This is a genomic window from Pseudogemmobacter sonorensis (assembly GCF_042762395.1).
GTDB classification, from domain to species: Bacteria; Pseudomonadota; Alphaproteobacteria; order Rhodobacterales; family Rhodobacteraceae; genus Pseudogemmobacter; species Pseudogemmobacter sonorensis.
On sequence record NZ_JBEFZE010000015.1, the window covers coordinates 1 to 56323 of the forward strand.

A 56323-nucleotide genomic window follows, 5' to 3' on the forward strand; every position below is an offset into this window, starting at 1 on the left:
GCCCCCGGCGCTGCGCGGCGCGGGGGCGAGTGCTCCGGCTGCCGCCGCAGCCCCTGCCGCGATGGGGCCCGAAACGGCGGCGCTGGCCGAGAAGGCTTCCGCCCGCAAGGCCATCGCGGCCGATGCCGCCGACAAGCTGCGCGCCGCCTCGGGTGAGGCTCCCTCGGGTGAGGTGCCGGCGCCCAAACGCGGCGGGCGCACCCGCTCGGCGGTGAAGGCCAAGGCGCCGGAGGTGTCGGCATTGGCGGAGGCACCGGCGGAAAAGCCGGCGGCGGAAAAGAAGAAGGCCGCTGCCCGCGGCGCGAAAGACGATACCGCGAAAGCGGGATCGCAACCGGCGGGGGCCAGGGACAAACCGGCGAAGGAAACCGCCGGTGCGGCGAAGAAACCCGCCCCCAAGAAGTCTGCCGCGAAGAAATCCGCAGTCCCCATCCCCGCCGACGCCCCGGCGCGTCCTGATTCGCCCCCCTTCGATCCGCTTGACGAGCAACCGACATGACCCAAGACCAGATCGACGACAGTTCGGCCCCGCTGATCGAACATCTGACCGAACTTAGAAACCGCATCCTGTGGTCGCTCGGCGCCTTTCTGGTCGCGATGATCCTGTGCTTCACGGTGTGGAATCCGATCTTCAACTTCCTCACCCGTCCGATCTGCTCTGCCCTGGCCGAGCGCCAGCAGGATTGCGGCCTTGTGCTGATCAAGCTGCAGGAAGGGTTCTTCGTCGCCATCCGCATCTCGGTCATCGGGGGGATCGCGCTGTCCTTCCCGGTGATCGCCTATCAGATGTGGCGCTTCGTGGCGCCGGGGCTTTACCGCAGCGAGAAACAGGCCTTCCTGCCCTTCCTGGTCGCCAGCCCGGTGATGTTCTTCCTGGGCGCCGCCTTCGCCTATTACGTCGTGCTGCCGATCGCCTTCAATTTCTTCCTGACCTTCCAGCAGGGCGTGATCACCGATGCCGGGGGCGGCGGCGTCGCGACCGTGCCGGGCGCGGTGGCCGAGGGCACCGGCCAGGTCGAGCGCGAGGCGCGCGGGCTGGCGGGCGTGGTGTTCCAGGGCTCGATGGAAAGCTATCTGGCGCTGACCACCAGCTTCGTGCTGGCCTTCGGGCTGTGTTTCCAGCTTCCGGTCCTGCTGACGCTGATGGGGCGGGCGGGGCTGGTGACGGCGGCGGGGCTGGCGGGGGTGCGCCGCTATGCCATCGTCATCATCCTGCTCGTCTCGGCTTTGGTGACGCCGCCCGACGTGATGTCGCAGATCATCCTCTTCGCGGCGGTCTATCCGCTTTACGAGATCTCGATCTTCCTCGTCCGCCGCTTCGAGAAGAAGAAAGAGGCCGAGGCCCGCGCCGCGGGCGAATGGGAAGAGGACGAGGAAGCCGGGAAGGACGGCGCGGCATGACCGACTCTGTCCTGATCCGCATCGCGGAGGCCCTGGAGCGGCTTGCCCCGCCGCCGGGCCCCGCCCCCGATTTCGACGCCGCCGATGCCTTCGCCTGGGCCACCGATCCCGACCGGCTGGAGCCCGTCCCTCGCGTCGCCGGGGTCGAGATCGGCCTGCTTCTGGGCGTCGACCGCGCCCGCGACACGCTGCTGGCCAATACCCGGCAGTTCGCGCGCGGGCTTTCGGCGAACAACGCGCTTTTGTGGGGCGCGCGCGGCATGGGCAAGTCCAGCCTTGTGAAGGCGGTCCATGCCCAGGTCCGCGCGGAGGGGCTGGCGCTGAAGATCGTCGAGTTGAGCCGCGAGGATCTGCCCTCGGTCTCGCGCCTGCTGGCGCAGTTGCGCGCGGCGCCGCAGCACCGCTTCCTGCTGTTCTGCGATGACCTGTCCTTCAGCCATGACGACCAGCATTACAAAAGCCTCAAGGCCGTGCTGGACGGCGGGATCGAGGGGCGGCCCGTCAATGTGCTGCTCTACGCCACCTCGAACCGCCGCCACCTGATGCCGCGCGACATGATCGAGAACGAACGCTCCTCGGCGATCAACCCGTCCGAGGCGGTGGAGGAGAAGGTCTCGCTTTCCGACCGTTTCGGGCTGTGGCTGGGCTTCCATCCCTGTTCGCAGGACGAATATCTCGACATGATCCGGGGCTATTGCGCGGCCCATGGCGTGACTGTCCCCGAAGAGCGGCTGGTGGCCGAGGCGGTGGAATGGACGCGCACGCGGGGCGCGCGCTCGGGCCGGGTGGCCTGGCAGTTCTTCGCCGATCTGGCCGGGCGCGAGGGCGTCGGGGTCGGGGCATGAACGGGCCGGGCCGAAGTCCGGGACGGGCACGCCCTTGCGCCATGGCGCTGCGGTTCAAGGGAGAAGCGGCATGCTGACGGAAATCCTGCTGATCCTGGCGCTGATCGTCCTGAACGGCGTGCTGGCCATGTCCGAGCTTGCCGTGGTCTCGTCCCGGCCCGCGCGGCTGCGCGCGATGGAGGGGCGGGGCGCGCGCATGGCGCTGGCGCTTTCGGAAAACCCGGGGCGGTTCCTGTCCAGCGTGCAGATCGGCATCACCGCCGTCGGCATCCTGTCGGGGGCGCTGGCGGGCGATACGCTGGGCCAGCGGCTGGCCGACTGGCTGGTCTCGGGTGGCCCGATTGCCGGCGGTATGGACCCGGCCTGGGCGAAAATGCTTGGCGTCGGCGGCGTGGTGGTGGCGATCACCTATGTCTCGCTGATCGTGGGGGAGCTGGTGCCCAAGCAGCTTGCGCTGCGCAACCCCGAGGCGGTGGCCGCGCGGATCGCGCCGATGATGGTGATCCTGTCGAAGGTCGCGGCGCCGGTGGTGTGGTTTCTCGACATCTCGGGCCGTTTCGTGCTGCGGCTTCTGGGGCAGGGCGGCGCGGGCGCCAGCCGGGTGACCGAGGAAGAGGTCAAGGGCATTCTGGACGAGGCGCGCGAGACCGGCGTGATCGAGGCCGACGAGCGCGAGCTGATGACCGGGGTGATGCGGCTTTCCGACCGCAATGCGCGCGGGCTGATGACGCCGCGCACCGAGATCGAGATGCTGTCCCTGGACGCGCTGCCCGACGATCTCGGCGCGGATATCGAGCGGATCGCCCGGCCCCGGATGCTGGTCGCCGACGCCATGGGCGAGGTGGCCGGGATCGTGCGGCTGTCCGAGATCTACCGCAGTCTTGCGGCGGGCGAGGGGCTGGACCTGGCCCGCCTCACGCGCGAGGTGCCGGTGGTGTCCGAACGCATGGGCGCGCTTGCGGTGATCGAGGTCCTGCGCCGCAGCGAAGACCGGATGGCGCTGGTCTACGACGAATACGGCCAGTTCGAGGGCATCGTCACCACGGCCGACGTGCTGGAGGCGATCACCGGCACCGAGGCCGGGCATGAGGCCGAGGAGCCCGCCATCCTTCCCCGCGCCGACGGCAGCCTGCTGGTCTCGGGCTGGATGCCCGCGGATGAATTCTGCGACCGCATGGGCCTGCCGCGCGGCCTGGCGGGCGATTACGGCACGGTGGCGGGGCTGGTGCTGGACCGGCTTGGCCATATGCCCGTCCTGGGCGAGGTCTTCGAGACCCATGGCCACCGCTTCGAGGTGATCGACATGGACGGGCTGCGCATCGACAAGGTGCTGGTCACGCCGCCCCCTCCCGCCGCCGAGGGCGCGCATGGGAGCGAAGCGGGCTGAGGCGAAGGGGCGCGGTCAGCCCCTCCCGGGCTCTCGCCGCCGCCTTTGCCCGGGGTTCCTGTCTCCCGTTCCTCCTCCCCTCCGACGCCCGCTTCGGCCGCGCCTGGTCGGGCCGCGCCGCTCGGGTTTCATTCGGGGCGCAGGGGCCAGACCGTTCCGCTTGGGCGCCTGTTTCGGTCGTTCCGCCAGGGCGCCTCTGGTCGCACCCCCATTCGGGGGCTCCGGCCAGGCCGTGCCATTCTGGCGCCAGTTTCGGTCGCACTGGTCGAGCCATGCCGCTCTGGACCCATTCGGGGCGCAGGGGCGAGACCGTTCCGCTTGGGCGCCTGTTTCGTCCACTCTGGCAGAGCGTATCGGATCCCACCCCCATTCGGGGCGCTCTGGCCAGACCGTTCCCCTCTGGGGCATGGTTTCCTCTGGGGCATGGTTTCGGCCGCAACGCTCCGACCGGCCCGCTTCGGCTGCCCGTTGGGGCTGCGCCGCGCCCCTTCCGCTGCGGCGATCCCGCTCACACTGCCCCGCTCACACTGCGCGGTCGATCTTTGTCGAAAGATGGATCAGGCTTTCCGAGCTTCGCACCCCCGCCATGGCCCCGATCTGGTCCAGCACCTGGTCCAGCACCTGGGTATTGGGGCACGCGATCTGCAACAGGAAATCGAACCGGCCCGAGGTGGTGAAGACCCGCTCCACCTCGTTGATCGAGCGCAGCCGGGTCAGGATCGCGGCCTGCGACCGGGGCTCGATCGTCAGCAGGACCGAGGCCCTTAGCCGCCCCTCGCGCGCGGTCTCGCCCAGCTTGAGCGTATAGCCCACGATGACGCCCGAGGTCTCCAGCCGCTCCAGCCGGGCCTGGATGGTCGAGCGCGCGACCCGCAGCCGCCGCGACAGCGTGGCGACCGACATCCGCGCATCGGCCCCCAGAAGGCCCAGAATGTTGCGATCCAGTTCATCCATGCAAATTGACCGATCTTTTCGTCATTATAACGACGATACGCTACATTTATATAGTTTTGTTCGGTGAAGTTGTAACACATATGCAGCATCCTGTTTTGCAGGAAAAGGGCGGCTCATACGCACCTGGCCTGGTTTTCTTCAAACCGCGCGAGGTGCCCGGCCCTGATGATGGGTTTCGGGTCAACGCGTTCTGTTGGCCGAAAGGAACCGCCGATGGGACTCTCCAAAACGATCTGGTCGAACCCGACAGAATATTTGCGCATCCACCAGCCGGAAAACCCGGTGCTGTTCTTCAGCCCCTCGGCGGTGCAGGCCTCGGCCCGGCGTTTCATCGACGGCTTTCCGGGCATGGTCACCTATGCGGTGAAATCCAACCCCGGCGAAGAGATGATCGAGAACCTCGCCGCCGCCGGGATCCGCGGCTACGACTGCGCCTCGCCCTGGGAAATCGACCTGATCCGCCGCCTCGCCCCCGACGCGGCGATCCATTACCACAACCCGGTCCGCTCGCGCGCCGAGATCGAACATGCGGTCTCGCGCGGGGTGAAAAGCTACAGCGTCGATTCGCGCTCGGAACTGGCCAAGCTGATCCAGGCCGTCCCCGCCGAGGGGGTGGAGATTTCGGTCCGCTTCAAGCTGCCGGTGGCGGGCGCGGCCTATAATTTCGGCGCCAAGTTCGGCGCGACGGTGGAGCTGGCGACCGAGCTGCTGGCCGAGGTGGCGGCTGCGGGCTACGTGCCCTCGCTGACCTTCCACCCGGGCACGCAATGCACCGATCCCCACGCCTGGGAGGCCTATATCCGCGAGGCGGCGGTGATCTCGGCCCAGGCGGGCGTGACCATCGCGCGGCTGAACGTGGGCGGGGGCTTCCCGTCGCACCGGCTTGAGGCCGTGCGGCCCGAACTCGACGCGATCTTCGCGCTGATCGACCGCACCGCGACCGAGGCCTTCGGCGCCAACCGCCCGCTTCTGGTCTGCGAGCCGGGCCGGGCGCTGTGCGGCGATGCCTTCACCCTGGCCGCCCGCGTGAAGGCAGTGCGCGACGAGGACCACGTCTTCCTCAACGACGGCGTCTACGGCACGCTGGTCGAACTGCCGATGATCGGCGTGATCGACCGGATCCATGTGCTGGGCCCGGACGGCGTGCCGCGCCGGGGCGCGCCGCAGCCGCGCATCGTCTTCGGCCCGACCTGCGATTCGGTCGACCGCCTGCCGGGCGAGATCGAGCTTCCGGCCGATATCGCCGAGGGCGATTATCTGGTCTGGCACGGCATGGGCTCTTACTCCGTGGTGACGAACAGCCGTTTCAACGGTTTCGGCGATCTGGCCATGGCGACGGTGCTGTCGCTCAAGGTCTGATCGCGGCCCCCGCCCGGCGAAATTCGGGCGGCCCGGAAGATCGGTCCCGGAAAATCGACCCGATAGAACCGACCCCGGAAAATCGGTAAGGAAAGACGCCCTCCGGCTGGACAAAGCCCGCCGGAGGGCTAATCTTTTCAGCGGTTTGGCCGATGGCATGCGTGCTGCGGCCCGCCCCCTTGCCGAAAGGATCCGCCATCGCCCTTCTTGCCCGCATCAAGGGCTGGCTGCGCCGCCGCCCGCTGACCGAAACCGCCCCCGCCGCCGCGCCGCAACCGGGGCGGGCGCGGGGGCGGGTGGATCATGTCGTGATCCTCGACGGCACGCTTTCCTCGCTGGATCCGGGGCATGAGACCAATGCGGGCCTGGCCTGGCGGCTTTTGTCCGGGGGCGGGCCGCGCCCGGGCCGCACGATCTATTACGAAGAGGGCATCCAGTGGCAGGGCTGGCGGCGCGGCCTCGACATCCTGCAGGGCCGGGGGATCGAGGGCCAGATCGCCCGCGCCTATGGCCATCTGGCCAGCCATTACCGCGCGGGCGACCGGATCTATCTGTTCGGCTATTCGCGCGGCGCCTATGCGGTGCGCTCGCTGGCGGGGATGATCGGGCGGATGGGGCTGTTGCGGCAGGAGGCGGCGCTGGAGCGCAACATCCGCCAGATCTGGCGCCACTACCGCCGGGATCCCGCCAGCCCCGCCGCGCTGGCCCTGAAGGCCCGCGCCTGCCATGCCGTCGCGCCGGTCGAGATGGTGGGGCTCTGGGACACGGTGGCGGCGCTTGGCCTGCGGCTGCCGCTGTTGTGGATGCTGACCGAGAAGAACCACGCTTTCCACGACATGGCGCTTGGCTCCCATGTGCGCCACGGCTTCCACGCGCTGGCGCTGGACGAGACGCGGGCGGTCTTCGCGCCGGTGCTGTGGTCCACGCAGGGGCAGGGCCAGACTGCGGGTGGGGCGGGTAATGTCGAACAGGTCTGGTTCCGGGGCGCGCATGCCGATATCGGCGGCCAGTTGGGCGGGTTCGAGGCGGCGCGGCCGCTGTCGAACATCCCGCTGGTCTGGATGCTCGACCGGGCCGAGGCGGCCGGGCTCGACCTGCCGCCGGGCTGGCGCAACCGCTTTCCCTGCGACCCCTCGGCGCCGTGCATCGGCACCTGGCGGGGCTGGAGCCTGTTGTTCCTGCTGCGCCGCCGCCGCAGGCCGGGCCGCGACCCCAGCGAGAGGCTGCATGAAAGCGTTCCCGCCTCGGCCCGGGCGCGCTGGCCGAAACCGGGCTAAAGCAGCAGCGCCCGCAGGCCCAGAAGTGCGGCGATCAGCACCGGCTGGTGGATCAGATAGATCGTCAGCGAATGCCGCCCCGGCCAGGCCAGCAGCCGCAGCCAGCGCCGCCCGGGCAATGCGAGCCGGGGCCAGAGCCCACGCAGCGACAGCGCCTTGGCGCAGGCCATCCCGGCCAGGAAGGGCGCGAACCAGGGAAACAGCGGCTCGTAATCGGCGGTGGCGGGCACCCGGCCCGAAAGGCCGGTCCAGATCAGCCAGCCGTCGAAGACCGGATGCGACCAGAACCAGGGGAGCGCGAAGACCAGCCCGGCAAGGACCAGCATCGCCGCGGGCGAAAGCCGCAGGAACAGCAGCCCGACCAGCGACGAAACCGCGATGGAATGCAGGATGCCGTAGAAGATCGTCAGGCCGGGCAGGGCGAAATGGCTTGCCACCGTGACCAGCGCCGCCGCCGCCAGGATCTTCGCCAGCCGCAGCAGGAACGGGCGCCAGCGGATCCCGCCGCCATGCGACAGCCACAGCCCCACCCCGGCCAGGAAGATGAAGCTGCCCGCCACGATCCGGGCGAAATACCAGAAGAAGCCGCTGGTCGCGGTGCCCGGCGCGATGAAGCCCAGGGCGTCGAGGTCGTAGGTCAGGTGGAAGGCCACCATCCCCGCCAGCGCCAGCGTCCGCAGCAGGTCGATCAGGATCAGGCGGTTCTTCTGGATCGGGGTCATGCTCTGCCCTGTCTGCGTCGCGCGTTATGGCGTCGCGCCGATCATCGGCTTTCGCGCGGGCGGCGCAAGCCCCGCCAAAGGGGGGGAAGCGAAAAGGGCGGCCCCGGGGGCCGCCCTTTCCGGTGTCGGTGCCGTCCCTCAGCGGGTGGCGATATCGCTATATTCGCGGGCGGGCGCGCCGACGTAAAGCTGGCGCGGACGGCCGATCTTGCCGGTCGGATCCGAGACCATCTCTTTCCACTGCGAGATCCAGCCGATGGTGCGCGAGATCGCGAAGATCGGCGTGAACATCGAGGTCGGGAAGCCCATGGCCTCAAGGATGATGCCCGAGTAGAAATCGACGTTCGGATAGAGCTTCTTCGAGACGAAATATTCGTCTTCGAGCGCGATCCGCTCCAGCTCCTTGGCGACCTGCAGCAGCGGGTTGTCGTGGACGCCCAGCAGTTCCAGCACCTCGTCGGCGGATTGCTTCATCACCTTGGCGCGCGGGTCGAAGTTCTTGTAGACCCGGTGGCCGAAGCCCATCAGGCGGAACGGATCGTTCTTGTCCTTGGCCTTGGCGATGAATTCTGGAATACGCTCGACCGAGCCGATCTCGCGCAGCATCTCAAGGCAGGCCTGGTTGGCGCCGCCATGCGCCGGACCCCACAGGCAGGCGATCCCCGCCGCGATACAGGCGAAGGGATTGGCGCCCGAGGACCCCGCCAGACGCACGGTCGAGGTCGAGGCGTTCTGCTCGTGATCGGCATGGAGCATCATGATGCGGTCCATGGCCTTTTCCAGGATCGGATTGACCACATATTCCTCGGCCGGGACCGAGAAGCACATGCGCAGGAAGTTCCCGGCATAGCTGAGGTCGTTCTTCGGATAGACGAAGGGCTGGCCGATGGAATATTTGTAGGCCATGGCGGCGATGGTCGGCAGCTTGGCGATCAGGCGGATCGCCGAGACTTCGCGGTGCCAGCGGTCGTTGATGTCGAGGCTGTCGTGGTAGAAGGCCGACATCGCGCCGACGACGCCGACCATGGTCGCCATCGGATGGGCGTCGCGGCGGAAGCCGCGGAAGAAATTCGTCATCTGCTCATGCACCATGGTGTGGCGCGTGATGCGGGTGGTGAAATCGGCAAGCTGGGTGGCGGTGGGCAATTCACCGTAAAGCAGCAGGAAGCAGACCTCGACATGGCTCGACTTCTCGGCCAGTTGCTCGATCGGATAGCCGCGATACAGAAGCTCGCCCTTGTCGCCGTCGATATAGGTGATCGCGCTTTCGCAGGCGGCGGTCGAGGTGAAGCCGGGGTCGTAGGTGAAGACATCGGCCTGCCCGTAGAGCTTGCGGATGTCCAGCACGTCCGGGCCGATGGTCGGTGTCAGGACCGGAAGGTCGTAGTCCTTGCCGTCCAGCGTCAGCGTCGCTTTTCTGTCTGTCATTGGCACATATCCCCCGTGTCGCGTTGCCCGCCCGTCTTTGCGGCGCGGCGGGCCGTTGGCTTCTCACTTCGGTCGCGTGCCGGATCCGCACCCCATTGGGGGGCGGGACTGGCCAGGCCCGGTCCATGTGCCGCGCGGGATTACCCCGCGGCGTCCGAAAGCCTCGCGATCGTCTCGTCCCGACCGATGACCAGCATCATGTCGAAAACCGATGGTGTCACGCTGCGCCCGGCCAGCGCCGCGCGAAGCGGTGCCGCCAGCTTGCCGAATCCGATACCGTTTTCGGCGGCGATCTGGTTCAGAATGGGCTCCAGCGCGTCCTTCGTCCAGCTAGCATTTTGCAGATGCGGCGTCAACGATCGCAGTATACTACGGGATACCGAATCCAACGCCGCCGCCGCCTTCTCATCGGGCGCGACCGGGCGGGAAATCAGCGCGAAACGCGCTTTTTCAAGCAGCTCCGGGAAGGTCTTCGCGCGGTCCTTGACGAAGGGCATTGCGCGCGCGAGCAGAGACCTCTGTGCATCGCTCAACGCAGGCTCATCCTTCGCGGCCAGATAGCCCACGACCTCGGCCAAGAGCGCGGCGTCCCCGGCCATGGCGATGTGATGGCCGCAGGTGTTCTCCAGCTTCTTGAAGTCAAGGCGCGCCGGGGCCCGGCCGATCCCCTTCAGATCGAAGATCGCCATCGCTTCTTCGCTGGTGAAGATCTCAAGATCGCCATGGGCCCAGCCCAGCCGGGTCAGGTAGTTGCGCATCCCCGCCGCCGGATAGCCCATGGCCTGGTATTCTTCCAGCCCGGTGGCGCCGTGGCGCTTCGAGAGCTTCTTGCCGTCCGGCCCGTGGATCAGCGGAATATGCGCCCAGACCGGGATGTCCCAGCCCATCGCGTCATAGACCATCTGCTGGCGCGCGGCGTTGTTCAGGTGGTCGTCTCCCCGGATCACATGGGTCACGCCCATGTCGTGATCATCGACGACGACGGCGAGCATGTAGGTCGGTGTGCCATCGGAGCGCAACACGATCATGTCGTCCAGCGTCTCGTTGCGGATCGTCACCTCGCCCTGCACCTCGTCGCGGATCACGGTCAGCCCGTCGCGCGGCGCCTTCATGCGGATGACGTAAGGCGCATCGGGGTGGGTGGCGGGATCGGCGTCGCGCCAGGGCGACAGGAACACCGGATAGCTGACGCCCCTGGCCTTTTCGGCCTCTTTCCAGGCGGCGATCTCTTCGGCGGTCGAGAAGCAGCGATAGGCGGTGCCGCGCGCCAGCATCTCTTGCGCCACCTCGGCATGGCGGTCCTTGCGGTCGAACTGGCTGACCACCTCGCCGTCCCAGTCGAGGCCCAGCCACTCCAGGCCCTGAAGGATCGCCGCCGTCGCCTCGGGGGTGGAGCGTTCGCGGTCGGTATCCTCGATCCGCAGCAGGAATTTCCCGCCCCGCCCGCGCGCGTAAAGCCAGTTGAACAAAGCCGTGCGCGCGCCGCCGATGTGAAGATAGCCGGTGGGCGAGGGCGCGAAACGGGTGACGACCTGCGAGGACATGCGCGGTTGACCTTTCGAGTTAACCTTTTGGAAACCAGGAAACGGCAAGCTGGCCGGGATCTGGTCGGTCGCGGTTCTAGTCGGCAGGGGGGGCGAGGGCAAGGTGGCGGAGGTCCTGGAACGGTCCGGGCGTGATCGGTCGGGTCGCGGCTGGCTCGGCCCGCGCCGGGCGGCATCGCACCTGCGGGTGCTGGCCCTGCCGTTCGAGGCGCTGGCGGGCGCGCGCGGCCATGTCCTGCCGCTCGCGGTGCTGATGATGGGTTGCGGCATCGGGCTGTGGTTCGCCTGGGGGGCAGAGCCGGGGCGGCTCGCGCTGTCGCTCTGGGGCCTTTGCGGCGCGGGGATGCTTGCGGGGGCTTTGGCCGGGCCGCATCTGCTGCGCCCGACCTGCTGCCTTGGCGCGGCGCTGGCGCTTGGATTTCTGGTTGCGGCGCTGCGGGTGCAGATCGTCGCCGCCCCGATGCTGGAATTCCGCTATTACGGCCCGATCGAGGGCCGGGTGGTCGAGATCGACCGCTCCGGCTCGGATGCGCTGCGCCTGACGCTCGACCGGGTGGTGCTGCGCGACATGGCGCCCGCGCGCACGCCCGCCCGGGTGCGCGTGGCGCTGCATGGCGATCTGGCCTTCATGGCGCCGCAGGCGGGCCAGACCGTCATGGTGACCGGCCATCTCGCCCCGCCCGAGGCGGCGGTCGAGCCGGGCGGCTTCGATTTCCGCCGCATGGCGTTCTTCCGCCAGCTTGGCGCGGTGGGCTACAGCCGCGATCCGGTGATGCTGCTGGCGCCGCCCGGCGGGGGAGAGGCCTGGATCGGGCGGCTGCGCGCGCATCTCTCGGCCGGGATCAAGGCGCGGATCCCGGGTGAGGCCGGGGCCTTCGCCTCGGGCGCGCTGACCGGCGACCGCTCGGGCATCAGCCAGGCCACGGTCGAGGCTTTGCGCGACAGTTCGCTCGCCCATATCCTTGCGATTTCGGGGATGAACCTGGCCTTTCTGTGCAGTTTCGTCTTCGCTTTCCTGCGCGGCGCCATCGCCTGCGTCCCGGTGCTGGCCTTGCGGGTGAACGCCAAGAAGATCGCCGCCGTCGCCTCGTTCTTCGTCGCGCTGTTCTACCTGCAGCTCTCGGGCTCGAATGTCGCGACCGAGCGGGCCTTTCTCATGGTCTCGGTGATCATGTTCGCGGTGCTGATCGACCGGCGCTCGATCTCGATCCGCTCGGCGGCGATCTCGGGCGCGATCCTGATGCTCTGGCGGCCCGAGATCCTGCTGGAGCCGGGGTTCCAGATGTCCTTCGCCGCCACCGTCGCGCTGATCGCCGGGTTCGAGGCGATGGACCGCGGCGCGCTGCACGGGCGGTTGCCGCGCTGGATGGCGCCGGTGGTGACGCTGGTGGCAAGCTCGGTGATCGGCGGCTTCGCCTCGGCGCCCTATGCGGCGGCGCATTTCAACCGTTTCGCCGATTACGGGTTGATCGCGAACCTGCTGACCGTGCCCGCGATGGGGCTTCTGATCATGCCCGGGGGGGCGCTGGCCTTCCTGCTCGCGCCCTTCGGGCTGGAGGCGCCGGCGCTCTGGCTCGTGGGGCTGGGCGCGCGCTGGATCCTGCATGTCGCCTATGCGGTGGCCGATATGGAGGGCTCGGTCACCGGCATTCCCGCCCCGGGGGCCTGGGTGCTGGCGCTGGTCACCCTGGCGATGGCCTGGCTGGTGCTTTGGCCCGGACGGGCGCGGCTTCTGGGGATCCCGGGGGTCCTGGCCTGCCTTGCGCTCTGGCCGATGGGGGGGCGGCCCGATCTGCTGGTCAGCGCCGACGGCCGCCTTGTCGGGCTGATGGGGCCGCAGGGGCGGGCGCTGTCCTCGGCGAGGGGGGGCGGCTTCTCGGCCTCGAACTGGCTGGAGAATGACGGCGATCTGGTCGAGCAGGCGGTGGCGGCGGCGCGCCCGGGCTTCACCGGCCCGCCCGAGGCGCGCGGCTTTTCCCTCGCCGGGATCGAGGCGGTGGCGCTGTCCGGGAAGAAGGGCCGCGCGCTGCTGGATGAGGCCTGCGCCGGGGCCGATCTGGTGATCCTGAACCTGCCCATGGCGGCGGCGGAGCGTCCGCCGGGCTGTCGTCTGCTGGACGAGCGGCTGCTGCGCGAGACCGGGACGCTCGCGTTCCGCCTCCGCCCGGACGGGACGGTCCTGGTCACCGCCACCCGTGCCCGGGCAAGGGCGTGGAGCGGTCCGGGCGCCGATCTGGCCGCCCTCGTCGCGATGCTGCCCGAAGGGGTGGTGGTCGCCGGACCGTGACCCTGGGGGGCATGGCCGATCCGGCTGCCGGGTGGAGCTAAGGGGTCTGGCAAACCCGGCTCCGGGGTTGCGCCGAGGGAGGCGGTTCGTTCAACCTGCTGGTGAAAGGCAGCCCAAACGGCAGGGGAAACCATTCCTGGAGCTCCATCCGGCGGGCGAATGAGGTGGCTCCCGGCAGAACACCGATATCGTGGTCGTGCCGCGTGGAGGGCGGCGCATCGAGCGGTGCGACCCCGCCCGGAGGTTTGGGCGCTTTATAAGGGGGGCGGAACAACGATGCCGTGGTTTTGCCGAGGAAGGTGAGTGGTTCGACGTTCCGCCGCCGCGTGGAAAGCGGTGCATTGCGCGGTGCGACCTGGCCCGGAGGCCTGGACGCTTCGTTGGGTCGGCAGAACGCCGATGCCGTGGTCGTGCCGAGGGAGGTGAGCGGTCCGGTGTTCCGGTGCCGCGTGGAGGGGGGGATAGAGCAGGACGACCGAGGCTGGAGGCTTGGGTGCTTGGCAGGCTCGGCGGGACACCGATGGCGTAGTCGAGCCGGGGAAGCGAGCGGTCTGGCGTTCCACCGGCCGCACGGAAGGCGGTGCATGACGCGGGGCAAACCGGTCCGGAGGCCTGGGCGCTTGGCGGGCTGGTCAAGGGCGGTGCCGGGCAAGGGCAGCGACCTGGTTTCTGGTTCATTCCTCCGGGGTGTCGCCTTCCCACGGGCCAGGTCTTCCCCCCGGCGCGCGGGCCCTCGCTCGGGCCGCGGTCTTCGCCGCATGGTGGGCCCCGGGGGGGGGCGCCGGGGCTCAATAGCTGCGGATCAGTCCGACGAGGCGGCCCTGCACCTTGACCAGATGGTCGGGGATGACGCGGGTCTCATAGGCCGGGTTGGCGGCCTCCAGTGCGATCATGCCGCCACGGCGGCGAAAGCGTTTCAGCGTCGCCTCCTGATCCTCGACCAGGGCCACCACGATATCGCCGTTCTCGGCGGTGGCCTGTTCGCGGATCACGACGATATCGCCGTCGTTGATCCCGGCCTCGATCATCGAATCGCCCTTGACCTCAAGCGCGTAATGGCTGCCGCGCCCCGAGAGCATCGAGCCCGGCACCGCGACGTGATGCGAGACCTCGGAAATCGCTTCGATCGGCACGCCGGCGGCGATCCGGCCCATCACGGGCAGTTCCAGCGCATGGACCGCCTCGACCGCCATGGCCTCTTTCGGGGCGGGGCGGCGGTCGCCCTCGATCACGCGGGGGGCGAAGGCCGGGGCGGCAGCGGCGGATGCGGAGGCCTTCTCCATCGCCTCGGGCAGTTTGATGATCTCCAGCGCACGGGCGCGATGGGCGAGGCGGCGGATGAAGCCGCGCTCTTCCAGCGCGGTGATCAGCCGGTGGATGCCGGATTTGGAGCGCAGGTCGAGCGCCTCTTTCATCTCGTCGAAGGAAGGCGGGATGCCGTCCTGGTCCACCCGGACCTTGATGAAGTTCAGCAGCTCCAGTTGTTTGCGCGTGAGCATTGGCGATCCCGCCCCTTCGATCCCGATCCCGTTGACATAATGTTCTGCCGGTGTTCCCGGTTTGTGTCAAGCGATTTCGTGGCGCTCAGATCGGCAGGCAGGACACCGTCTCGCCCGCGCGGCGGGCCGGATCGCCGACCGGGCGGATCAGCAGCGCATCGGCTTCGGCCAGATCGGCCAGAAGCGCGCTGTCCTGCCGGGCGAAGGGGCGGATCGTCTCGCCATCGGGGGCGAGGCGGGCGCGCATGTAATGGGCGCGCGGCCCGTTCGGGGGCAGATCCTCGGCCAGGACGGCGCGGCGCGGGCGCGGGAGCGGCGCTGGATCGCCCTGCAGGGCGCGCAGGAGCGGCAGCACGAAGAGATGCCCGCAGACCAGCGAGGAGACCGGATTCCCCGGCAGGCCCAGCAGCACCGCCCCCTCGGGCAGGCGCCCGGCCATCAGCGGCTTGCCGGGCCGCAGCGCGATCTTCCAGAAGGCGCGCGCCAGCCCCAGATCGGCGGCGACCTTGCCCACCAGATCATGCGCGCCCACCGAGGCGCCGCCGATGGTCACCACCACATCCGCCCCCCCGGCCAAAGCGAAGGCGCTGCGCAGCGCGGCCTCGTTGTCGCGGGCGATGGGAAGCAGGCGCACCCGGGCGCCCGCACCCTCGCACAGCGCCTTCAGCGCGAAACCGTTCGAGGCGATGATCTGGTCGGGGCGCGGCGTCTCGCCCGGCATCACCAATTCGTCTCCGGTCGAGATCACCGCGACCTCGGGGCGGCGCGCGACGGTCACCCGCGCCAGGTTCATCGAGGCGAGCAGCGCGAGGTCGGCGGGTTTGAGCCAGCGCGGCGACAGCATCGCCCCGGCGGGGAAATCCTGGCCGCGCGCGCGGATATTGGGGCTGCCGATGTCGTGAACCACCACATCTTCGCCGTCGCGGCTGGTGTCTTCTTGCAAGACGACCCGGGTCGCGCCCGGCGGCACCGGGGCGCCGGTGAAGATCCGCACCGCCTCGCCCGGGCCGAGGCGGCCGGGGAATTCGTGGCCCGCGCCGGCCTCGCCGATGACCCGCAGCCGCGTGCCGGGGAGGGGGTCGCCGAGGACGGCATAGCCGTCCATCGCCGAGGCGTCGAAGGGCGGCTGGTCGCGCGTCGCCTGCGCGGGCTGCGCCAGCCGTCGCCCGGCGGCGCGGTCGAGCGCGACCTCCTCGGTCCCGAGCGGGTGGGCGAGGGCGAGGATGCGGGCGGTGGCCTCTTCGAGCGAGATCAGCCTGCCGAGGTTCTTCGGGCCCGGATCTTGTGGGGCCGGATCACGCGGCGCGGGATCGCCGGGGGGCTGGGCCGCGTGGGGCCGGGCGCCGGAGGTCTGGCTGCCGGGGGGCTGGTCGACAGGGATCTGGTCGACAGGGATCTGGTGGACAGGGTTCTGGTCGTCGGGGCTCTGGCCATCGGGGGCCTGGCCCGGGTGGCTCTGTCCGGGGCGGCCCTCGCCCGAACGGCTCTCACGCGAACGGCTTTCATCGGGCGCGGTCATGGCGCGGGGGCCTCGAACCGGCCGGACTTGCCGCCCTCTTTCACCAGCAGGCGTATCCCCTCGATCCGCATGGATTTCTCGGCGGCCTTGAGCATGTCATAGACCGTCAGGCAGGCGACGGTGACGGCGGTCAGCGCCTCCATCTCGACGCCGGTGCGGCCGGTGGTGGTCACCCGCGCCTCGACCCGCAGGCCGCGCCCGTCGGCCAGCGGCGCCAGATCCAGCGCGACCGAGGACAGCGGCAGCGGATGGCACAGCGGGATCAGGTCGGCGGTGCGTTTCGCCGCCATGATGCCCGCCAGCCGCGCCGTTCCCAGCACGTCGCCCTTGGCGGCCCGGCCCGAGGCGGCCAGCGCCAGCGTCGCGGCCGACATCAGCACCAGCCCCTCGGCCAGGGCCATGCGCCGGGTTTCGGGCTTGGCGCCGACATCGACCATATGGGCGCGGCCTTCGGCGTCGAAATGGCTCAGGGGAGAGGCGGGCATCGGGAGGCTCGGGTTTGGGGGGCTTGGGTCTTGGGCGGCGGCGGGTTCGGGTCGAAGGTCTTGCGGCCGGGGCGCCAAGCGCCCGGGGGGCGAACCGGGGTGCCCGGCGGTCAGAGCGGGATGCCCCCGGCGGCGATCAGCGGGCGCGACAGGATCTCGCGCGTGGCGGCGGTCACGTCCTCTTGCCGCATCAGGCTTTCGCCGATCAGGAAGCAGCGGGCGCCGAAGCGGGCCAGATCGGCCAGGTCCTCGGGCGTGTGGAGCCCGCTTTCCGAGACGATCATCCGGTCCTCGGGCACCATCCGCGCCAGGCGGCGGGTGGTCTCCAGCGTGACCTCGAAGGAATGCAGGTTGCGGTTGTTGATGCCGATCAGCGGCGATTTCAGCCGCTGCGCGCGGGCAAGCTCGGCCTCGTCATGCACCTCGATCAGCACGTCCATCCCCCAGGCCATGGCGGCGGATTCCAGCTCCAGCGCCTGTTCGTCCGAAAGCGAGGCCATGATGAGCAGGATGCAATCGGCCTTCAGCGCGCGGGATTCGGCGACCTGCCAGGGATCGTAGAGGAAATCCTTGCGCAGGCAGGGCAGTTTCACCACGTCATGCGCCTGGGTCAGGTAATCGTCGTCGCCCTGGAACGAGGGCGCGTCGGTCAGCACCGAAAGGCAGGTGGCGCCGCCGTCCTCATAGGCGCGGGCGAGGGCGGGCGGGTCGAAATCGGCGCGGATCAGGCCCTTCGAGGGGCTGGCCTTCTTGATCTCGGCGATCAGGCCGTAGCCGGTGGAGGCCGCAGATTTCAGCGCCGCGCCGAAGCCGCGGGGGGGCGGCGCCTGCCGGGCGGCGGCCTCGATCTCGGCCTGCGTGTGCCGCGCCTTGCGGGCGGCGATCTCTTCGAGCTTGTAGGCCTTGATGCGGTCGAGAATGGTGGTCATCGGGCGGGGCCTTCGGCTGTTGGGTCTGCGGTGGTCGGCACCGGACCGGGACCGGATGCGGGCGCCGGGCGCGCCATGGGCGCGCGGTCCCGCCCGGGCGGAGGGGCCATCCCGTTCAGGTTTAGCGGCTTGGGGGGGCGAAGGGAAGGCGCGACTGCGCCCCTCAGGCCGACCAGTCGACCGGGGCGAGGCCCTGACCGGCCAGCCAGCGGTTGGTGCGGCTGAACGGGCGGGAGCCGAAAAAGCCGCGATGGACCGACAGCGGCGAGGGATGCGGGCTTTCGAGGAAGAGATGGCCCTCGCGCGGCAGCCGCGCGCAGAGTTTCTGCGCGGCCCCCCCCCAGACCAGGAAGGCGCGCGGGCCGTCCCCGGCGGTGGCGGAAAGGATCTCGACCGTCAGCCGCTCCCACCCCCAGCCCTTGTGGCCGTTCGCCTGCGAGACCGGCACGGTCAGGACTGTGTTCAGAAGCAGCACGCCCTGGCGCGCCCATCCGGCCAGATCGCCGTCGGTCTTCGTCCGCCCGGTGCTGCTGGCCGGTTCATCTGTGGCCAGTTCGGCCAGGATGTTCTTCAGCGAATCGCGCGGCCTTTCGCCGGGCGGGAACGAGAAGGCCAGCCCCTGGGCGCGGCCGGGGGTGTGATAGGGGTCCTGGCCCAGGATCACCACCCGGCAGCGCGGCCTTGGCGTCAGTTCCAGCGCGCGGAAGATATGCTCGGCCGCGGGCTGCCAGTCCGGCGCGGCGCAGAGCTTGGCATAGAGGCGTGTCCAGGGCGTCTCGCCCGCCGCGTCGGTCTCGGTGAAGAAGGGCAGAGCGCCCCAGGAGGCGGGATCCCCCGGCCCGCCGAGCGGGGCGATCAGGCGCCGCGCCGCGCGGTGGAGGTCGGCCCGGTCGGCGGGGGGCGGGAGCGGATCGGTCTGGCGGGGGCGGTTCCGGCTTGACGGGTTCTGGCCTGACGGGTTCTGGCGCGGCAGGTTCTCGCCTGACGGGTTCTGGCCTGATGGGGTCCAGCCCGCGCCGGTCCGATTTGGCCCGTCCCCGCCCGGCCCGTCTGATTGCGTCCCGTCCGATCGCGGGTCGCCCGCGCTCAGGTCCGTCCCGCTTGAATGCTCCGCGTGCGGCATGCGCGGGCCGCCCTCGTGCAACTCGCTCCGAAGCGGGGCGTCCTGAAGCGGGTCGCCACGGCCCGGCCCGGTTCCGGGCGGATCGCCGCGTCGGGCGGGCGCCATGCCGCGATCAGGCCTGGCTGAGGCGGGCGAGGGCTTCGAGCCGCGCCTTCGCCTGGCCGCTGTCGATGGAAGCGCGGGCCATCTCGACTCCTTCGGGCAGGGTCGCGGCCTTTTCCGCCACCACCAGCGCGGCGGCGGCGTTCAGCAGCACCGCATCGCGATAGGCGCCGGTCTGGCCGTCGAGCAGCGCGCGCAGGGCGCGGGCATTCTCGGCGGGCGTGCCGCCGGTGATCTTCTCGAACGGATGCCAGGGCAGGCCCGCATCCTCGGGGTGCAGGGTGAAGTCGCGGATCACGCCGCCCTCCAGCGCCACGACCCTGGTCGCGGCGGCGATCGAGATCTCGTCGGTGCCGTCGCCGCCGTGGACCAGCCAGGCCCGCCGCGTGCCGAGCGCGCGCAGCGTTTCCGCCATCGGGCGCAAGAGTGCCTCGGAAAAGGCGCCGGTCAACTGGTGGCGCACGCCCGCGGGATTGGTCAGGGGCCCCAGGATGTTGAAGATCGTCCGGGTGCCCAGTTCGGCGCGCACCGGGCCGACATGGCGCATGGCGGGATGGTGCATCGGCGCCATCATGAAGCCGATCCCGGCCTCGGCCAGGCAGGTCTCGACCTTTTCGGGGCCGATCATCACATTCAGCCCCAGTTCGGTCAGCGCATCCGCCGCGCCGGATTTCGAGCTGAGGTTGCGATTGCCGTGCTTGGCCACCACCACGCCCGCGCCCGCGACCACGAAGGCGGTGGCGGTCGAGATGTTGAGCGTGCCCTTGCCGTCGCCGCCGGTGCCGACGATGTCCATCGCGCCCTCGGGCGCGCGGACGGGCAGGCATTTGCGGCGCATGACATCGGCGGCGGCGGCATATTCGTCGACCGTCTCGCCGCGCGTGCGCAAGGCCATCAGGAAGCCGCCGGTCTGGGCGGGGGTGGCGGCGCCCTCGAACAGGGCGAGAAAGGCGGTCTCGGCCTCGTCGCGCGTCAGCGGGCGGGTGGCGGCGATGCCGATCAGCGGGCGAAGCGCGTCGCTCATGCCGGAAGGCTTTCGACGGTCTTCACCCCGGCGCTGTCGAGGAAATTGCGCAAAAGCTGGTGGCCGTGTTCCGAGGCGATGGATTCGGGGTGGAACTGCACGCCCTCGATCCGCTTTTCGCGGTGGCGCAGGCCCATGATGGTGCCGTCCTCCAGCCAGGCGGTGACCTCAAGGCTTGCGGGCAGGCTGTCGCGCTCCACCACCAGCGAATGGTAGCGGGTGGCCAGGAAGGGCGAGGGCAGGCCCGCGAAGACCCCCTGTCCGGCATGGTGCATCGCGCCCATCTTGCCGTGGACGATCTCATGGCAGCGCACCACCTTGCCGCCGAAGGCCTCGCCGATGGTCTGGTGGCCGAGGCAGACCCCCAGAAGCGGCACGTCGGCCTCATAGGCCGCACGGGTGAGCGGCAGGCAGATCCCGGCCTGGGCCGGATCGCAGGGCCCGGGCGAGAGCACGATGGCCTCGGGCCGCATCGCCAGCGCATCCTGCACCTCAAGCGCATCGTTGCGCCGCACCACCACCTCGGCGCCGAGTTCGCCGAAGTAATGCACGAGGTTCCAGGTGAAACTGTCGTAATTGTCGATCAGAAGCAGCATATTCGGTCGTAACCCACTGATATTGCTTGGGTTCCTTCCGTGGTCGTCTGCCGTGATACCCGCAGAAATACCCGCTTTTTTCGCCGATACCCTGCCTTAGCCGACTTCGGCCCCGTGGAACGTCGATACCGCTTATCGCGCATCTTCCCACATAGGGCAACTGCTTGTCGTCTGCACGACAGGTATCATGTGCAGTCACGAAAATAAGCCAGCATCGCCACACAGAGAACCGATTCCGGCGTAAGTTGGTCTGCTGCTAGCGTAAGAAAAGGGACGGCTATGGGACGGGTAATCGACAGTTCACTTGGGGAATGCGCTGTATCTGAAAGCATCGGCATGATCGCGGGTGTAAAATTCCGTTTTCAAGTCGGCTGGAAGGCCAAAAAATACGTTCAAAAACAAATAGTAAGCATTCATGAAATTGACAGGGAAACTTACCGCTCCGCAGGCGGCGCGGCCGTCGGCGCTATTGTGGGCGGGGTTCTGACTGGCGGTATCGGTCTGCTTGCTGGCGCGGCACTTGGCGGCAGGCGACGGAAGTCGGCATCATATCTGATCCATTTCGATGATGGCGAATATGCCGCGATTGAAGTCTCGGACGGCAACGTTATCCGCGTTCTGGATCATTTGGCGCAAAAGCAAGAAGTGCGCCGACAGGTCGCAGATTCAACACAAGTCCCGGTGAAGACCTGAACAATTGCCGCGCCCGAAGGCGCGGCATCCTGATTCCTCCCTACGAAGGGAAACACTGACACCCGCCAGCCATGCAGGACCCACGGGATATGGCGGAAGGCGCACACCACCAGCGGCGCGATCATCCGTCACCACTCTGTAGGATTTCAAACGCTGCCAACATTTCCCGCAATGCACGTTTATCGCCCTCGGACAGCGTTACGTCGCGGCGGTATTGACTGCCTTCGAACCGCAGGACAGCTTCGTTCGCATTGGAGAGAGAATGCAAGATTTCCAACTGTAGATCGGTCGGCGATACATCAATCCATTCCCAAATAGTCGTATGATTATCTCGCTGGAACCTGCCTGCGGCGAGTGTTTCCCTTACCCCATCATGCCACGCGACAACCCGCTCAACAAACAGCCACTCCGAAGCGGCATACTGAACCCGCATCCGAAGCCAAGGACGAGACTGATTTGGGCGTGTGCCGATGTATAGCAGGACGGTTGATCTGCTGTTCAGCCGCGCAGGTTCATTGCGGTGATGTAAGAAGGTTACGCCTTCAACCCTATCTTCAGAACGACGAAGGGCATCCAAAATTGAACGGCGCTGGGCCTCGATGCGGGCGGCGTATTGCTGTGCGCGTTCTAGGTATGTTGAATTTTCTGGATTCAGCACAGAAAGAAGTTCATATCCATCTCGATTGCGCTCAAGTTCGGAAGCCGAGATCGGCCTTACTATTTCGATAACTCTTGTTTCTAGTCTTTGAGCAATGGCTGTTATGTCATTTCTTTCGGCATCCGACCGTGATAGTTCAAGGTATCTGTCTCTAGCGACCCGCCAATTCAGGCGATCAATATCAGCGGTGATTTCTTCTTCTATTGAGGCAAGAAATGCGGCTTGCTGCTCCCGCTGCTGTTCGCGTTCGGCAAGTTGCACGGCGGCTTGTAGATGTGCTTGCTGTTCCACAAATGCGGCATGCTGCTCCGGGGCAAGAGCGGCTAATTCTTCAAGCCATCTAGATTCACTGATTTCATGAAGCGCCGAAAGGTATGCGTCGGTATCGCTTTCCCGAAGTATCGCAATCTCTGCTTCAGATTTGGGTTGGGATATGGTTGCTATTATCCCGATGCTCGACGGCAAGCCGACAAAAATAGTGACCAAGACACTAAGCCATCTCTTTCTTAGCCATGCAATAGGGAGCGGTCGAAAGATGGAGATTGTTGATACGGCAAGGACGGCGCAGGCAATGACTGCGGCAATATAGGGAGAAATCAATGAAAGCGTAATGATTCCAAGAAGCAAAACAAAAATCAATGCGATTGCCTTAATCGCTTCAATTGCAGCATATTGTATCCGTGTCAGCATTTTCGTGCTCTATTTTGGTCAGGCATCGGGGCATGATCGTAAACACCAGATTCTGACGCGACTAGGGCAGAAAAATGTCTTGAGCCACATGATTAGAAGGCAAGTCCCCCGCAAGCGCGGAATCGGGGTGGGGATGCGTCAGGCCGCAGGGTCTGGCATCGTGCGTGACCACAAGCGTTCGGCCTGCTTGAAGGGCTGCACGGCCTTCTGCACCTTGCGAGATTTCAGCCAGGCCATGTCATAGCCGAAGTGTGCGAAGAACGCCGACTGTTCCGGGGTCAGAAGATGCACAACCTGCTTGTCGGGAAAGAAGGTCACGCCTTCGTTCGCCTTGCTGGCCGGTCGCCCGCGCGGCACTTTCTTTTCAGCCATCAGGGGTCGCAGGTGCAGCGCAACTTTGTCGGCGTGGTGCGGCGACCGCTGTTCGATGGACTGGAAGAACGCGCTGACCATCACATCGGCCAGTTGTAGCCCTGCCAGTTGTGATGCCGGGGCGCGGTCGATCAGGTTGTAGCGCAGAACGCTGGCGTCGATCACCCGTGGCGCAAGATAGGTCGTTCCGGCGGTCGCCTGATTGATCAATTGCAGGACGTAAGCCTTGAAATGCCCGAAGTGATGCCCCCTGCGGCTGGCCATTACGATCCGCAGCACAGGGTTTTCAACGCCGTGTTTCGGGGCCGCATTTGCGACATATTGCGTCACCCGTTCCAGAAGCAGACGTGCAACGAAATTGTAGAGATAGTCCCCGTGTTCGCCGGAAGCGGCTGCGGCGCGGGCGTTGTGGTAGCCCAACATAGTTTTCTTGCAAGAGCAAACCACGAAGCCGCGTGCAGCATAGGTCGGCGTTACCAGCTTCTGCGCCGCCAACGTGCGATTCTTTGGCTTGAGTTTCTTGTAATGAAGAACCCCGCCCACTTGCCCGCCAAAAGATAGAAGGATTTCGTCCCTGCGCCGATCAAGTTCGGATTCCGCTTCGGCGCGGATCAGGTAGCCGCCAAGGCAAAGCCATTCGGAATTACCTTCGGGGAAATCCGGTTTCAGGCGTTCAACCTTGTCGTCGCCCGCTTCGTCAATGAACAGCGTGTAATCGTGATCCAAACCCGCTCCTGTGGCTGAAAGGATCACAGAGTTATGAACGACGCGACGTTGCGTCAAGGCGCAGGGCAGCGATTTCGGCAGTTCAGGGTTTCACCGCCGCCGCGACGGATTTCATGGACGCTTCCAGCCGCCTGCGCCGATATTCCGCTTCCAGCATCGCAAGGGCTTCTTCGTCGGTGAGTTCGGCGTAGTCGGGAACGGGCTGCGATTCCCGTTGCAGGATCAGTTCGCGCGGGACAAGGGCCGTGACCATCCGCAGATAGGTCGCCGGATCGTCGGCGCGAAGCCGGGCTATGGCATCGGCGCCATGCGTGGCGAAGTCATCCGCAATCGCTGTCATCAGCAGTTCAGTCAGCCGGTTGCGTGATCCCTTCGGCCTGCCGCCGCCGGTATTTCCCGTTAGGAAACGGCCATCCGCCCCCCGCAGAACAGCGGGCCGGTCAGGGGCCACACGGTCAGGCAAGGTGTTGAAGGTGCCGGGGGGCGGGACAGATCGGTTCATTGTATCTCTCGCAGCCTCATTCTTCGACGGTGGCGGGCGGCAACACTGTGCGCGTGACCTACCAGCGCCCCCGCGTCGGTCCTCGCCGACCATGCAGCAATTTCTGGTTGTCGTCGGCATCTATCAGAACGACTTGCTTCGGCTGCCGACCTTCCGCTGCCCAATAGATGAAGGTGCAGCCCTTGTGTTGAGCGAATTGAAGAACCGAATGTTTCCGACAATCTTCGCACCAGAATTCGATTTCGACTGAACCGCGCCGTGCCGAAGGATTGCCGCTATGCCGGTTCAGCATGTGCTTGGGTTTTGAACCAGCCCAAACCGCAACAACCGGATCATCTTCGCCGCGAACGTAATAGACCGCAGGCGGCATGTGATGAAGGTAGTTGTATCCGCAATGGGGGCAGAAGATTACATGCTCATAGTTGCCGTAGTCCGCAATGTCACTATTGGTTTTAGTCATGACCGTTCCTTTCGCGTTGTTTTGCCCGGATGGGCGGTTTGTGTTTTGCCCGAAACTATAGGGTTGTCGGGCAGGGGGTTCGTCAGTTAGGATCGTGAGAAATCTTCATCGTCTGAATTCCCCCATACCCCCTAGAGTTTGGAACTCTGCGGGGGGTGTATGAGTTGAACTAACGAATTCGTAAGTTCCGAACTCACGATCATATCCCCCTGCCGTAAAGCGGATCATCGGGCGACAGGACGGCCCAAACCTGATACGGGTTTCTATTGTTGTCATAGGTGTTCCGCTTTACGATGCGGCCTTCGTCGGCAAGTTTCGCAATTGCCAATTTGGTTCGTTTCTTCTTATCTCTGTCCTGATCGGGATAATCACGGGGGAATATATCAGACAGGCCGTGATACGCAGTCTTTGGTCCTGATGCGGCGGTTCTGATTGGTTCGCGCCGATTTTGCGCCTCATGAATGTGACCGAAGACCAGTTCGACCAAGGGTGCGAAGTTTTCGTCAATCGCAGCGGCGATTTCGTGGTTTGAGAAGGACGACAGGACGCCGGTTTCCGGGTTCTTTCGCAACCGAAACGGCGATGCTTTCGGTCCCAAGTTCGCTTTTTCGTGCGAAACGGCGATATGTTCGGGAAGATCAGATTCGGCAGGAACGATCTTCATAAACATGCGCGACCTGACGCTGTTATTCCATGCGACCGAACCGTTGTAAGTTTTGGCACCGCCTTTCGTGGCGGTTTCGGCGTTGACGTGCGCCATCAACAGGATGTTGCAATCGGTGCGGGCGGCGATGCGGCGAAGCGCACCGATGAAGGCATTTACGGGAACAAGATCATTGTGATTGGCGAGAAAGACCGTCGAAGCGTTGTCGATGAATACTTGTTTCGCCCCGGTCGCGATGATGCGCCGTTCAAGTTCGGCCAAAGCAGGCGTCGCTACGCCTGCCGGGTTGTCGCGAACCTCAATCCAGAGCGGTTCGCCCTGCACATCCCACAGGTGGAACCGCTGATAGCCGTCAGGAACCCACTCACCGCTAAAGTTCAGGTTCATTGCGGCGGCAATCACGTCCAGCCGCCTGCCGCATTCTATGGCCGTGTCTTCGGCGGTGACGAACAGAACGTGAAGCGGCGCGAAGACATGGAGCGGAAGGGCTGATACGCCGAAGGCCAGACACATGCACCACATCAGGGCCAGCATGGTCTTGCCAACGCCGCCGTCCGCCGAAAGCAGGGTCACTTCGCCACATGGGGTATAGAACTGCGTGGTGAACAGCCGTGGGGGTGTGGTTCTGACAAGCTGTAGCAGGCCGGTCAGGTCCATTGTATCAAGGAACGCGGGGGCACCCCTCTGCACGGGGCGGGGATCGAACGCGGCAAGACCATGGGGAACCGGCGCAACATCCTGCCGCCAGCCGGGGTTCTTCCAACCCCGTTCCGCAGCGGTTTTGAAGATCGCGGGATAGTTGCTGTGCCCCCAATCTTCGTTCCATTTCTGCCGGAACTCTGTGTCGTCGTGCTTGTCCGACTGGCGGGACCATTCCAGCGCGAGTTGAAACCCGGCTTCGCCAAGGGGTTTCAGGGCGGCAATGACCTTGATCCATTCGCCCCGGTCGTCTGGCATGAAGAACCGCAACGCGTCGGCTAACTGCGCCATCGTGGCGGCGTCCAGCGGGCCAGCCTGTTTCCGTGCAGGGGGTGCAGCCGGTGCCGCCTTCCCCGCGCCATGGCGGGGCGCTATGGCCTGCACAACGAAGGGGGCAAGGTCGGTCGGCTGCGGGTCGTGGATGCACTTCGTGGTGACGGTGAAGTATCGCCCGCCCGCGTAAGCCTCATATCCGCTGCCGTTGCTGGCAAGGCTGGCGAACTTCCTGCCGTAGCCGATAGCGTGAACACCGCCGTTCGGACTTTCTTCGACATAACCCGGCGCATTGTCCCGCAGGAACGCGGCAGCTTCTTCGCTATCGCCGTCGATGCCTTGCCAACTGTCGCCCAAGGCGAAGCCCATGCCGTCGAACCCCTGCGCGGCTGCGGCTTCCTGATAGGTCGCCCAATTCGTCGGATCGGTATTGTCGCAGGCGCGTCCGGTGCGAACATTGCACGGTATCTTCGGGCGCTTGCCATTCGCATTGGCCGGGCCATATCGCCAGACAAGCCAACGCCGGGCTTCTATCATAAGTTGCGACGTAGATTTCGGCGTCATCTTCGAGCCTGTATTCTTGTTGTTATTGTTCGGAAGTTTCCGCAATCAGCGCCCGAATATCCTCAACCCGCCATGCCGTGATGCGCGGGCCGAGCTTGACTGAGGCCGGAAAGCGCCCGGATCGGACGCCCTGCCACCAGCACGTTTTCTTGACAGGGATGATGGGCGGCAAGCCCCTGTCGGGGTCGCCGATGATCTGCGGCAGGCGCAGAAAGCCGGTCTCGGGAAGCTGATAGGCCATTGCGGGTTGCTCCTGTCCGTTGTGGTTCAGGAACAGCCATAGGGCAGGCGTAGCAGTATCAGATGGGGATTATTTATTCGTCCCTTTGGGTGCGAAATTTCTTAATTCTTTTGGCTATATCGGCCAATCGGTTGTTTCTATGGTCCGGGTCGTAACCTTCGTTTCCGTATTCAGATAAGAACAGCTTTGCAGCTTCACGAATGTTCGCGGCATCACCCCGATCAATCGCGGCAGAGGCCAAAGCGTCAAGTTCGGCCAGCCGTTTACTGTTCTTTGGTCCGCGACGAATATTCTTCATGGCTTCAAGAACTTCTGTCGGGACTTTAGTGATAGGAAACTCGACGCTCATTTCGACGGCTCCGAACTTATCGCGTCGATCATATCGGCCCAATCCTGCATCATGGCCGTTCGTTCTTGCCGATATTCGGCCTGATTGTAGCTGGCACGGGTTTTATTCCGCTCAGCGTGGGCAAGTTGCCGCTCTATCACTTCGCCCCGATAGCCGTGTTCGTTCAGGATCGTTGAAGCGGTGGCGCGGAAGCCGTGTGCAGAAAACCCGATGGTATCTTTGCCGTTCATCCCCATGCGTTCTAGCGCCCGGTTCAACGTGGTCGCGGTCATGCAGGTGTCGGGGCTACGGTAGTTCGGGAACAGATACTTGCGCTTGCCAGTGTAGTCTTGAAGTTCGCGCAGCAACGCGACGGCCTGTTTCGACAAGGGCACAAGGTGCGGTTCGCCCATCTTCATCAGTTCGCCCGGAATCCGCCATTCGGCGCGATCAAGGTTAACGTGCTTCCACTCTGCCTTGCGCAACTCGACCGTGCGAACGAATGTTAGCAGCATCAGCCGCAGGGCGATGACCGTGGTTCGATACCCGCCGTATGCTTCGACATTCGCGACGAAATCTTTGATCTGTTCTCGCGACAGCGGCGTTGCGTGTTCGGTCTTTGGGCGCTTGATCGCACCTTTCAGCGCGGCGGCGGGATCGCTGTCGGCGCGAAGGGTCAGGATGGCATGGCGGAATATCGCGGAACACCATTGCCGGATGTTTGCAGCGACGATAGGTGCGCCCCGTCCTTCGACCTTCTGAACGATCTTGAGAAGTTCGGCGGCTGTAACATCCTTGATCGGCGTCGTGCCCACAAGGGGGAACACGTCAGCCGCAAGAACCTTCTCAATCTGCTTACGGTAGTAGTCCGAAGCGTCGGCCTTTGTTCTTTCGATCCATTCGCGAGCGATCACTTCGAAGGTGTTGGCGTTGGCGGCGATGTTCGCCTGCACTATTGCTTGGCGCTGCCGGGCAGGGTGAACGCCAGTCTTTGCGGTCGCCTTGGCGCGGTCGCGGATGGTGCGGGCGTCGGCCAGCCCAATCGTGGGATACTCGCCTATGGCAAAGACATTTTCCGTGCCTGCGATCCGGTAGCGGTAGCGCCACAGCTTCTTCCCGGTCGGGCGGACCTCAAGGTAAAGCCCGTGGGCATCGGTCAACTTCTGCGGCTTGTCGGTCGCCTTCGTCTGGCGGATTTTCGCGTCGGTAAGGGCCATGGTGCGGGTATCCGGGTTCTGATACCCGCGACGATACCCGCTTTTTGGGCGGCTGACAACGATCTGTGACGGATGAATGCGGACATTAACTGTCAATGATTTCAGGGATATTGTGGCGAGACGGACGCAGGCGGACGGTGCCGGATGCTAATGTTTATTTTCGATCAAAAGCAGCATCTGCGGGGGTAACCCTGTGATCTCCGGGGTGTTTCTGTCGCCTTCGGCCCGCGCTCCGGGCACGGATCCGGCGACGCTTGCCGCTTTCCGCACCGGAACGCCCATCGGCGATTGCGGGACCCTACGCCGATGACCCGCCGTGAGCAACCCACCAGACGGGTCTTGCCTGTTCGGGCGCGTCCATGCGGGGGGCTGTCGCGCGCCCCCCTCCGACAATGCGGGGCGGCGTCAGACCAGCCTTGCGCCCTCAAGTGCCGCGCGGACGAAATCGGCGAACAGGGGATGGGGCGCGAAGGGTTTCGATTTCAGCTCTGGGTGGAACTGCACGCCGATGAACCAGGGATGGCCCTTGATCTCGACGATCTCGGGCAGGCGGCCGTCGGGGGACATGCCGGAAAAGACCAGCCCGCATTCCTCCAGCCGGTCGCGGTATTTGATGTCGACCTCGTAGCGGTGGCGATGGCGTTCCTCGATCACCGTGCCGCCATAGACCCGCGCCACGTTCGAGCCCTCTTTCAGATGGGCGGTATAGGCGCCAAGCCGCATGGTGCCCCCCTTGTCGTCCGAGGCCTTGCGCCGCACGGTATGGTTGCCCTGCACCCATTCCTTGAGGTGGTAGACCACCGGCTCGAAGCGCTTCGCCCCCGCCTCGTGGTCGAATTCCTCGGAGCCCGCGTTCGCCAGCCCCACGAGGTTGCGCGCGCTTTCGATCACCGCCATCTGCATGCCAAGGCAGATCCCCAGATAGGGCACGCCCTTTTCGCGGGCGAATTGCGCGGCGCGGATCTTGCCCTCGGTGCCGCGCTCGCCGAAGCCGCCGGGGACGAGGATCGCGTCGAAGGGCTCAAGCTGGGCGGCAGGATCCTCGCGCTCGAAGATCTCGGCGTCGATCCATTCGGCGCGGACCCGGACGCGGTTGGCCATGCCGCCATGGGTCAGGGCCTCGGCGATGGATTTGTAGGCATCCTCCAACTGGGTGTATTTGCCGACCACGGCGATGCGCACCTCGCCCTCGGCGTTTTCCAGCCGGTCCATCACGTCTTCCCAGCGGTCGAGATTGGGGCGCGGCGCGGGCGAGATGCCGAAGGCGTCGAGCACCGCCTGGTCGAGCCCCGCCCGGTGATAGGCCAGGGGCGCCTCGTAGATTGATTTCAGGTCATAGGCCGGGATCACCGCATCCTGGCGCACGTTGCAGAAAAGCGCGATCTTTTCCCGCTCGCGGTCGGGGATGGGATGCTCGCTGCGGCAGACCAGCACGTCGGGCGCAAGACCGATGGATTGCAGCTCCTTGACCGAATGCTGGGTGGGCTTGGTCTTCAATTCCCCGCTGGCGGCCAGATAGGGCAGAAGCGTCAGATGCATCAGTATGCATTCGCCGCGCGGGCGTTCATGGATGAACTGGCGGATCGCCTCGAAGAAGGGCAGCCCCTCGATATCGCCGACCGTGCCGCCGATCTCGCACAGCATGAAATCGACGCCATCCTCGCCGATGCGAAGGAAGTCCTTGATTTCGTTGGTGACGTGCGGGATCACCTGGATGGTCTTGCCCAGATAGTCGCCCCGGCGTTCCTTCTCCAGCACATTGGAATAGATCCGCCCCGACGAGATCGAATCCGTGGCCCTGGCCGAGACGCCGGTGAAGCGTTCGTAATGGCCGAGGTCGAGGTCGGTCTCGGCGCCGTCGTCGGTGACGAAGACCTCGCCATGCTCGAAGGGCGACATGGTGCCGGGATCGACGTTCAGATAGGGGTCGAGCTTCCTGAGCCGCACCGTATAGCCGCGGGCCTGCAACAGCGCCCCAAGGGCGGCGGACGCGAGACCCTTGCCCAGCGACGAGACCACGCCGCCGGTGATGAAGATGTAACGCGCCATGAGGGGACTCCCGTAGTTCTGCAAACAGGCGATTCGGATCGGTGGAATCGCTTCACCACGGGAGTCGGGATATAGCGGGCCATGCGTGGCCACGCAACCGTTCCGCAAGATCGTGTCGGCGGCGGGCGACTTCCGTCAAAAGGTTGTGTCGGTGGGGCAAGGTCGCGCCGGAGCCCGCCCGAAAGGGGGGGCATCGGCCCGGCGAATGCCGTGCCGACCCGCGCCGGGCGCGACCGCGAAAGGGCGCTTTCTCAGGGAGCGGGCGGTGTCTCTTCGCCGGAGCCCGAAGCGTCGCCGGAGCCCGCAGAGTCGCCAGAGCCCGAAGGCGGCAGCAGCGGATCGGCGCTGCCCGCCGGGGCGGGGGGCAGCAGGCTGGCGCCGCCGGTCCCGGTGCTTTCCTCGGTCGTGGTCGCAGGTGGCATCCAGCCGTCAACGACCGAGCCGCCGCCGCCCCTGGTGCCAAGGATCGTCAGGGTGATCGAGGTGGCGATGAAGGCCGCCGCAAGCAGCCATGTCAGCTTGGTGAAGCCGTTGGCCTGGCCGCGCGCCTGGGTGTTTCCGCCGCCCGACAGCAGTCCGGCGCCCTCGTTCTTCTGAAGCAGCACGATCACGATCAGAAGCAGGGCGAGGATCAGGTGGATCGAGAGGACGACGGTTTCCATGGGGCGTTTCTATCCTTGCGGCCGATGCGGCTACTTAGGCGGAAGCGGCGCAGGGCGCAAGGGGAGGCGCGCGGCGGAGGCGCCGCCTCGGGGCGGCCTGCGGGCGCGGCGTCGGCCCGGAGCGGCGCGCGGCCGGGGCTGGACCGGGTGGGGCAAAGGGGGGGGGACCCGGGGGTGGAACAGGCGAGGCGGGGGTAAGGCGGGCTGAGGCAAGCCGGGTGCGGGCGAGGCGATGGGGCGAGGCGGATGGGGGCGAGGCGAGCGGCGGGCGCAGGCGGCCGGGAGCCGTTCGTCCGCCGGGCCGAGACTGGGCGGAGACCGGGCCGAGACTGGGCTGGGTCGGGGACCGGGACGAGGGGGCGCGGCGCTGCAAGGCAGGCGCTGAAGACAGGGCCGGGGCAAGGGGCCGCGGCTGAGTAGCGGGCTGGGCGGGGCCGTTCGCGTGCCCGGCCCTGGCCATTCCCGCGCGCCCGCTCGTCCCGGTCCCCGGCCCGCTCCCGGCCCGGCCATGCTGCTTTCGGGATGGCCGGGCGGCACCTCTGGCGCTAGAGAGCGGGCATGACACAGGACCGCATCCGTCCCGGCATCGTCCTGATGCTGGCCTTCTGCCTTCTCGCCCCGCTGCTGGACGTCTCGGCCAAGCTGGCCGCGGAGAGCGGCATTCCGGTGGGCGAGGTCACCCTTGCGCGGCTGGCGGTGCAACTGGCGATGATGGCGCCGGTGGTCTGGCTGATGCGGCTGCGCCTTGGCCTGACGCGGCGGCTGGCGGGGCTGATCCTCCTGCGGGCGCTGTTTCTCGTCGTCTCGACCTTCTCCTTCATCGCGGGCATCCGGGTGATGCCGATCGCCGATGCGCTGGCCATCGCCTTCGTCGAGCCGTTCGTCCTGCTCATCCTGGGGGCGTTTCTCTTCGGGGACCGGGTGGGGCCGCGCCGGATCGCCGCCTGCATGCTGGGGTTTTTCCGGCGCGCTCCTGGTGATCCAGCCCTCGCTTTCGGTGTTCGGGACCACCGCGCTCTGGCCGCTGGCGACGGCGTTTTCCTTTGCCTTCTACATGCTGGTCACGCGCGCGATCTCGGCCGCCATGCATCCGGTGGCGATGCAGTTCCACACCAGTTGGGCGGGGCTGGCGATCTTCTTGCCGGTGATGCTTCTGGCCCATAATGGGGCGGTCGGGGGCGGGCCGGTCGGGGAGCTGGGCTTCGTCCTGCCGCAGGGCCTGCAGTGGCTTTGGCTGTTCGGCGTCGGCTTCTGGGCCTGCCTTGCGCATATCTGCATGACCTGGGCGTTGAAATTCGCCCCCGCCGCGACGCTGGCGCCGCTGCATTACACCGAGATCGTGGTGGCGGTGGTGCTGGGCTATCTGGTCTTCGACGATCTGCCCGATGCCCTGGCCTTCGCCGGGATCGCCGTCATCATCGGCTCGGGGCTCTACATCATCTGGCGCGAGCGACCGGCCCGCCGCCCCGTCGGCCCCTAGCGGCCGCCCCCCAGATCGACGGCGACGATCCCCAGATCCCGCGCGGCCGCCAGCGAGAGGTGGTCGCTGTCGAGCCCGCGCGCGCGCTGATAGCGGTGGATCGCCGCGCGCGTCGGCCCGTCCAGCGATCCGGTAAGCGGCAGAAGGTAAAGCCCCCGCGCCTTCAGCGCGCGCTGCACGGTGGCGATGAATTCGGGCGTCATCTGGTCGGGGCAAGGCGCGCGGAACCAGATGGTCGAGCGTTCGGCGATCATGCGCTGGCGGGTTTCGCTCGCGAAGACGGCGGGTTCGCTCACTCGGCCCTCGGCGTCGCGCACCTCGGCCGAGACCAGGACCTGCTCGGTCACCGTCTCGATCACGGCGGGCTTGATGTCGGCCTGCCAGCAGGCGCCCTCGGGGCCCGGGGGCGGGCCGGGGCGGCCCTTGAGGTCGACCATCTCGGCGGCGAAATCCCCGCGCGAGGGTGCGTCGGGCACGCCGGTCGCGTCGCAGCCCGCCAACAGCAGCGCTACGGCCGACGCCAGGGCGGCGCGTCGGCGCGGGACGCATCGGAGGGCGCCGCATCGGAAGGCGACGGGGCGGAGGGCGGTCAGGCTCGGCCTTGGCATCGGCAGGTTTCGCTCCCGGCGGGTGGGGTGGTGCGTCGTCGGTCGGTTTCGCGGGGCCGGTGCCGAGGGAGGCGCGGCGCCGGGGTTGCCTTCGGCTGCCGGGCCGATCACCGCCGGGCGCAGGACTGCGGGGCGGAAGATAGACCGGCGGGGCCGGGCTGGGAAGTCCCGCCGCCACGCAGGCCGGGCCGGGCGTGACTTTCGGGGCACGGGCCGGGGCAGGGGCGGCGGCACGGAAGGGGGCGCGGCCTCTGGCAAAGCCGGGGTTTATCCCCTATGTCCCGGGCATGGGAGAGATCCACCACCGCGAGGCATCCATGGCGAAGATCATCTATGTCGAACACAGCGGCACCCGCCACGAGGTCGAGGTCCCGCCGGGGCTGACCGTGATGGAGGGCGCGCGCGACAACGGCATTCCGGGGATCGAGGCCGATTGCGGCGGCGCCTGCGCCTGTTCCACCTGCCATGTCTATGTCGACGAGGCCTGGGTCGAGCGGGTCCCGGCCAAGGATGCGATGGAAGAGGACATGCTGGATTTCGCCTGGCAGCCCGACCCCCTGCGCTCGCGCCTGACCTGCCAGATCAAGGTGACCGCCGATCTGGACGGCCTGGTGGTGCATATGCCCGAGCGCCAGATCTGAGGCAGACGGGGCGGGGGAGGCCGCGCTAGGCGAGACGACGCCGGTGAGGCGGGGTCCCCGAGGCGCTGGCGAATCCCGGGACGCTGGCGAATCCCGAGGCGCTGGCGAATGACGCAGGGCCCAGGCGGGACGCAGCCCTTCCCGGCCCGGACTTCCGCCCCCGGGTTTCCGACCATGGCGGGCTGCTGAAAAAGTATCCTGGGCAAGCTCGGGATGGAAATTTTCCCTGCATTGTCAAAAATCCCTGCGGAAACCGCATATTTCAGCCCCCCCTACAGAACCAACATCGGGACCAGCTTACTGATTTTCCGGGCAAGCCGATGCCGCTGCAGTGCTTTTTCAGCAGCCTGCCAGGGTTCCCGCCGCCGGACTTTGGCTCCTCGATTCCCGCCGCCGGACTTTGGCCTCAGCGGTTTCGGCTTTTCGGGACTTCTGGCCCTTGAACGCCTGTCCGCAGGGGTTTCGGCTCCTCCATTGTCGTCCCCGGGCCTCCAGCCTCTGGATTTCTGTCCGCAACGGTTCCGGCGCCCGGCTTTATAAGCTGCGAGAGGGCCCGCTCGCGCAATCTCCCCGTCGCCGGGACGGGGAGGCGGGGCAGGTGCGCGGGCCATTTTCCCTTCGGGTGCGCGCCATCTCCTCTTCGCGGCGCTGGCCTTGATCCCCTTCGGGACGTTGGACAACTTCCCTTGGAGGCAATGTCCCCCTTCGAGACGCCGCTCCTGCCTCTTCGGGGCGAAGCCCCCTCCGGGACGGTTGCGCGGTCCGCGCGGGTTTGGCAAGACGGGCGGCATGGATCTTCTTGACGACGACAGCGACGACGACCGGCGCGGCAATCGGCCCGAATTCACCGTCTCCGAGCTTTCGGGCGCGGTGAAGCGGGTGATCGAGGGCGAATTCGGCCTTGTCCGGGTGCGGGGCGAGGTGGGACGGGTGTCGCGCCCGGCCTCGGGCCACCTTTATTACGACCTGAAGGACGACCGTTCGGTCATCGCGGCCATCACCTGGAAGGGCCAGGCGGCCCGGCTGTCGGTCCGGCCCGAAGAGGGGATGGAGGTCGTCGCCACCGGGCGGATGACCACCTTCCCCGGCCAGTCGAAATACCAGCTCATCGTCGAGGATCTGGCCCCGGCGGGCGCGGGCGCGCTGATGGCGATGCTGGAAAAGCGCCGCGCGAGCCTTCAGGCCGAGGGGCTGTTCGACCCGGCGCGCAAGCGGCCGATCCCCTGGCTGCCCGGGGTGATCGGCGTCGTCACCTCGCCAAGTGGCGCCGTGATCCGCGACATCCTGCACCGGCTGCGCGACCGCTTTCCGCGCCATGTGCTGGTCTGGCCGGTCGCCGTGCAGGGCGAGCGTTGCGCGCCCGAGGTCGCCGCCGCGATCCGGGGCTTCAACGCCATCCCGCCCGGCGGGCCGGTGCCGCGCCCCGATCTGATTATCGTCGCGCGCGGCGGCGGCAGCCTTGAGGACCTCTGGGGCTTCAACGAGGAGATCGTCGTCCGCGCCGCCGCCGAAAGCCGGATCCCGCTGATCTCGGCGGTCGGGCATGAGACCGACACCACGCTGATCGACCTTGCCGCCGACCTGCGCGCCCCCACCCCCACGGCCGCGGCCGAACTTGCGGTGCCGGTGCGGCTGGAGCTGATCGCCGCGCAGGATGCGCTGTCGGCGCGGCTGTCGCGCGCGGTGGCGCAGGGGGTGGAGCGTCGGCGCCAGCGGCTGTCGGACCTGTCGCGCGCGTTGCCGCGCCTGGATGGGCTGACGGCGGCGGCGGCGCAACGGCTTGACCACGGGGCGGGGCGGCTTGGCGCGGCGCTTGGCCGGATGGTGGCGGAAAAGCGGGCGCATTTCGCCCGCGCGGCAGGGCTGATGCGGCCGGAACTGCTGCTGGGGCTGCTGCGGGCCCGCGCGATGGCGGTCGAGCGGCGGGCGGATGCGCTTGAGGCGCGGCTGGAGCGGCGGCTGGACGCGCAGCGCGTGCGGCTTTCGCAATGGGCGGGGCGGCTGGATCCGGCGCTTGCCCGGCTGGTGCGCGACGATGCGGCGCGGCTTGCGCGCGGGCGCGAGGATCTGGCGGCGCGGGCCTTGCGGCTTGACGCGGCCATGGCGGCGGCGCTGCGGCGGCGGGCGGAGGGGCTGGCCGGGCATGGGCGGATGCTCAGGGGGCTTGGCTATGAGAACACGCTGCGGCGCGGCTTTGCCGTGGTGCGCGCCGGGGGCGCCGTGGTGACCCGGGCCGCCGGGGCCGAGGGCGCTTCGGCGCTGGAGATCCAGTTCCTCGACGGTCGGGTCACGGCGGTGCCTCGGGGCGGGCCGGGGCGGGATCCGGCGGGCGGTGTTGCGGCGGGTGATGCCGGGGGACAGGCCGGAGCGCCGAAATCCGCAGCCCCGAAGCCCGGGACGCCGACGGCCCCGCCCGCCCGGAGCGGGGCGAAACGCCCCAGGGATGGCGGCGGCGGCGGGCAGGGCAGCTTGTTCTAGCAGGTCGCTGAAAAAGCATTTCGGGGCAGGATCGGGACGGAAATTCTCCCCGCATCCTCAATCTTCACTGCGCAAACCGCATATTCTGGCCCGCGACCGGACCAATTGACCCGTCTTCCGCGCAGGCTGACGCCGCCGCATGACGTTTTCAGCAGCCTGCCAGGCCGGAGGATCTGGGGAAGAGCTGTCCCCGCCGTGCTCCCTCCCGAACGCATGGCGTTCGCGGGCTTTTTCCGACGAAAGCGGGCGGTGGGGTCAGGACCGGCCGTTGCGATGCGGGTTGCCGGGGGGCGCGCCCCGGGGCCCTTGCGCGCTCTGCCCAAGATCGTGGTCCCGGCGATCCGTCTGCCCGGGGAAACCACCCGGACCGGCGATCCGCCAGCCCGGATGAATTGGCCCGAATCGGACCGGGAACCCTCTCGCATCGGGGCATGAGGTCTGCGGCGTTCCGGGGCGCCGGTTTCTTCAGGCGCCGACATAGATGTCGCAACTGACCCGGCCCTCCATCGGCACCAGAAGGATCGGCACGTTGTCGCGATTGCCCTGGTAATAGCCGACGATATGGTCGCCCCGGTCGTGATAGGTCCAGCAGACCGGGCGCTCTGGGTCGGTTTCGTAGAAGAAGCAGATCTGCTCGCCCACCGGCTCCCAGGTGCCATGCATGCAGCGGTCGCTGCCCGAGCCGACATCGCGCCAGATCACGCGCCGCCCGCTCAGGAAGGTCTCGATCCCGTAGCGCCCGCTGAGCGCGTCCAGCGTGTCCTGGGTGGTGCCCCGGGTCAGGGCGTCGAAGGTCTCGGCGTCAAGGGGCGGGTCGTCGGCGGGATCGGGCTCGGCCCCGGCGCCGGGGGGGAAGTAGATCGGCGGCAGGTCCGCATCGGGGTCGTTCTGGGCGGGATCGCTTTGGCCCGGATCGGCCTGCAAGCGATTGGCCTGTGCGAGGTGGAGGGGGGCGAGGTGGAGGGGGGCAAGCTCCATCGGTGCCTCCTGCGCCCCTGCGGGGAGCGCCGCCGTCGCGGCGAGCAGCGCCGACAGCGCGACGGCGATCCGGGCATGGCGTTCGCGCATCCGCTCAGACCCCCACATCGGGCGCCGGGCAGTCCAGCCCGTCGGCGGTCTGCGCCACTTCGGAAAGCTCGGACCCCGGCGCGTCGTTGACCGAAAGCGCGCTCAGCCCGCTGTCCGAGCGCCAGAACTGCCAGCAATGTTCGGTGGAGCTGTATTCGTAGACGAAGCAGATCAGATCCTCGCGTGCGAACCAACTGCCGTATTGGCAGGTGTCGAACGTGGCCTTCCAGCGCACCTTGCGGCCGGGCAGATATTCCTCGATGCCGAACACCTCGCCATATTGGGTATAGGTCAGGGTCTTGCCGGTGACATAGGCGTCGAATTCCTCGGCGGTCAGCGTGGTCTCGGCCCGCGCGGACAGGGCGGAAAGCGCGGCGAAGGCGGCGGCGGAAAGCGCCAGGGCGGCGAGTGAACCGATATGGCGGCGGCGGCGGGGAGAGAGGCGCATTCTTCGGGCTCCGTCTGGGGCGCTCCGTCTGGGGGCGGTGCGAGGCAAGGGGCGGTGCGGGCGGCCTGCTGGAACGGGCGGGCGACCCGCGGCCAAGCTGCCAGAGATCCGGCGCGATTGCCAGTCAGCTTGGCGTGACCCCGGCGCGTCCGGGCCGGGGGGCGTTGCGGTCTTCCCGATGCGGTTCTCGTTTTCCGACAGGATGCTTCCCGGCGGGAGACCGGGGGCTTCGGCAAGGGCTTTCCGGCCGCAGACCTTCCCGCACGGCGACCCGACGAAGGTGGGGCTTTCCGGCCGCAACCCTCCCCGGTGCCGCCCGGGCGGCTCAGGTCGCGTCGCCGCCGGGCCCGGCCTGCGGCGGCGCGGGCTGCCAGCGGCGCAGATGGCGGCGGATGCGGCGTTTCCACAGCCTTGGGAAGAAGGCCATGGCGCAGGCCACCGGCAGGGGCCACGGCAGGCGGGGGGCCTCGTCCGCCTCGGGCAGGCGCAGCGCGGGATAGGGGCGCGCGGGATGGGCGTGATGGTCGGAATGGCGCGGCGCGTTCAGCATCAGCGCCGAGGAGAACCAATGCGCGGTGTTCCAGCTATGGCGCGCGGCCACCGGCTCGGGCCGACCATCGGGGCGGATCGCGCGGCGCAGCCCGTAATGCTGGACATAGTCCGAGACGAGGATCTGCGCCTGCGCATGCAGCCCCAGCCCGGCCCAGACCAGCACGCCCCCGACCCCGCCGATCCAGAAGGCCAGCGCCAGCGCCAGGACGTAGCCGCAAAGATAAAGCGCATAGGGATGGGGCCCCTGCGCGCGTCGCGCCCGGGCGCGCAGCGCGGTTTCGGCGCGCCAGCCCTCGACGAAACTGCCCTTCCAGGCGCGGAGCGCGAAGCGGTAGAAGCCCTCGCCCTCGCGCGCGGAATTGGGGTCGAGGTCGGTGGCGACATAGCGGTGATGCACCAGCCGATGCGCCGAGGCATGCTGGCCGAAAAGGATCGCGGCATAGACGGCCTGGCCCAGCCGGAACAGCGGCCGGGCGGTGCGGTGGATCAGCTCATGCGCCGCCGGATGGCCGACCTGGCCCAGCCAGTAGCCGCAGCCGAGGAACAGGAGCACCCGCTCGCCGGTCGAAAGCCCGCCCGCGCCCGCCCCTCCAGCGATCGCCCAGGTCGCCACCGGCAGCAGCGCCAGCGCCGAAACCCCGATCGAGGCCAGAAGCAGATCGGCGCCGGGAAACTCCTGCCCCTCGTCGGCATCGCCCATCACCATCGGCACCAACTGGTCGAGCAGCGCCGCCAGCACCGCCATGTAGAGAAAACCCGCCCAAAGCCAGGCGCCGCCGAGCCAGGCCCCCAGAAGCAGGAGCGGCACCGGCGTCATCGCGGCGAAGGCGAAGGCGGCCATCGGCAAGGCGGGTTTGCGCGGGGGGGCGGGGTCGGCGGAAGGCGGCAAGGGGGCGGCCGGAGCAGGCCCCCCGGCCTCAGGCGCGGACCCGTCTCCCGGCCCGTCTCCACGGCCCGGCCCGGCCCCATGGCTTGGCGCAGACGGGCGCGCGGCATCGGCCGCCGGTGCGGATGGCCGGGCGGCCGGGAAACCGGCGGATGCGGCAGGGCCTGGTTGCGGATCGTCCGAAGGGATCTGTGCCATGGCGGAAGTGAATGCATGAAAGCGGGCCGAGGGGAAGGCCGCAGACTGCCGCAGGGGGCAGGCGCGCTTTGCGGGGGATCGGTGGCGGGGGATCGGCGCGGGTGCCTGGCCTTCCATGGCTGCCGGTATCGTCCCCAAGGGCGCATGCGGGGGGAGATGCGGGCGGCTCGCACTGGCGCGGATTTATCCTTGGCGGAGACCGGCCATTGTGCGGTCCGGCATCGCGCCGGGGAACGCGCCTGCCCTGCCGCTCGCCGGGCCGCTTGCCGGGCGGGGGGGCGGGCCGGGGGGGGGCGGCCCATCCCGTTGCCCGCCGACCTCGTCTTTCGCCCGGCCGACCGTGCCGCCGGTTCCGCCCCTCTCCCTGCCGCTTCCTTTGCGAGATTCTTTCCTTGGCCCGCCGAATGGATTAGGGAGGGGCGATCCAGAACGAGGCCCGCCCGATGTCCTTCTTCAAGAAACTCAAGGACCGCATGTTCCGCTCTTCCGACAAGATCGGCGAGGGGCTGGATGCGCTGGTCTCGGACGGTGCCGGGGGCGATGGGGCCGGGGGCGATGGGGCCGGGGGCGATGGGGCCGGGGCTGCGGCACCGCGGGAACCCGCCATGCAGCCCCCCGCCGCGCAGCCCCCGGCCCTGCAACCCGGCCCGGCGCATGTCGTCCCCGGGGCTGCCGATCCCCAGTCTGCAGATTCCAGTCCTGCTGATCCCGAGGCTTCCGCGCCCGCCGCCTCCGAGGCGGCGAAGCCCGGGCTGATCGGGCGTATCTTCGGGCGCGGCGCGGCGGATGAGCCGCGCCGGGTGCTGGACGACGAGATGCTCGAGCGGCTGGAGGAACTGCTGATCGAGGCCGATATGGGCGTCGAGACGGCCGTGCGCGTCACCGCAAATATCGCCGAGGGGCGGCTCGGGCGCCGGGTCTCGACCCGCGAATTGCGCGAGGCGCTGGCGGCCGAGGTCGCCCGCATCATGGAGCCGGTGGCGCGCCCGCTGCCGCTTTACCCGCAAAAGCCGCAGGTGGTGCTGGTGGTGGGCGTCAACGGCTCGGGCAAGACCACGACCATCGGCAAGCTGGCCTCGCAGTTCCGCGCGGCCGGAAAAAGCGTGGTGATCGCGGCGGGTGACACCTTCCGCGCCGCCGCCGTCGAGCAGCTCAAGGTCTGGGGCCAGCGCGCGGGCGTGCCGGTCCTGACCGCGCCCGAGGGCTCGGACCCCGCGAGCCTTGCCTTCGACGCCCTGACCCGCGCCCGGGCCGAGGGGGCGGACCTGCTGATGATCGACACCGCCGGGCGGCTGCAGAACCGCGCCGACCTGATGGAGGAACTGGCCAAGATCGTGCGGGTGATCCGCAAGGTCGATCCGCAGGCGCCGCACAACACGCTTCTGGTGCTGGATGCGACCACCGGCCAGAACGCCGTGGCCCAGGTCGAGATCTTTCGCCGTATCGCCGATGTCTCCGGCCTGGTGATGACCAAGCTCGACGGCACCGCGAAGGGCGGTGTGCTGGTCGCGCTCGCAGACCGTTTCGGCCTGCCGATCCATGCCATCGGCCTGGGCGAGCAGATCGACGACCTGTCGCCCTTCGACCCCGAGGAATTCGCCCGCGCCCTTGTCGGGCTGGGCGAAAGCGCGGGCTGACGGCAGGCGGGTCCATGCCGCCCAGGCGGGGCCTTCCGCCCCCGAAACACCGCCCTGAACGGGCGCAGCGCATCGACACGACCCGGACCGGGCCCAGGCAGGACAAGCGACAGAACATGGCCGAGAAGAAGATCAACCCCGTCCTCAAACAGGTGCTGGAACTTGGCCCGACCCTGGTGTTCTTCGCCATATTCATGTGGATCAAGGACGACAGCTTCGTCATCGCGGGGCGCGAATATTCGGGCTTCATCGTCTCGGCACTGGTCTTCGTGCCGATCCTTCTGGTGTCGATCGCGGCGCTGTGGATCCTTTCGGGCGAGATCAGCCGGATGCAGGTCTTCACCGGCGCGGTGGTGATCTTCTTCGGCGCGCTGACCGCCTGGTTCAACGACGAGCGGTTCTTCAAGATGAAGACCACGCTGGTCTACGGCACCTTCGCGCTGCTTCTGGGGATCGGGCTGGCGCGCGGCAAGAGCTGGCTGCAATGGGTCCTCGGCTCGACCCTGCCGATGCGCGAAGAGGGCTGGATGATCCTGACCCGCCGCCTGACGCTGGGCTTCGCGGCGCTGGCGGTCGCCAATGAGATCATCTGGCGCACCCAGTCGGATGCGACCTGGGTCTGGCTGGAGACCTTCGCCTTCCCCGCCGCGCTGTTTTTGTTCCTGATGGCGCAGATGGCGGTGCTGAACCGCTATATCATCGAGCCGGGCAAGGAGGAGGAGAGCGTGGGGCGCGGGCCGGTCGGCGGCGAGGCCGCGGGCGAGGATGCGGGCGAGGATGAGGCTACCGGGCGGAAGGCGGGCGGCGGCTGAGCCGCGCGGGCAGGGCGCGGGTCCCCGCGGCATCCCGCCGCGATCCGGCCCGCCCGCCGCGCGACTGGCCGGGAGGGGCGGGGCCGATGGAAGCGGCGCGGCTTCCCGCCGTTGACGCAGCGCCCTGCCGGTCTGTCGATCCCGGGGGCCGTCCGGGGCGCCGGGGATCCCGGGCCCAGTGACCCCGGGCCCAGTGATCCCGGCGCCATGCTTCCGGGCGCGTTCAGCCCTGCGGCGCGGCGGGCAGGCCCGAGGCCGAGGCCGAGGCGCCAAGCGGGATGCCGTTGCCTGAATGGGCCTCGGCCATTCCGGCCCTGCCCGGCAGGGTGACGCCCGGCCAGAGCCGCGACCAGCGCCGGGCGGGCAGCGCCCGGGGCAGCGCCGAGACCGGCAGGCTGCCGTCGAGGATGGCGCGATAAAGCGGCAGTGCGCCGGGCCGCAGATACGACGACCAATGGCAGATCCGGCTGCGCGGCGGCGCGATGCGATGGCCGAACCGGGCGAGGGCGGCCAGCACCTCGGGCCGGTCGAGCCAGAGGTCGTGCCATTGCTCCGGTGCCGGAGCTGTATCCGGCGCGGCATCCGGCGGGGCATCGGCGGCCCGTGTCCGGGGATCCGGGCCGGACCACCGGCTCCGGGCATCGTATGGCGCGGCATGGTCGGACGGGTCGGCGGGCCGGGCGCCGGTGCGATCCCCGCCTGCGGGCGGGGCCGGAAGCGGCCGCATCGCCCGGTGGCTGGCGCCCAGGCCCTGGCCGATGGCGGTCGAAAGCCCCATATGCAGCGCCCATTCCAGTCCGGCGTCGAACAGGTCGTTCTCCCGGGTGACGACATTGACGATGCGCGCGCTCCGCCCGGCGGGGCTTCGCAGCGCCGCCCGGGCCGCGCCGCGCGCCTCGGCCCCCGCCAGCAGCACGATATGGCCGAAGCTGCCCGGCTCGGCCCGGGCCAGCGCGCTGAGGGTGAGCCGCGCCCCCATGGAATGGGCGATGACATGCAGCGGCCGCCCGGCCCGGGCCGCCAGCGCGGCAATCCGCGCCAGCGCCGCGCCCGCCCGCGCGGCCCGGGCATAGGCGGTCCACAGGTCGCAGCGCGCGGGCCAGCCGAAGGCGATTCCGAGGCCTCCCCCACCGTCTCCGCCCGGGGCGCAGAGGCCGAGCGCGCGCGGCCAGCTCGTCACCCTTGGGTTCTCCCAGGCCGAGGCCCGGGGGGCGAAGATCGTCTCATGCGGGCAATCGGGGCCCAGTCCGGGGCCGTAGCGCCAGCCATGGACCATGGCGATGACCGGCGCCGGTTCCGGCAGCGCGGCGATGCGGTCGATGAGCGCGGCCTCGTCGATCCGCGCGCCCCCGGAAGAGAGTTCGGCCCGGATCGAGGGCAGGGCGCGGGCCGCTCGCCCCACGGGCGGGGCGAGGTCTTCGGGCGTGAGATCGGCGCGGATCAGGGATGGGAGCATCTTGCGTTCATCCGGTTCCGGGGCGCGCGCGCATGCGTGCGGGGCCCGCCCCTGTGGTCTTCGGTTCTGGTCGTCGCCTCCGGCCGGGCGGTCCGATTGCCAGGCCGATCGCCGGGCAAGCTTCGATCCGGTCGCGAGGTCCGACCGCCGGGCCCGGATCGTGACAGCCGGGCCGCGGGGCAATGGTTCGTCGCGGCGCTGCTGCGGGATCTGGTCTTCGGGGTCTGGTCCGGGAGCGCCCGGACCGGCCCGTTCGGCGGGCGGGTGCCGGTGGCCAAAAGGCGTGGCCAAGGGGTCCGGCTGCCGTCCTGGTGGCGATCTTCGCGGCGGGCTGCGACGCAGGCGCGAAAAGGCGGTGACGACCTTGTGACATTGGGCCTGCTGGGCCTGCGGCACTGGGCCTGCGACGGCGGGGGCGCGGGCGGCTCGCCGTTCTTCTGGCCCCCGCTCGGCGGCCCCGCGTCACATAGGGGGCATTCCCCGGGGAAGGCGGCGGAAGGGCCGGGGTGGGCGGAGACCGGGCGGGCGTCCTGCGGCGGGCGGTTGACCGGCGCGGCACTTGGGCGTATGCGAGGGGCCGTGGCGCTTTGAGACCGGATTGCGGGCCACGTTAAAAATTCCGCTAAAAGGTGCCCGGGACGTTTCGACCGCCCCCCGCCCTGTTCCGGTCGGGGGTTTTTTATTTGGCCGGAAGGCCGGAAGCGAAGGGTCGGCAGAATGAGCGAGAACTGGAAGACGCGCACCAAACTGGTGCATGAGGGCAGCCGCCGCAGCCAGTATGGCGAGATGGCCGAGGCGATTTTCCTGACCCAGGGCTTCGCCTATCCCGATGCCGAGACCGCCGAGGCGCGTTTCATCGAATCGGGACCGGACGAATTCATCTATGCCCGCTACGGCAACCCGACCACCCGCACCTTCGAGGAGCGGATCGCCGGGCTGGAGGGCACCGAGGATGCCTTCGCCACCGCCAGCGGCATGGCTGCGGTCAATGGCGCGCTGACCTCGCTCTTGAAGGCGGGGGATCATGTGGTGTCCTCGAAGGCGCTGTTCGGCTCTTGCCTTTACATCCTCGAAGAGGTGCTGACGCGGTTCGGCGTCAGGGTGAGCTTCGTCGACGGCGTGGATCTGGATCAATGGCGCGCGGCGGTGACGCCGGGCACCAAGGCGGTATTCTTCGAATCCATGTCCAATCCGACGCTGGAACTGGTGGATATCGAGGCGGTCTCGAAGATCGCCCATGCCCAAGGCGCGCTGGTGATCGTGGACAATGTCTTCGCCACGCCGATCTTCTCGCGCGCGGTGGCGCAGGGCGCCGATGTGGTGGTCTATTCCGCGACCAAGCATATCGACGGCCAGGGCCGCGCGCTTGGGGGGGTGATCTGCGGATCCTCGGATTACATCACCAAGGTCGTCCAGCCCTATATGAAGCATACCGGCGGGGCGATCAGCCCGTTCACCTCGTGGATCATGCTCAACGGCATGGCGACGATGGATCTGCGCTGCCGCGCCATGGCGGCGAGCGCCCAGGCCCTCGCCGAGGCGCTGTCGGGCGAGGAAAAGGTCGCGAAGGTGATCTATCCGGGGCTGGAGAGCCATCCGCAGCACGATCTGGCCATGCGTCAGATGGGAAGCGGCGGCACGCTGGTGAGCTTCGAGGTCAGTGGCGGCAAGGCGGCGGCCTTCCGCTTCATGAACGCGCTGCGGATCGCGAGGATCTCGAACAACCTGGGCGATGCGAAGTCGATCGCGACCCATCCGACCACGACCACCCACCAGCGGCTGTCGGATGCGCAGAAGGCCGGGCTGGGGATCACCCCGGGACTGATCCGCTTCTCGGTCGGGCTGGAGGATACCGCGGATCTGATCGCGGATCTGCGCGCTGGACTGGCGGCGGTCTGAGGGCGCGCGCGGGCGGAAGGGGGCGCTGCCCCCTCGGCGCCTTTGGCGCCTCACCCCCGGGATATTTTTGCAAAGAAGAAATGGAAGTCGGCCGGGGAGGGGGGCGGTTGCGGCGGGTGATCCGTTGCGGTGTGGGCTGCGTATTCGGCGGGAAGAGCTTGGAGAACGGGCCTTGCGGCATTATGTTGGCCTGCCGCGAGGCCCTTGCAACGAAGGAGGCTGCGCCATGACCGTTCACATGCCGGGGATCGACCCCGATCCCTCGCGCGCCGAGGCGGAGGCCGCGCTGCGGCTGTTGCGCCAATGGGCGCTGCGGTCGAGCGAGGCCGAGATCGCGGCGCTGGATCCGGCGGTGGGCAATCTGCTGCCTGACGCCGCCTATCCCGCGCTGCGCCGCGCCTATCCCGAGGATTTCGAGGCCGACGAGGCCTACCGCGCCACCTTGCCGGACCTTCAGAACGGGCCCGCCAGCCTGATCGTCGGCGCGAGGGCGGTGATCCAGCATGTCGGCATCTCGAACTTCCGGCTGCCGATCCGCTACCTGTCGCGCGATGCGGGGGAGTTGGTGCTGGAGACCAGCGTCACCGGATCGGTCAGCCTGGAGGCCGAGAAGAAGGGCATCAACATGAGCCGCATCATGCGGTCCTTCTATGCCCATGCCGAGCGCGAATTCTCGTTCGAGGTGATTTCGGCCGCGCTCGACGGCTACAAGCGCGACCTGGGCAGTTTCGACGCGCGGATCCAGATGCGCTTTTCCTATCCGCTGAAGGTGGAGAGCCTGCGCTCGGGCCTGTCGGGCTGGCAATATTACGATATCGCGCTGGAACTGGTGGACCAGGGCGGGGTGCGGCGGCGGTTCATGCATCTGGACTATGTCTATTCCTCGACCTGCCCCTGTTCGCTGGAACTGTCGGAGCATGCGCGGCGGGTGCGGGGCCAGTTGGCGACGCCGCATTCGCAGCGGTCGGTCGCGCGGATCTCGGTCGAGCTGGCGGGGGCGGAGCGGCTGTGGTTCGAGGAACTGATCGAACTGGCGCGGTCGGGGGTCGCGACCGAGACCCAGGTCATGGTCAAGCGCGAGGACGAGCAGGCCTTCGCCGAGTTGAACGGCGCCAATCCGGTCTTCGTCGAGGATGCGGCGCGTTCCTTCTGCGAGGTTTTGCGCGCCGAGCCGAGGATCGGGGATTTCCGCGTGATCGCGAGCCATCAGGAAAGCCTGCACAGCCACGATGCGGTGAGCGTGCTGACCGAGGGCCCGACCTTCGCGCAGGCGAGCCTCGATCCGCGGCTGTTCCAGAGCCTTTACCACATCGGTTGAGGTCTTCCCCCCCCGGGGGGCGTCTGCCTCTGGAGGGCGGTTCTCTTCGGGGCGCTTTTCCACCCGTGGCGGAGGCCTTGGCAGGGGCGCTCGCGCGGGCTTGGGATGATTTTCGGCGACCCGGGTGCAGGCGGTGGCGGTCGGGCCGGTGCGGGGCTGGGCCGTCATGCGATGGCTCGGCCTTGGCTTTCTCGCTTGGCCCTCTGCCCCTGCCCGGCTTCCGGTGGGGGCCGGGCAGGGGCCTCGGCCGCATCCCTTCGCCGCGCCTATTCCCAGCAGGACACCAGCACGGTCATGCCCGCGGCGGCGCGGGTCAGGGTCTCGGGCGGCAGCGCGCCGGTGGTCTCGGCGCCGCCGGTGCCGATCCCGGCGGCGCCGAGCGCATGGGTCAGCGTGGCGGCGGTCGCGGCGAAGGCCACGCCCGGAGGCAGCACCCGGCCCGCATCGGCGCCCTCGGGCAGCAGCATGCCGATCACGCCCCCGGCGGCGTTCATGACCGGCCCGCCCGCATCGCCGGGCAGCGCCGAAAGCGAAAGCCGCGCCAGGCCCGGCTCACCTTCCAGCCCGGCGGCCTCCTCGAAAGTGCCGAAGGTCTGCACCGCCGAGGGCAGCCGCTCGGCATAGGAATAGCCCGCGACGCTGATCTCGGCGCCGACCGGGGGCAGATCGGTCGCGAAACCGGCCACCACCGGCGGGGCCAGCGCCTTTTCGGGGCGAAGCACGGCGATGCCCAGGGCGGCGTCGGCGAAGGCGATCCCGGCCTCGACCTGGCGGTCGAGCGTGATGCGCGCGCAGCTTTCCACCGCGGCGGTGGTGGTCAGCACCAGCCCCTGGTCGCCGATATAGAAGCCCGAGCGGCCCGATTTCGGGCGTTTGACCTCAAGCCCCGCGACCAGGCCGCGCCGCACCGCATCGGACAGCGGCACGAGGCCGGGGTCGAGCGCGGTCGAGCCGACGGGGCGGAAGCTTTGCTCCAGCACTTCGACGGCGCGGCGGTTGCGCTGTGCATGTTCGGGCGCGGAAAGCACGATCCAGCCCTTGATCACCCCGTTCTGGAAGAAGGCCCGGGCGCGGCTGTCGTGGCTGGCCGACTGGCCGGTGATCGAGAATTCGCGCTCGGCCAGGCGGCGCTCGCCGCTGGCGGGAATGGCTTCGAGCGATTGCAGGATGTCGTAAAGCCCCGAGAAGCTGGCCGCATCCCCGGGCTGCGAGATCAGCATGATCGAAAGCCCCGAGCCGTCCTTTTCGCGGTAATGCACGAAGGGGGGCTCGTAGCGGTCGAATTCCACCAGCGCGAGCGGCAGGGTGACGTCGATCCCGGATTCGCGCTCTTCGATGGCGGCAAAGCCGTATTCGGCGAATTCGTGCTGGTAATTGGCGACCAGCGTGGCGCGCTGGCGCGCGGTCAGAACCCCGGTGGGCGCGAGCCCGAGGCTTTCCTGCCAGAGCGTCATCGCATTGCGGGTGCCGGGGCCGAAGGCGCCGTCGATGCCGCCCGCGTAATGGCCGAACCATTGCAGCGCGGTCTGGAGCAGGCGCTTTTCCTCGGGCGAGAGCGCGGCTTCCGAGGCGCGGGCCTCGGCCAGGGTTTCCTCGGGTTCGGGCGCGGGCGCGGGCTCGGGTTCGGGCGGGGCGGCGGCGGTTGCCGCGCCGCTTTCCGGTTCTGGAAGGGCCTCGGGCAGGATCTCTGTCGTAGCAACGGCTTCCGGCAGGGCGCCGCCGGGCGGCCAGAACGCGGTCCGGAACTCCCGACCGTCGGTGATATAGCTGTCGGCCGGGATCATGTTCTCGCGCCGCAGGGCGACGAGCGCCCTCTCGCCCTCCAGCACCCCATAGGGGCCGAGCACGATGGCATGCCAGCCCGAGGGCAGCACGAAGCCCCGGGTCTCGGGGAAGACCTGGGCATAGGCGCGGGCGCGCTCGCTGGCTTCCGGGAAGGTGCTGCGCGCCTCGATCTGGATCCAGATCTGCTCCTGCGCCCGGCCGCTCTGCGGCAGCAGGGCGAGCAGCAGGGCAAGCAGCGCCGGAAGGAGGTGTGTCCTTGCGGGCGCCAGGGCGGAAAGGCCTTCGGAAAACCACGAGGCGGCCTTGCTTGAGCGGAAAAAGATCATACTGGCGAAGTCCCTGGCTTCGGCGGGTGCTGCGGATCCGGTTGTCCGAGGGGCCCGTCCGGCTGTTCACATCCGGGTTACCTTTATCGAAGCGCCCCAAGAGGGCAAGAGCCCGCGCGGGCCTTGCCGCGCCGCTCCCGGGGAAGTTACCGCAGCGCAGTTGTTGACGGGCCAGCAACCAGGCCCCAGCAACCAGGCCCCCGCTTCCGGGGTGATCTGCGTCCCGAGGTGGCGTCGCCGCCCGTGGTTTGGGTCCATTGTGCTTCTGATGGTTGTCGGAGGCCGATCGCGGGATGCTGATCGTGGAGATCGAGCCGCTGAAGGCGCCATTGGTTCGAGCCCGACGGCGAGGCGCAAAGATCAGGCGGCTACATTTACCGAGGGCAGGGGGATCAAGACGATCTGCCGCGGCCAGAAGCGGTCGCAGCTCGACGCGCATTGCGCCACTGGTTCGAGCGATGCGCCGAAGGGTGCGGAAGGTGACCCGCGCCGGGATTTTACCGCGTTCACCTGTACCCGGCCGGTGCAGCCGCGCCCGAAGCCGGATGCCTGGGCGGGGGAGCTGAACCGGCTGCTTGAGGTCAACGCCGCGCGGGCCAGCCGGGAGCGGCAGTCCTTGGCACAGATCGACGAGGAACCGAGCGGGCTCGGCTATGGGGGCGGATATGACGCGGTGCGCCGCAATGCCTCGAACCGGGCGCGCAATCAGGGGCCCGGCGCTTCTGCCGCCTTCGCGCCCCTGCGCTTTGCGCGCGGCGAAGCCTGCCAGTTCGACTGGAGCCACGAGGTTGTCGTGATTGATGGCGCGCACCATCAAGGCGGCCCATGTTCGCCTGTGCCGCAGCCGGACGTTCTTCGTCCGGGCCGATCCTCGTGCGACGCAGGAGCCTCGGCCATCGGGCTCGGAGCGATGGCGCCGCGCGGGCTTCGATGTTCGACGCCCACGACAGGGCCTTCGCCTTCTTCAAGGGCACCCATCACGGCCCTTGGCCATCGGGCTCGAACCGATGGCGCCGCGATGGCTCGACGTTGAGACCGGAAACGACAGCCGGCGTATCGAAACACGAGCCTGAACGCCCTGCGAAACGCAGGCCCCCGTCGGCTGCGCCAGTTGCAAAGCTACGCCGCCACCGGCCTGCTCACCCGGGCGCCAGAAGCCGAACTTTGGGCCCCCGATCAGGGGGCGCCATTCAATGACGATTGACACCTTACCTGCCTGAGTAGGCCGCGAACGTCTTTGGCTTCTTTCGCATGGCATTCTCCTGCGGCTGGGCCGGAGGCGACGATCCGGGCATGCTCAGCATTCTGGAACTCTCTGAAAGCTCGCGCAGCTACGGATAGCGAGGGTGAAACCGTAGCAGCAGTTGCCTCGCGGCTCAGGGATGCAATCAATCACTCTCTGGCGCAAGCGGGGGGGCTGCATGCAGGATGTCGGCGGTTTCGACAAGTTCCTGTCGAGTTCCCCGGCCCCATACGCCCATATTCATTGGCCCGTCAGCTTCTGCACTCTTCCCACAAGGGAAAGCGCATCCACATCTTCACCCGATGTCACGGCGATCTGTGCGCAACTCGGCACCAAGGCCAGTGCGCTGACCGAATGAAATCGGGCCGGGTGTGCCCCTGGCCGGTCCTGATACCCGCGAGGCTTGCCCGGCCTCGCGGAAGATGCCCCGGACGGGTTCTCCATGGCCTTGGCCGGGGCATCAGCTCCTTCGACAACCATTGCCGAGGTTACGCAGATGAACCAGCTTGCCCGCGCCCTCGTGTGCCCGCCCATATTGCACCTTTTTTATAGACGTGTCGGGGGTCGATATGACCCTGACATTCCTGCTCCGGTTTGGTGGCTCCGAGGTGTATTTCGGGGATTTCGAGACCCAGAAGACGTCCCGGAGCGAGATCGCACAACTGATCGGCTTCGATGCCGTGCACGCTGCGTGAGCGCCTCGGCATGAAGACGCGGGCGCCCATCGGCAATCGGTGGATGGTTGCCCATCTGGCGTGGGAAGGGCATTCCCTTGCCGCCATCGCCCGCCGCGTCCGGGTCACCGGCACAACCGCGCGGCGATACCTGCACGAAGCGGCAGCCAGATGACCAGGCGCATCGCCAGACTGGACGCGGATGCGGAGTTGCGCGCATTCGTTCTGGAACGCATCCAATGCCACACGCCGGGCGAAATCACTGCCCTGATCATCACGAACTTCCCGCCGGATCGCTGGATGAGCCGGTCCAGCCTCTACGAATGGTGCCAGAAGAATGGTCACCATCCAGCGGCGCGGACGGACAATGACACGCAGCGACACCTGACGACGCCAAAAGAAACCCGAAGACGGTGGATGACGGCTGATTTGGTAATGGTGACGGAATAATTGGTTACACATCATCATGCAAAAATATCCGGGGGGCAGCCCCCCCTCTCCACCCTGTCCACCGCGAAACCGACGGCCGGGCGATTGACCATGGCCGGGGCCGGGGCTAGGGAGGACGCGCGAAAATCCAGGGCAGGGGACCGGGACGATGGCGACAGCCGGTGGACATTCGGGCGGGCATTCGGGCGCCGCGCCGAAAAGCTTTCAGGAGATCATCCTGCGGCTTCAGGCCTATTGGGCCGAAAAGGGCTGCGCGATCCTGCAACCCTATGACATGGAGGTCGGCGCTGGCACCTTCCATCCGGCCACGACCCTGCGCTCGCTGGGGACGAAGCCCTGGGCCGCGGCCTATGTCCAGCCCTCGCGCCGTCCGACCGACGGGCGCTATGGCGAGAATCCGAACCGGCTGCAGCATTACTACCAGTATCAGGTGATCATCAAACCCAGCCCGCCGGACCTTCAGGCGCTGTATCTGGGCAGCCTCGCCGCGATCGGGATCGACCTTTCCACCCATGACATCCGCTTCGTCGAGGACGACTGGGAAAGCCCGACTTTGGGCGCCTGGGGCCTTGGCTGGGAGGTCTGGTGCGACGGGATGGAGGTCAGCCAGTTCACCTATTTCCAGCAGGTCGGCGGCCATGACTGCAAGCCGGTCTCGGGCGAATTGACCTATGGGCTGGAGCGGCTGGCGATGTATGTGATGGGGGTCGATCATGTGATGGACATGCCCTTCAACGACCCGTCCGCGCCGATCCCGCTCAGCTATGGCGACGTTTTCCGCCAGACCGAAGAGGAATATTCGCGCCACAATTTCGACGGCGCCACGGTCGAGATGCTGTTTCGCCATTTCGAGGATGCCGAGGCCGAATGCCAGCGATTGCTCGACTTCCCGGCCCAGGATCCGAAGACCGGCAAGACCATCGTCATGGCCCATCCCGCCTATGACCAGACCATCAAGGCGAGCCATCTCTTCAACCTGCTGGATGCGCGGGGCGTGATCTCGGTCACCGAGCGTCAGGCCTATATCGGCCGCGTCCGGGCGCTGGCGAAGAAATGCGCCGACGCCTTCCGCCTGACCGAGGCGGGGCGCGATGCCGCCGATGCGGCGGGCCAGGCAGCGGGCGACGGGGGCCGGGCGTGAATGCGGGAAAGATCGCGGCGGGGGCTCTGGTGCTGACGGGCGTGATCGCCGGGGCGCTGGTCTACTGGCTGCAGGTCCATGCCTTCTACGAGCGGGTGGAATTCCCGCCGGGCGAGGGGATCGGGCTGGTGCCGCTGGGGGCCGAACGGCCCGAGCCGGTGATCTTCGACGATCTCAGCGCCATTGACGCCGACAGCTCGCCCCTGCGGTTCCGGGCCTGTTTCACCCTGCCGCTGGATCTGGCGACGCTGAGCGAGACCTATGTGCTCTACGAGGCGCCGACGCCCTTGAACGGACCGGGGTGGTTTTCGTGCTATGACGCCGCCGGGATCGGCGCGGCGCTGGACCGGGGCCAGGCGCTGGCCTTCCTGTCCGAGCACCGCCCCGGCTACGGGATCGACCGGGTGGTGGCGGTGATGGCCGATGGCCGCGCCTTTGCCTGGCACCAGATGAACGCCTGCGGCAAGGCGCTTTACGCGCGTGAGGCGCTGCCCGCCGGTTGCCCGCCCCCGCCCGAAGACGGCACGCCCTGACGCCCATCCCGATGCAAGCCCCGATGCGGGCGCCCTGCCCGGACCCCGAGAATTCCGCCCCCGACGAGGTGAAATGATGCCCGATCTGCTGATTGAACTCTTCTCGGAAGAGATCCCCGCCCGGATGCAGGCCGCCGCGCGCGATTCGCTGCGCCGGCTGGTCACCGACGGGCTGGTCGAGGCGGGGCTGACCTATGCGGGCGCGGGCGCCTTCTCGACGCCCCGGCGCCTGGTCCTGGCCATCGAGGGGCTGAGCGCGGAAAGCCGCCCCTCGCGCGATGAGCGCAAGGGGCCGCGCCTTGATGCGCCGCAGCAGGCGATCGAGGGCTTCCTGCGCTCGACCGGGCTGGCGCTCGGAGATCTGGAGATCCGCGACGACAAGAAGGCCCGGGTCTATTACGCCGTGGCGACCCGCCCGGGCCGTCCGGCGGCGCAGATCGTGGCCGAGGTGCTGGAGGGCGCGATCCGCAACTTCCCCTGGCCCAAGTCGATGCGCTGGGGCGCGGGCGCGCTGCGCTGGGTTCGCCCGCTGCATTCGATCCTGTGCCTCCTGCATGACGAGGCGGGGGCGCAGGTGGTGCCGCTTTCGGTCGACGGGATCGAGGCCGGGGAAAGCACGCGCGGCCACCGCTTCATGGCGCCCGAGGCCTTCGCGGTCACCTCCTTCGAGGATTACGCCGCAAGGCTGCGCCGGGCCAGGGTCATGCTCGACAGCGCCGAGCGCGAGGCCGCGATCACCCAAGGGGCGCGCAACCTCGCCTTCGCGGCCGGGCTGGATCTGGTCGAGGACGCCGGGCTTCTGGCCGAGGTCGCCGGGCTGGTCGAATGGCCGGTGCCGCTTCTGGGCCGCATCCCCGAGGCGTTCCTGGGCCTGCCCGCCGAGGTGCTTCAGACCAGCATGCGCGAGCATCAGAAGTTCTTCTCGGCCCGCGATCCCAAGTCCGGCCGGATCGAGGGCTTCGTGACCGTCGCCAACATCGAGACGCCCGACGATGGCGCGACGATTCTGAAGGGCAATCTCAAGGTGCTGGCGGCGCGGCTTTCGGATGCGCGGTTTTTCTGGGAGAACGACCTGCGGGTGGCGAAGGCGGGGATGGCCGACTGGGCCGAGGGGCTGAAATCGGTGACCTTCCAGAGCCGGTTGGGCAGCCAGGCCGACCGGATCGGGCGGGTCGCGGCGCTGGCGCGCGAAATCGCGCCGCTGGTGGGGGCGGACCCGGATCAGGCGGCGCGGGCGGCGGGGATCGCGAAACTCGACCTGCGCTCGGCCATGGTGGGCGAATTTCCCGAATTGCAGGGCGTGATGGGGCGCTATTACGCCCTGGCCGCGGGCGAGGCCGAGGCGGTGGCGGATGCCGCGCGCGACCATTATTCGCCGCTGGGGCCGTCCGACGCGGTGCCCTCGGCGCCGGTCTCGGTGGCGGTGGCGCTGGCCGACAAGCTCGATACCCTGACCGGGTTCTGGGCCATCGACGAGAAACCCACGGGGTCGAAGGACCCCTTCGCTTTACGCCGCGCGGCCTTGGGGGTGATCCGGCTGGTGCTGGGGAACGGGGTGCGGGCCGGGCTGTCGGATCTGTTCGCGAAAGGGTTCGGGGCGCATCAGGGCGGGCAGTCGGCCGGGGCGGACCTGCTTTCGTTTTTCCACGACCGCCTCAAGGTCTTTCTGCGCGACCAGGGCGTCCGCCATGACGTGATCGACGCCTGCCTCGCCTTGCCGGGAAGCGACGATCTGGCGCTTCTGGTGCGGCGCGCCACCGCTTTGGCCGAGGTGCTGAAGACCGAGGATGGCGCCAACCTGATCCAGGGCTTCAAGCGCGCCAACAACATCCTGACCCAGGCCGAGGCCCGGGACGGCGTGGAATACAGTTTCGGCGCCGATCCGAAATTCGCCGAGACCGAAGAGGAGCGCGCGCTGTTCGACGCGCTCGACCAGGCCGATGCGCGGATCGCACCCGCGATGGCATCGGGCGATTTCGCGGCGGCGATGGCGGCGATGGCGGCCCTGCGCGGGCCGGTCGACGCCTTCTTCACCGCCGTCCAGGTCAACAGCGACAATGAGATCGTGCGTCGCAACCGGCTGAACCTGCTGTCGCGCATCCGCCAGACCTGCTCGGGCGTCGCCGATCTGGCGCGGATCGAGGGCTGAACCCGGGCCCCGGCGCGGGCCGCCCTGCAGGCAGGGGCCCGCCCGCGCCGGAATCTCCGGGCGGGCATCCGGCGCGAAGACCTCAGAGGCGCTTTGCGCGGAACCTGGCGCAGGCGCGGTCCATGGCGGCGAATGTCGCCTCAAGATCCGCCTCGTCATGGGCCAGCGAGACGAAGCGCCGCGCCGCGGGCAGCAGGAAGATGCCCTCGGCATTCATCCCGTCTTCAAGCGCGGCCAGCCCGCGCAGGTCGCTCGCGATGAATTCCCGCCAGTTTTCCGGGGGTTTCTCGGCGAAGGCCATGTGCCACGTTGGACCCACGCCGAAGACGCGAAGGCCGATGCCGTGGCTGTCGACAACCGACTGGAGTCCGGCGCGCAGCCGGTCCGCCGTGGCGAAGACGCCCTCGTATAGGCCGGGCCGGTCCAGCACCTCCAGCGTCGCAAGCGCGGCGGCGCAGCCTGGCGGATAGCCCTGAACGTGCCGTTCTGATAGACATAGGTCTCGCCCCGGGGTTTGCGGCGGGGATCGGCCTGGTCCATGATTTCGGCACGCCCGGCCACCGCGCCGACCGGCAGGCCGCCGCCGATGATCTTGCCGCAGGTCGCAAGGTCGGGGGTGGTGCCGAAATAGGCCTGCGCCTCCCAGCCCGTAGCGCAGGCCCGTCACCACCTTGTCCATGATCATGACGATGCCATACTCGCGTGTCAGGTCGCGGATTGCCTCTGGGATGCCCGCGGTATCGGGCAGCGGCGTCGGATAGTTCACCGAAGCCATCGGATAGGTGCTGTGCTGCGCATAGTCGTGGTTGCCGTGACAGGTGCCCTCGAACTTCAGGATCTTGTCGCGCCCGGTATGGGCGCGGGCAAGGCGCAGCGCGTTGAGGGTGGCTTCCGAGCCCGAGGTGGTGAAGCGGATCCGCTCGGCGCAGGGCGGAAGCGGGACCAGCCGGCGCGCCAGCTCTAACGCCTGTTCGTTCAGATAGCTGAAGAAATGGTTCCCGCGCGAGAGCTGGTCGGCCAGCGCGGCCTGGATCACCGGATGGTTGTGGCCCAGAAAAAGCGCGCCCGAGCCCAAGTATCCGTCCGGTCTCCGCACGTCCTTTGTCTGGTGCAATATCGCGGCATGTCGGGTTCCTTCGTACATTGGAGGGTCTCCGATGGTTGGCAAACGTTCCTGGGAGAAGGCGCACAGTCCGTACTGGTCGATGCATGTCGAAGCCTGGCGTCAGAGCGGGCTGAGCCGTGCGGAATATTGTCGTCAC

The 56323-nt window shown here is 68.0% G+C and carries 46 protein-coding genes, 5 pseudogenes and 1 riboswitch (1 of these 52 cut by a window edge); of the genes and pseudogenes, 22 read left to right on the forward strand and 29 right to left on the reverse strand.

Annotated elements, in window-relative coordinates:
• From ABNX41_RS12060 to ABNX41_RS12075, 4 genes and pseudogenes are all read left to right on the forward strand, one after another.
• Positions 1–499, forward strand: a pseudogene (locus tag ABNX41_RS12060) (hypothetical protein); the annotation flags it as partial.
• Positions 496–1401: a twin-arginine translocase subunit TatC gene (gene tatC, locus ABNX41_RS12065; protein ID WP_438669980.1), complete on the forward strand. Its 906-nt coding sequence runs from the start codon at positions 496–498 to the stop codon at positions 1399–1401. The pseudogene ABNX41_RS12060 and the gene tatC, both read left to right, overlap by 4 nt.
• Positions 1398–2246 (forward strand): ATP-binding protein, encoded by an 849-nt coding sequence (locus ABNX41_RS12070; RefSeq protein WP_438669981.1) that lies wholly within the window; start codon positions 1398–1400, stop codon positions 2244–2246. The genes tatC and ABNX41_RS12070 overlap by 4 nt, the downstream gene beginning before the upstream one ends.
• 70 nt (positions 2247–2316) lie before the next feature.
• Positions 2317–3633 (forward strand): hemolysin family protein, encoded by a 1317-nt coding sequence (locus ABNX41_RS12075; RefSeq protein WP_438669982.1) that lies wholly within the window; start codon positions 2317–2319, stop codon positions 3631–3633.
• A gap of 522 nt (positions 3634–4155) precedes the next feature.
• Here the strand turns inward: ABNX41_RS12075 and ABNX41_RS12080 are convergent.
• A complete protein-coding gene (locus ABNX41_RS12080; protein WP_438669983.1) occupies positions 4156–4587 on the reverse strand; it encodes an Lrp/AsnC family transcriptional regulator in 432 nt (143 codons plus the stop codon).
• A gap of 213 nt (positions 4588–4800) precedes the next feature.
• Here ABNX41_RS12080 and ABNX41_RS12085 point away from each other — a divergent pair, with 213 nt between their 5' ends.
• Together ABNX41_RS12085 and ABNX41_RS12090 are read left to right on the forward strand one after the other, a co-directional pair.
• The gene (locus ABNX41_RS12085) at positions 4801–5946 is read left to right on the forward strand and encodes a type III PLP-dependent enzyme (protein ID WP_438669984.1); all 1146 of its coding nucleotides are present in this window, start codon (positions 4801–4803) and stop codon (positions 5944–5946) included.
• Between the two features lie 197 nt (positions 5947–6143).
• On the forward strand, positions 6144–7223 hold the full coding sequence (locus ABNX41_RS12090; protein WP_438670047.1) for a T6SS phospholipase effector Tle1-like catalytic domain-containing protein: 1080 nt from the start codon (positions 6144–6146) through the stop codon (positions 7221–7223).
• Here ABNX41_RS12090 and ABNX41_RS12095 read toward each other — a convergent pair.
• From ABNX41_RS12095 to gltX, 3 genes are all read right to left on the reverse strand, one after another.
• Complete coding sequence (locus ABNX41_RS12095) at positions 7220–7945, reverse strand: heparan-alpha-glucosaminide N-acetyltransferase (protein ID WP_438669985.1); 726 nt, start codon at positions 7943–7945, stop codon at positions 7220–7222. The two genes, ABNX41_RS12090 and ABNX41_RS12095, sit on opposite strands and share 4 nt — an antisense overlap.
• Before the next feature lie 138 nt (positions 7946–8083).
• Positions 8084–9373: a citrate synthase gene (locus ABNX41_RS12100; RefSeq protein ID WP_438669986.1), complete on the reverse strand. Its 1290-nt coding sequence runs from the start codon at positions 9371–9373 to the stop codon at positions 8084–8086.
• 140 nt (positions 9374–9513) lie between these two features.
• Positions 9514–10917: a glutamate--tRNA ligase gene (gene gltX, locus ABNX41_RS12105; protein ID WP_438669987.1), complete on the reverse strand. Its 1404-nt coding sequence runs from the start codon at positions 10915–10917 to the stop codon at positions 9514–9516.
• 103 nt (positions 10918–11020) lie between these two features.
• On the opposite strand from gltX, the gene ABNX41_RS12110 reads away from it, so the two are divergent.
• A complete protein-coding gene (locus tag ABNX41_RS12110) occupies positions 11021–13204 on the forward strand; it encodes a ComEC/Rec2 family competence protein (protein ID WP_438669988.1) in 2184 nt (727 codons plus the stop codon).
• 788 nt (positions 13205–13992) lie between these two features.
• Here the strand turns inward: ABNX41_RS12110 and lexA are convergent.
• The 7 genes from lexA to ABNX41_RS12145 all read right to left on the reverse strand — a co-directional run bounded on the left by lexA (position 13993) and on the right by ABNX41_RS12145 (position 20481).
• Positions 13993–14703 (reverse strand): transcriptional repressor LexA, encoded by a 711-nt coding sequence (gene lexA, locus ABNX41_RS12115; RefSeq protein WP_438669989.1) that lies wholly within the window; start codon positions 14701–14703, stop codon positions 13993–13995.
• Between the two features lie 85 nt (positions 14704–14788).
• Positions 14789–15958: a molybdopterin molybdotransferase MoeA gene (locus tag ABNX41_RS12120; protein ID WP_438670048.1), complete on the reverse strand. Its 1170-nt coding sequence runs from the start codon at positions 15956–15958 to the stop codon at positions 14789–14791.
• Between the two features lie 260 nt (positions 15959–16218).
• The gene (gene moaC / locus ABNX41_RS12125; RefSeq protein ID WP_438669990.1) at positions 16219–16707 is read right to left on the reverse strand and encodes a cyclic pyranopterin monophosphate synthase MoaC; all 489 of its coding nucleotides are present in this window, start codon (positions 16705–16707) and stop codon (positions 16219–16221) included.
• Positions 16708–16817: 110 nt separating this feature from the next.
• On the reverse strand, positions 16818–17636 hold the full coding sequence (gene trpC, locus ABNX41_RS12130; protein WP_438669991.1) for an indole-3-glycerol phosphate synthase TrpC: 819 nt from the start codon (positions 17634–17636) through the stop codon (positions 16818–16820).
• 163 nt (positions 17637–17799) lie between these two features.
• A complete protein-coding gene (locus ABNX41_RS12135) occupies positions 17800–18759 on the reverse strand; it encodes a uracil-DNA glycosylase (RefSeq protein ID WP_438669992.1) in 960 nt (319 codons plus the stop codon).
• A gap of 112 nt (positions 18760–18871) precedes the next feature.
• A complete protein-coding gene (gene trpD, locus ABNX41_RS12140; protein ID WP_438669993.1) occupies positions 18872–19885 on the reverse strand; it encodes an anthranilate phosphoribosyltransferase in 1014 nt (337 codons plus the stop codon).
• A complete protein-coding gene (locus tag ABNX41_RS12145) occupies positions 19882–20481 on the reverse strand; it encodes an aminodeoxychorismate/anthranilate synthase component II (protein WP_438669994.1) in 600 nt (199 codons plus the stop codon). Before ABNX41_RS12145 ends, trpD begins: the two co-directional genes overlap by 4 nt.
• Before the next feature lie 279 nt (positions 20482–20760).
• Here ABNX41_RS12145 and ABNX41_RS12150 point away from each other — a divergent pair, with 279 nt between their 5' ends.
• Positions 20761–21174: a hypothetical protein gene (locus ABNX41_RS12150; protein ID WP_438669995.1), complete on the forward strand. Its 414-nt coding sequence runs from the start codon at positions 20761–20763 to the stop codon at positions 21172–21174.
• 121 nt (positions 21175–21295) lie between these two features.
• Here ABNX41_RS12150 and ABNX41_RS12155 read toward each other — a convergent pair whose 3' ends face one another.
• The 10 genes from ABNX41_RS12155 to secG form a co-directional block, all read right to left on the reverse strand.
• Positions 21296–22522: a hypothetical protein gene (locus tag ABNX41_RS12155; protein WP_438669996.1), complete on the reverse strand. Its 1227-nt coding sequence runs from the start codon at positions 22520–22522 to the stop codon at positions 21296–21298.
• Between the two features lie 138 nt (positions 22523–22660).
• Positions 22661–23620: a DUF3800 domain-containing protein gene (locus ABNX41_RS12160; RefSeq protein ID WP_438669997.1), complete on the reverse strand. Its 960-nt coding sequence runs from the start codon at positions 23618–23620 to the stop codon at positions 22661–22663.
• Positions 23621–23702: 82 nt separating this feature from the next.
• A complete protein-coding gene (locus ABNX41_RS12165) occupies positions 23703–23960 on the reverse strand; it encodes a hypothetical protein (protein WP_438669998.1) in 258 nt (85 codons plus the stop codon).
• 220 nt (positions 23961–24180) lie between these two features.
• Positions 24181–24582 (reverse strand): hypothetical protein, encoded by a 402-nt coding sequence (locus tag ABNX41_RS12170; RefSeq protein WP_438669999.1) that lies wholly within the window; start codon positions 24580–24582, stop codon positions 24181–24183.
• Positions 24583–24781: 199 nt separating this feature from the next.
• Positions 24782–26782 (reverse strand): AAA family ATPase, encoded by a 2001-nt coding sequence (locus ABNX41_RS12175; protein WP_438670000.1) that lies wholly within the window; start codon positions 26780–26782, stop codon positions 24782–24784.
• Positions 26783–26804: 22 nt separating this feature from the next.
• Complete coding sequence (locus tag ABNX41_RS12180) at positions 26805–27023, reverse strand: helix-turn-helix transcriptional regulator (RefSeq protein WP_438670001.1); 219 nt, start codon at positions 27021–27023, stop codon at positions 26805–26807.
• Positions 27024–27096: 73 nt separating this feature from the next.
• Positions 27097–27372: a hypothetical protein gene (locus tag ABNX41_RS12185; protein WP_438670002.1), complete on the reverse strand. Its 276-nt coding sequence runs from the start codon at positions 27370–27372 to the stop codon at positions 27097–27099.
• Entirely contained in the window at positions 27369–28568 is a 1200-nt protein-coding gene (locus tag ABNX41_RS12190; protein WP_438670003.1) for a tyrosine-type recombinase/integrase, read from the reverse strand. Before ABNX41_RS12190 ends, ABNX41_RS12185 begins: the two co-directional genes overlap by 4 nt.
• A gap of 405 nt (positions 28569–28973) precedes the next feature.
• Positions 28974–30617, reverse strand: coding sequence for a CTP synthase (gene pyrG, locus ABNX41_RS12195; RefSeq protein ID WP_438670004.1), 1644 nt, complete (start codon positions 30615–30617; stop codon positions 28974–28976).
• 251 nt (positions 30618–30868) lie between these two features.
• A complete protein-coding gene (gene secG / locus ABNX41_RS12200; RefSeq protein WP_438670005.1) occupies positions 30869–31279 on the reverse strand; it encodes a preprotein translocase subunit SecG in 411 nt (136 codons plus the stop codon).
• A gap of 558 nt (positions 31280–31837) precedes the next feature.
• On the opposite strand from secG, the pseudogene ABNX41_RS12205 reads away from it, so the two are divergent.
• Positions 31838–32759 (forward strand): annotated as a pseudogene (locus ABNX41_RS12205) (DMT family transporter).
• Here the strand turns inward: ABNX41_RS12205 and ABNX41_RS12210 are convergent.
• Positions 32756–33235: a peptidoglycan-binding domain-containing protein gene (locus ABNX41_RS12210; protein ID WP_438670006.1), complete on the reverse strand. Its 480-nt coding sequence runs from the start codon at positions 33233–33235 to the stop codon at positions 32756–32758. The pseudogene ABNX41_RS12205 and the gene ABNX41_RS12210 overlap by 4 nt on opposite strands.
• A 449-nt stretch (positions 33236–33684) precedes the next feature.
• On the opposite strand from ABNX41_RS12210, the gene ABNX41_RS12215 reads away from it, so the two are divergent.
• On the forward strand, positions 33685–34008 hold the full coding sequence (locus ABNX41_RS12215; protein WP_438670007.1) for a 2Fe-2S iron-sulfur cluster-binding protein: 324 nt from the start codon (positions 33685–33687) through the stop codon (positions 34006–34008).
• A gap of 789 nt (positions 34009–34797) precedes the next feature.
• Positions 34798–36486: an exodeoxyribonuclease VII large subunit gene (gene xseA, locus ABNX41_RS12220; protein ID WP_438670008.1), complete on the forward strand. Its 1689-nt coding sequence runs from the start codon at positions 34798–34800 to the stop codon at positions 36484–36486.
• Positions 36487–36951: 465 nt separating this feature from the next.
• On the opposite strand, the gene ABNX41_RS12225 is transcribed toward xseA, so the two are convergent.
• The 3 genes from ABNX41_RS12225 to ABNX41_RS12235 all read right to left on the reverse strand — a co-directional run bounded on the left by ABNX41_RS12225 (position 36952) and on the right by ABNX41_RS12235 (position 39395).
• The gene (locus ABNX41_RS12225) at positions 36952–37554 is read right to left on the reverse strand and encodes a hypothetical protein (RefSeq protein ID WP_438670009.1); all 603 of its coding nucleotides are present in this window, start codon (positions 37552–37554) and stop codon (positions 36952–36954) included.
• A gap of 4 nt (positions 37555–37558) precedes the next feature.
• Positions 37559–38002, reverse strand: coding sequence for a hypothetical protein (locus tag ABNX41_RS12230; RefSeq protein ID WP_438670010.1), 444 nt, complete (start codon positions 38000–38002; stop codon positions 37559–37561).
• 325 nt (positions 38003–38327) lie between these two features.
• Complete coding sequence (locus ABNX41_RS12235; protein ID WP_438670049.1) at positions 38328–39395, reverse strand: alkane 1-monooxygenase; 1068 nt, start codon at positions 39393–39395, stop codon at positions 38328–38330.
• A gap of 686 nt (positions 39396–40081) precedes the next feature.
• Between ABNX41_RS12235 and ftsY the strand changes: the two genes are divergently transcribed.
• On the forward strand, positions 40082–41275 hold the full coding sequence (gene ftsY / locus ABNX41_RS12240) for a signal recognition particle-docking protein FtsY (protein ID WP_438670011.1): 1194 nt from the start codon (positions 40082–40084) through the stop codon (positions 41273–41275).
• Positions 41276–41391: 116 nt separating this feature from the next.
• A complete protein-coding gene (locus ABNX41_RS12245) occupies positions 41392–42087 on the forward strand; it encodes an inner membrane-spanning protein YciB (RefSeq protein ID WP_438670012.1) in 696 nt (231 codons plus the stop codon).
• Positions 42088–42310: 223 nt separating this feature from the next.
• Here the strand turns inward: ABNX41_RS12245 and ABNX41_RS12250 are convergent, their stop codons facing one another.
• Positions 42311–43543 carry a hypothetical protein gene (locus ABNX41_RS12250; protein WP_438670013.1) on the reverse strand — a complete coding sequence of 411 codons (1233 nt, stop codon included), beginning with the start codon at positions 43541–43543 and terminating at the stop codon, positions 42311–42313.
• A gap of 569 nt (positions 43544–44112) precedes the next feature.
• Positions 44113–44191, forward strand: a riboswitch (SAM riboswitch).
• A gap of 69 nt (positions 44192–44260) precedes the next feature.
• Between ABNX41_RS12250 and metZ the strand changes: the two genes are divergently transcribed.
• Complete coding sequence (metZ, locus tag ABNX41_RS12255; protein WP_438670014.1) at positions 44261–45442, forward strand: O-succinylhomoserine sulfhydrylase; 1182 nt, start codon at positions 44261–44263, stop codon at positions 45440–45442.
• A gap of 226 nt (positions 45443–45668) precedes the next feature.
• Entirely contained in the window at positions 45669–46760 is a 1092-nt protein-coding gene (gene folE2, locus ABNX41_RS12260; protein WP_438670015.1) for a GTP cyclohydrolase FolE2, read from the forward strand.
• 266 nt (positions 46761–47026) lie between these two features.
• On the opposite strand, the gene ABNX41_RS12265 is transcribed toward folE2, so the two are convergent.
• Entirely contained in the window at positions 47027–48871 is a 1845-nt protein-coding gene (locus tag ABNX41_RS12265) for a serine protease (RefSeq protein ID WP_438670016.1), read from the reverse strand.
• A 727-nt stretch (positions 48872–49598) separates the two neighbouring features.
• On the opposite strand from ABNX41_RS12265, the pseudogene ABNX41_RS12270 reads away from it, so the two are divergent.
• From ABNX41_RS12270 to glyS, 6 genes and pseudogenes are all read left to right on the forward strand, one after another.
• Positions 49599–49843, forward strand: a pseudogene (locus tag ABNX41_RS12270) (hypothetical protein); the annotation flags it as partial.
• A gap of 840 nt (positions 49844–50683) precedes the next feature.
• A complete protein-coding gene (locus ABNX41_RS12275) occupies positions 50684–50809 on the forward strand; it encodes a hypothetical protein (protein ID WP_438670017.1) in 126 nt (41 codons plus the stop codon).
• Positions 50810–50959: 150 nt separating this feature from the next.
• Positions 50960–51238 (forward strand): hypothetical protein, encoded by a 279-nt coding sequence (locus ABNX41_RS12280; protein WP_438670018.1) that lies wholly within the window; start codon positions 50960–50962, stop codon positions 51236–51238.
• 148 nt (positions 51239–51386) lie between these two features.
• Positions 51387–52379 carry a glycine--tRNA ligase subunit alpha gene (locus ABNX41_RS12285; protein WP_438670019.1) on the forward strand — a complete coding sequence of 331 codons (993 nt, stop codon included), beginning with the start codon at positions 51387–51389 and terminating at the stop codon, positions 52377–52379.
• A complete protein-coding gene (locus ABNX41_RS12290; RefSeq protein WP_438670020.1) occupies positions 52376–52912 on the forward strand; it encodes a DUF6446 family protein in 537 nt (178 codons plus the stop codon). The genes ABNX41_RS12285 and ABNX41_RS12290 overlap by 4 nt, the downstream gene beginning before the upstream one ends.
• Before the next feature lie 76 nt (positions 52913–52988).
• Complete coding sequence (gene glyS / locus ABNX41_RS12295; RefSeq protein ID WP_438670050.1) at positions 52989–55061, forward strand: glycine--tRNA ligase subunit beta; 2073 nt, start codon at positions 52989–52991, stop codon at positions 55059–55061.
• Between the two features lie 213 nt (positions 55062–55274).
• On the opposite strand, the pseudogene ABNX41_RS12300 reads toward glyS, so the two are convergent.
• Positions 55275–55655: pseudogene (locus ABNX41_RS12300) on the reverse strand (hypothetical protein); the annotation flags it as partial.
• 211 nt (positions 55656–55866) lie between these two features.
• Positions 55867–56205 (reverse strand): annotated as a pseudogene (locus ABNX41_RS12305) (aminotransferase class III-fold pyridoxal phosphate-dependent enzyme); the annotation flags it as partial.
• A gap of 13 nt (positions 56206–56218) precedes the next feature.
• Between ABNX41_RS12305 and tnpA the strand changes: the two are divergent.
• On the forward strand, positions 56219–56323 hold the beginning of the coding sequence (gene tnpA, locus ABNX41_RS12310; RefSeq protein WP_438670021.1) for an IS66-like element accessory protein TnpA. The gene runs 792 nt beyond the window's last position; 105 of the gene's 897 nt are visible here — the first part of the coding sequence; the start codon lies at positions 56219–56221; the stop codon falls past the right edge of the window.

Bases quoted from the DNA above. Each gene is read 5' to 3' on its own strand.
- ABNX41_RS12150 (WP_438669995.1), top strand. From the start codon at position 20,761: ATGGGACGGGTAATCGACAGTTCACTTGGGGAATGCGCTGTATCTGAA.
- ABNX41_RS12190 (WP_438670003.1), bottom strand. From the start codon at position 28,568: ATGGCCCTTACCGACGCGAAAATCCGCCAGACGAAGGCGACCGACAAG.
- tatC (WP_438669980.1), top strand. From the start codon at position 496: ATGACCCAAGACCAGATCGACGACAGTTCGGCCCCGCTGATCGAACAT.
- ABNX41_RS12165 (WP_438669998.1), bottom strand. From the start codon at position 23,960: ATGACAGCGATTGCGGATGACTTCGCCACGCATGGCGCCGATGCCATA.
- ABNX41_RS12075 (WP_438669982.1), top strand. From the start codon at position 2,317: ATGCTGACGGAAATCCTGCTGATCCTGGCGCTGATCGTCCTGAACGGC.
- ABNX41_RS12100 (WP_438669986.1), bottom strand. From the start codon at position 9,373: ATGACAGACAGAAAAGCGACGCTGACGCTGGACGGCAAGGACTACGAC.
- ABNX41_RS12095 (WP_438669985.1), bottom strand. From the start codon at position 7,945: ATGACCCCGATCCAGAAGAACCGCCTGATCCTGATCGACCTGCTGCGG.
- ABNX41_RS12285 (WP_438670019.1), top strand. From the start codon at position 51,387: ATGGCGACAGCCGGTGGACATTCGGGCGGGCATTCGGGCGCCGCGCCG.
- ABNX41_RS12185 (WP_438670002.1), bottom strand. From the start codon at position 27,372: ATGAGCGTCGAGTTTCCTATCACTAAAGTCCCGACAGAAGTTCTTGAA.
- ABNX41_RS12070 (WP_438669981.1), top strand. From the start codon at position 1,398: ATGACCGACTCTGTCCTGATCCGCATCGCGGAGGCCCTGGAGCGGCTT.
- ftsY (WP_438670011.1), top strand. From the start codon at position 40,082: ATGTCCTTCTTCAAGAAACTCAAGGACCGCATGTTCCGCTCTTCCGAC.
- trpC (WP_438669991.1), bottom strand. From the start codon at position 17,636: ATGACCACCATTCTCGACCGCATCAAGGCCTACAAGCTCGAAGAGATC.
- ABNX41_RS12085 (WP_438669984.1), top strand. From the start codon at position 4,801: ATGGGACTCTCCAAAACGATCTGGTCGAACCCGACAGAATATTTGCGC.
- ABNX41_RS12155 (WP_438669996.1), bottom strand. From the start codon at position 22,522: ATGCTGACACGGATACAATATGCTGCAATTGAAGCGATTAAGGCAATC.
- ABNX41_RS12135 (WP_438669992.1), bottom strand. From the start codon at position 18,759: ATGCCGCACGCGGAGCATTCAAGCGGGACGGACCTGAGCGCGGGCGAC.
- ABNX41_RS12235 (WP_438670049.1), bottom strand. From the start codon at position 39,395: ATGGCCGCCTTCGCCTTCGCCGCGATGACGCCGGTGCCGCTCCTGCTT.
- ABNX41_RS12275 (WP_438670017.1), top strand. From the start codon at position 50,684: ATGACCCTGACATTCCTGCTCCGGTTTGGTGGCTCCGAGGTGTATTTC.
- ABNX41_RS12170 (WP_438669999.1), bottom strand. From the start codon at position 24,582: ATGACTAAAACCAATAGTGACATTGCGGACTACGGCAACTATGAGCAT.
- ABNX41_RS12175 (WP_438670000.1), bottom strand. From the start codon at position 26,782: ATGACGCCGAAATCTACGTCGCAACTTATGATAGAAGCCCGGCGTTGG.
- ABNX41_RS12180 (WP_438670001.1), bottom strand. From the start codon at position 27,023: ATGGCCTATCAGCTTCCCGAGACCGGCTTTCTGCGCCTGCCGCAGATC.
- ABNX41_RS12080 (WP_438669983.1), bottom strand. From the start codon at position 4,587: ATGGATGAACTGGATCGCAACATTCTGGGCCTTCTGGGGGCCGATGCG.
- ABNX41_RS12230 (WP_438670010.1), bottom strand. From the start codon at position 38,002: ATGCGCCTCTCTCCCCGCCGCCGCCGCCATATCGGTTCACTCGCCGCC.
- ABNX41_RS12245 (WP_438670012.1), top strand. From the start codon at position 41,392: ATGGCCGAGAAGAAGATCAACCCCGTCCTCAAACAGGTGCTGGAACTT.
- glyS (WP_438670050.1), top strand. From the start codon at position 52,989: ATGCCCGATCTGCTGATTGAACTCTTCTCGGAAGAGATCCCCGCCCGG.
- gltX (WP_438669987.1), bottom strand. From the start codon at position 10,917: ATGTCCTCGCAGGTCGTCACCCGTTTCGCGCCCTCGCCCACCGGCTAT.
- xseA (WP_438670008.1), top strand. From the start codon at position 34,798: ATGGATCTTCTTGACGACGACAGCGACGACGACCGGCGCGGCAATCGG.
- secG (WP_438670005.1), bottom strand. From the start codon at position 31,279: ATGGAAACCGTCGTCCTCTCGATCCACCTGATCCTCGCCCTGCTTCTG.
- trpD (WP_438669993.1), bottom strand. From the start codon at position 19,885: ATGAGCGACGCGCTTCGCCCGCTGATCGGCATCGCCGCCACCCGCCCG.
- pyrG (WP_438670004.1), bottom strand. From the start codon at position 30,617: ATGGCGCGTTACATCTTCATCACCGGCGGCGTGGTCTCGTCGCTGGGC.
- ABNX41_RS12145 (WP_438669994.1), bottom strand. From the start codon at position 20,481: ATGCTGCTTCTGATCGACAATTACGACAGTTTCACCTGGAACCTCGTG.
- metZ (WP_438670014.1), top strand. From the start codon at position 44,261: ATGAGCGAGAACTGGAAGACGCGCACCAAACTGGTGCATGAGGGCAGC.
- lexA (WP_438669989.1), bottom strand. From the start codon at position 14,703: ATGCTCACGCGCAAACAACTGGAGCTGCTGAACTTCATCAAGGTCCGG.
- ABNX41_RS12225 (WP_438670009.1), bottom strand. From the start codon at position 37,554: ATGCGCGAACGCCATGCCCGGATCGCCGTCGCGCTGTCGGCGCTGCTC.
- moaC (WP_438669990.1), bottom strand. From the start codon at position 16,707: ATGCCCGCCTCTCCCCTGAGCCATTTCGACGCCGAAGGCCGCGCCCAT.
- ABNX41_RS12215 (WP_438670007.1), top strand. From the start codon at position 33,685: ATGGCGAAGATCATCTATGTCGAACACAGCGGCACCCGCCACGAGGTC.
- folE2 (WP_438670015.1), top strand. From the start codon at position 45,669: ATGACCGTTCACATGCCGGGGATCGACCCCGATCCCTCGCGCGCCGAG.
- ABNX41_RS12265 (WP_438670016.1), bottom strand. From the start codon at position 48,871: ATGATCTTTTTCCGCTCAAGCAAGGCCGCCTCGTGGTTTTCCGAAGGC.
- ABNX41_RS12250 (WP_438670013.1), bottom strand. From the start codon at position 43,543: ATGCTCCCATCCCTGATCCGCGCCGATCTCACGCCCGAAGACCTCGCC.
- ABNX41_RS12280 (WP_438670018.1), top strand. From the start codon at position 50,960: ATGACCAGGCGCATCGCCAGACTGGACGCGGATGCGGAGTTGCGCGCA.